Origin of the sequence: Modestobacter roseus (genome assembly GCF_007994135.1) — a bacterium.
Lineage (GTDB): Bacteria > Actinomycetota > Actinomycetes > Mycobacteriales > Geodermatophilaceae > Modestobacter > Modestobacter roseus.
On the sequence record NZ_VLKF01000001.1, the window covers coordinates 1,206,500 to 1,264,170 of the forward strand.

At 73.4% G+C, this 57,671-nt stretch carries 54 protein-coding genes, 1 tRNA gene and 1 pseudogene (2 of these 56 running past the window's edge); 31 read left to right on the plus strand and 25 right to left on the minus strand.

What is annotated here, in order from left to right:
- A protein-coding gene (locus JD78_RS05795) for an aldo/keto reductase family oxidoreductase (protein WP_166521024.1) crosses the window boundary here: on the minus strand, positions 1-235 show its 5' portion. It extends 638 nt beyond the left edge of the window; only the first 235 of its 873 coding nucleotides appear in the window; it begins with the start codon at positions 233-235; its stop codon lies off the left edge, out of view.
- Between the two features lie 113 nt (positions 236-348).
- Between JD78_RS05795 and JD78_RS05800 the strand changes: the two genes are divergently transcribed.
- From JD78_RS05800 to JD78_RS05845, 10 genes are all read left to right on the plus strand, one after another.
- Entirely contained in the window at positions 349-789 is a 441-nt protein-coding gene (locus tag JD78_RS05800; protein ID WP_153361606.1) for a winged helix-turn-helix transcriptional regulator, read from the plus strand.
- Positions 790-945: 156 nt separating this feature from the next.
- Entirely contained in the window at positions 946-2,061 is a 1,116-nt protein-coding gene (gene ald / locus JD78_RS05805) for an alanine dehydrogenase (protein WP_153361607.1), read from the plus strand.
- A gap of 38 nt (positions 2,062-2,099) precedes the next feature.
- On the plus strand, positions 2,100-3,014 hold the full coding sequence (xerD, locus tag JD78_RS05810) for a site-specific tyrosine recombinase XerD (RefSeq protein ID WP_153361608.1): 915 nt from the start codon (positions 2,100-2,102) through the stop codon (positions 3,012-3,014).
- Positions 3,015-3,242: 228 nt separating this feature from the next.
- On the plus strand, positions 3,243-4,163 hold the full coding sequence (locus JD78_RS05815; protein ID WP_153361609.1) for a ParA family protein: 921 nt from the start codon (positions 3,243-3,245) through the stop codon (positions 4,161-4,163).
- The gene (locus JD78_RS05820) at positions 4,160-4,690 is read left to right on the plus strand and encodes a hypothetical protein (protein ID WP_153361610.1); all 531 of its coding nucleotides are present in this window, start codon (positions 4,160-4,162) and stop codon (positions 4,688-4,690) included. Before JD78_RS05815 ends, JD78_RS05820 begins: the two co-directional genes overlap by 4 nt.
- Before the next feature lie 36 nt (positions 4,691-4,726).
- Positions 4,727-5,071, plus strand: a complete 345-nt coding sequence (locus JD78_RS05825) for a hypothetical protein (RefSeq protein ID WP_153361611.1) — start codon at positions 4,727-4,729, stop codon at positions 5,069-5,071.
- Between the two features lie 43 nt (positions 5,072-5,114).
- Complete coding sequence (locus JD78_RS05830) at positions 5,115-5,945, plus strand: segregation and condensation protein A (RefSeq protein WP_153361612.1); 831 nt, start codon at positions 5,115-5,117, stop codon at positions 5,943-5,945.
- A complete protein-coding gene (scpB, locus tag JD78_RS05835) occupies positions 5,942-6,880 on the plus strand; it encodes an SMC-Scp complex subunit ScpB (RefSeq protein WP_153361613.1) in 939 nt (312 codons plus the stop codon). Before JD78_RS05830 ends, scpB begins: the two co-directional genes overlap by 4 nt.
- Before the next feature lie 409 nt (positions 6,881-7,289).
- On the plus strand, positions 7,290-7,508 hold the full coding sequence (locus JD78_RS05840; protein WP_153361614.1) for a hypothetical protein: 219 nt from the start codon (positions 7,290-7,292) through the stop codon (positions 7,506-7,508).
- A 207-nt stretch (positions 7,509-7,715) separates the two neighbouring features.
- Entirely contained in the window at positions 7,716-8,558 is an 843-nt protein-coding gene (locus tag JD78_RS05845) for a pseudouridine synthase (protein ID WP_153361615.1), read from the plus strand.
- 89 nt (positions 8,559-8,647) lie between these two features.
- On the opposite strand, the gene JD78_RS05850 is transcribed toward JD78_RS05845, so the two are convergent.
- Positions 8,648-10,999: a beta-xylosidase/alpha-l-arabinosidase gene (locus JD78_RS05850; protein WP_208103994.1), complete on the minus strand. Its 2,352-nt coding sequence runs from the start codon at positions 10,997-10,999 to the stop codon at positions 8,648-8,650.
- 116 nt (positions 11,000-11,115) lie between these two features.
- Positions 11,116-12,114: a LacI family DNA-binding transcriptional regulator gene (locus JD78_RS05855; RefSeq protein ID WP_153361616.1), complete on the minus strand. Its 999-nt coding sequence runs from the start codon at positions 12,112-12,114 to the stop codon at positions 11,116-11,118.
- A gap of 317 nt (positions 12,115-12,431) precedes the next feature.
- Between JD78_RS05855 and JD78_RS05860 the strand changes: the two genes are divergently transcribed.
- The 12 genes and pseudogenes from JD78_RS05860 to JD78_RS21685 all read left to right on the plus strand — a co-directional run.
- Positions 12,432-13,739: an ABC transporter substrate-binding protein gene (locus tag JD78_RS05860; protein WP_228395307.1), complete on the plus strand. Its 1,308-nt coding sequence runs from the start codon at positions 12,432-12,434 to the stop codon at positions 13,737-13,739.
- A 24-nt stretch (positions 13,740-13,763) separates the two neighbouring features.
- The gene (locus JD78_RS05865) at positions 13,764-14,660 is read left to right on the plus strand and encodes a carbohydrate ABC transporter permease (RefSeq protein ID WP_153361617.1); all 897 of its coding nucleotides are present in this window, start codon (positions 13,764-13,766) and stop codon (positions 14,658-14,660) included.
- 2 nt (positions 14,661-14,662) lie between these two features.
- Positions 14,663-15,571 carry a carbohydrate ABC transporter permease gene (locus tag JD78_RS05870; RefSeq protein ID WP_228395308.1) on the plus strand — a complete coding sequence of 303 codons (909 nt, stop codon included), beginning with the start codon at positions 14,663-14,665 and terminating at the stop codon, positions 15,569-15,571.
- A 49-nt stretch (positions 15,572-15,620) separates the two neighbouring features.
- Positions 15,621-16,811 carry a xylose isomerase gene (gene xylA / locus JD78_RS05875; RefSeq protein ID WP_166521026.1) on the plus strand — a complete coding sequence of 397 codons (1,191 nt, stop codon included), beginning with the start codon at positions 15,621-15,623 and terminating at the stop codon, positions 16,809-16,811.
- A gap of 37 nt (positions 16,812-16,848) precedes the next feature.
- Positions 16,849-18,285: a xylulokinase gene (xylB, locus tag JD78_RS05880; RefSeq protein WP_153361937.1), complete on the plus strand. Its 1,437-nt coding sequence runs from the start codon at positions 16,849-16,851 to the stop codon at positions 18,283-18,285.
- A gap of 105 nt (positions 18,286-18,390) precedes the next feature.
- Entirely contained in the window at positions 18,391-19,461 is a 1,071-nt protein-coding gene (locus tag JD78_RS05885) for an ABC transporter ATP-binding protein (protein WP_153361936.1), read from the plus strand.
- Positions 19,458-20,375: an aldose 1-epimerase family protein gene (locus JD78_RS05890; RefSeq protein WP_153361935.1), complete on the plus strand. Its 918-nt coding sequence runs from the start codon at positions 19,458-19,460 to the stop codon at positions 20,373-20,375. Before JD78_RS05885 ends, JD78_RS05890 begins: the two co-directional genes overlap by 4 nt.
- A gap of 116 nt (positions 20,376-20,491) precedes the next feature.
- Positions 20,492-20,854 carry a chorismate mutase gene (aroH, locus tag JD78_RS05895; protein ID WP_153361934.1) on the plus strand — a complete coding sequence of 121 codons (363 nt, stop codon included), beginning with the start codon at positions 20,492-20,494 and terminating at the stop codon, positions 20,852-20,854.
- Between the two features lie 44 nt (positions 20,855-20,898).
- Positions 20,899-21,591: a (d)CMP kinase gene (gene cmk / locus JD78_RS05900; RefSeq protein WP_153361933.1), complete on the plus strand. Its 693-nt coding sequence runs from the start codon at positions 20,899-20,901 to the stop codon at positions 21,589-21,591.
- Positions 21,588-22,985 (plus strand): ribosome biogenesis GTPase Der, encoded by a 1,398-nt coding sequence (gene der / locus JD78_RS05905; protein ID WP_228395347.1) that lies wholly within the window; start codon positions 21,588-21,590, stop codon positions 22,983-22,985. The genes cmk and der overlap by 4 nt, the downstream gene beginning before the upstream one ends.
- 87 nt (positions 22,986-23,072) lie before the next feature.
- Positions 23,073-23,146, plus strand: a tRNA-Pro gene (locus JD78_RS05910).
- A 505-nt stretch (positions 23,147-23,651) separates the two neighbouring features.
- Positions 23,652-23,846, plus strand: a pseudogene (locus JD78_RS21685) (DUF302 domain-containing protein); the annotation flags it as partial.
- Positions 23,847-23,862: 16 nt separating this feature from the next.
- Here the strand turns inward: JD78_RS21685 and JD78_RS05920 are convergent.
- The 9 genes from JD78_RS05920 to JD78_RS05960 form a co-directional block, all read right to left on the minus strand.
- Positions 23,863-24,645 (minus strand): sulfite exporter TauE/SafE family protein, encoded by a 783-nt coding sequence (locus tag JD78_RS05920; protein ID WP_153361932.1) that lies wholly within the window; start codon positions 24,643-24,645, stop codon positions 23,863-23,865.
- Positions 24,642-25,235, minus strand: a complete 594-nt coding sequence (locus tag JD78_RS05925; RefSeq protein WP_208103995.1) for a rhodanese-like domain-containing protein — start codon at positions 25,233-25,235, stop codon at positions 24,642-24,644. Before JD78_RS05925 ends, JD78_RS05920 begins: the two co-directional genes overlap by 4 nt.
- 23 nt (positions 25,236-25,258) lie before the next feature.
- A complete protein-coding gene (locus JD78_RS05930) occupies positions 25,259-26,638 on the minus strand; it encodes an MBL fold metallo-hydrolase (protein WP_153361931.1) in 1,380 nt (459 codons plus the stop codon).
- Positions 26,639-26,701: 63 nt separating this feature from the next.
- Positions 26,702-27,022, minus strand: coding sequence for a rhodanese-like domain-containing protein (locus JD78_RS05935; RefSeq protein ID WP_153361930.1), 321 nt, complete (start codon positions 27,020-27,022; stop codon positions 26,702-26,704).
- A gap of 24 nt (positions 27,023-27,046) precedes the next feature.
- A complete protein-coding gene (locus JD78_RS05940) occupies positions 27,047-27,313 on the minus strand; it encodes a metal-sensitive transcriptional regulator (RefSeq protein WP_481822772.1) in 267 nt (88 codons plus the stop codon).
- 52 nt (positions 27,314-27,365) lie between these two features.
- Entirely contained in the window at positions 27,366-27,998 is a 633-nt protein-coding gene (locus JD78_RS05945) for a phosphatase PAP2 family protein (RefSeq protein ID WP_153361928.1), read from the minus strand.
- A gap of 7 nt (positions 27,999-28,005) precedes the next feature.
- Entirely contained in the window at positions 28,006-29,070 is a 1,065-nt protein-coding gene (locus JD78_RS05950; protein ID WP_166521027.1) for a lysylphosphatidylglycerol synthase transmembrane domain-containing protein, read from the minus strand.
- On the minus strand, positions 29,067-31,466 hold the full coding sequence (locus tag JD78_RS05955; RefSeq protein WP_153361926.1) for a phosphatase PAP2 family protein: 2,400 nt from the start codon (positions 31,464-31,466) through the stop codon (positions 29,067-29,069). Before JD78_RS05955 ends, JD78_RS05950 begins: the two co-directional genes overlap by 4 nt.
- A gap of 75 nt (positions 31,467-31,541) precedes the next feature.
- Positions 31,542-31,703: a hypothetical protein gene (locus tag JD78_RS05960; protein WP_153361925.1), complete on the minus strand. Its 162-nt coding sequence runs from the start codon at positions 31,701-31,703 to the stop codon at positions 31,542-31,544.
- 214 nt (positions 31,704-31,917) lie between these two features.
- Here JD78_RS05960 and JD78_RS05965 point away from each other — a divergent pair, with 214 nt between their 5' ends.
- The 3 genes from JD78_RS05965 (at position 31,918) to JD78_RS05975 (ending at position 35,771) form a co-directional block, all read left to right on the plus strand.
- Positions 31,918-33,594 (plus strand): BUD32 family EKC/KEOPS complex subunit, encoded by a 1,677-nt coding sequence (locus tag JD78_RS05965; protein ID WP_153361924.1) that lies wholly within the window; start codon positions 31,918-31,920, stop codon positions 33,592-33,594.
- A gap of 41 nt (positions 33,595-33,635) precedes the next feature.
- Positions 33,636-34,304, plus strand: a complete 669-nt coding sequence (locus JD78_RS05970; RefSeq protein ID WP_208103996.1) for a hypothetical protein — start codon at positions 33,636-33,638, stop codon at positions 34,302-34,304.
- A gap of 297 nt (positions 34,305-34,601) precedes the next feature.
- Positions 34,602-35,771: an MBL fold metallo-hydrolase gene (locus JD78_RS05975; protein WP_228395346.1), complete on the plus strand. Its 1,170-nt coding sequence runs from the start codon at positions 34,602-34,604 to the stop codon at positions 35,769-35,771.
- Positions 35,772-35,873: 102 nt separating this feature from the next.
- On the opposite strand, the gene JD78_RS05980 is transcribed toward JD78_RS05975, so the two are convergent.
- The 8 genes from JD78_RS05980 to JD78_RS06015 are packed head-to-tail and all read right to left on the minus strand — an operon-like array spanning position 35,874 to position 42,447.
- A complete protein-coding gene (locus JD78_RS05980) occupies positions 35,874-36,269 on the minus strand; it encodes a VOC family protein (RefSeq protein WP_228395348.1) in 396 nt (131 codons plus the stop codon).
- Positions 36,270-36,282: 13 nt separating this feature from the next.
- The gene (locus JD78_RS05985) at positions 36,283-37,467 is read right to left on the minus strand and encodes an alpha/beta hydrolase family protein (protein WP_153361921.1); all 1,185 of its coding nucleotides are present in this window, start codon (positions 37,465-37,467) and stop codon (positions 36,283-36,285) included.
- A 22-nt stretch (positions 37,468-37,489) separates the two neighbouring features.
- Positions 37,490-37,627 carry a hypothetical protein gene (locus JD78_RS05990; protein ID WP_153361920.1) on the minus strand — a complete coding sequence of 46 codons (138 nt, stop codon included), beginning with the start codon at positions 37,625-37,627 and terminating at the stop codon, positions 37,490-37,492.
- The gene (locus tag JD78_RS05995; protein ID WP_153361919.1) at positions 37,624-38,370 is read right to left on the minus strand and encodes an SDR family NAD(P)-dependent oxidoreductase; all 747 of its coding nucleotides are present in this window, start codon (positions 38,368-38,370) and stop codon (positions 37,624-37,626) included. Before JD78_RS05995 ends, JD78_RS05990 begins: the two co-directional genes overlap by 4 nt.
- Positions 38,367-39,332, minus strand: coding sequence for a fumarylacetoacetate hydrolase family protein (locus JD78_RS06000; protein WP_153361918.1), 966 nt, complete (start codon positions 39,330-39,332; stop codon positions 38,367-38,369). Before JD78_RS06000 ends, JD78_RS05995 begins: the two co-directional genes overlap by 4 nt.
- Positions 39,332-40,270 carry a VOC family protein gene (locus tag JD78_RS06005; protein ID WP_153361917.1) on the minus strand — a complete coding sequence of 313 codons (939 nt, stop codon included), beginning with the start codon at positions 40,268-40,270 and terminating at the stop codon, positions 39,332-39,334. The genes JD78_RS06000 and JD78_RS06005 overlap by 1 nt, the downstream gene beginning before the upstream one ends.
- A gap of 17 nt (positions 40,271-40,287) precedes the next feature.
- Entirely contained in the window at positions 40,288-41,418 is a 1,131-nt protein-coding gene (locus tag JD78_RS06010; protein WP_153361916.1) for an FAD-dependent oxidoreductase, read from the minus strand.
- A 30-nt stretch (positions 41,419-41,448) separates the two neighbouring features.
- A complete protein-coding gene (locus JD78_RS06015) occupies positions 41,449-42,447 on the minus strand; it encodes a cyclase family protein (protein ID WP_153361915.1) in 999 nt (332 codons plus the stop codon).
- A gap of 85 nt (positions 42,448-42,532) precedes the next feature.
- On the opposite strand from JD78_RS06015, the gene JD78_RS06020 reads away from it, so the two are divergent.
- From JD78_RS06020 to JD78_RS06035, 4 genes are all read left to right on the plus strand, one after another.
- Positions 42,533-43,471 carry a LysR family transcriptional regulator gene (locus JD78_RS06020; protein WP_153361914.1) on the plus strand — a complete coding sequence of 313 codons (939 nt, stop codon included), beginning with the start codon at positions 42,533-42,535 and terminating at the stop codon, positions 43,469-43,471.
- A 107-nt stretch (positions 43,472-43,578) separates the two neighbouring features.
- A complete protein-coding gene (locus JD78_RS06025; protein WP_153361913.1) occupies positions 43,579-44,751 on the plus strand; it encodes a sugar ABC transporter substrate-binding protein in 1,173 nt (390 codons plus the stop codon).
- 62 nt (positions 44,752-44,813) lie between these two features.
- Positions 44,814-46,433, plus strand: a complete 1,620-nt coding sequence (locus tag JD78_RS06030; RefSeq protein ID WP_153361912.1) for a sugar ABC transporter ATP-binding protein — start codon at positions 44,814-44,816, stop codon at positions 46,431-46,433.
- Positions 46,430-47,485 (plus strand): ABC transporter permease, encoded by a 1,056-nt coding sequence (locus JD78_RS06035; RefSeq protein ID WP_153361911.1) that lies wholly within the window; start codon positions 46,430-46,432, stop codon positions 47,483-47,485. Before JD78_RS06030 ends, JD78_RS06035 begins: the two co-directional genes overlap by 4 nt.
- A gap of 145 nt (positions 47,486-47,630) precedes the next feature.
- Here the strand turns inward: JD78_RS06035 and JD78_RS06040 are convergent, their stop codons facing one another.
- On the minus strand, positions 47,631-48,743 hold the full coding sequence (locus JD78_RS06040; RefSeq protein WP_194290485.1) for an alcohol dehydrogenase catalytic domain-containing protein: 1,113 nt from the start codon (positions 48,741-48,743) through the stop codon (positions 47,631-47,633).
- Between the two features lie 323 nt (positions 48,744-49,066).
- Positions 49,067-50,041 (minus strand): LysR family transcriptional regulator, encoded by a 975-nt coding sequence (locus JD78_RS06045; RefSeq protein WP_153360927.1) that lies wholly within the window; start codon positions 50,039-50,041, stop codon positions 49,067-49,069.
- Between the two features lie 282 nt (positions 50,042-50,323).
- On the opposite strand from JD78_RS06045, the gene JD78_RS06050 reads away from it, so the two are divergent.
- The gene (locus JD78_RS06050; RefSeq protein ID WP_153360976.1) at positions 50,324-52,078 is read left to right on the plus strand and encodes an FAD-dependent monooxygenase; all 1,755 of its coding nucleotides are present in this window, start codon (positions 50,324-50,326) and stop codon (positions 52,076-52,078) included.
- A gap of 382 nt (positions 52,079-52,460) precedes the next feature.
- A complete protein-coding gene (locus tag JD78_RS06055; RefSeq protein WP_208103997.1) occupies positions 52,461-53,747 on the plus strand; it encodes an MBL fold metallo-hydrolase in 1,287 nt (428 codons plus the stop codon).
- 686 nt (positions 53,748-54,433) lie between these two features.
- On the opposite strand, the gene JD78_RS06060 is transcribed toward JD78_RS06055, so the two are convergent.
- The 3 genes from JD78_RS06060 to JD78_RS06070 all read right to left on the minus strand — a co-directional run.
- The gene (locus JD78_RS06060) at positions 54,434-55,204 is read right to left on the minus strand and encodes an NAD(P)-dependent oxidoreductase (RefSeq protein WP_153360978.1); all 771 of its coding nucleotides are present in this window, start codon (positions 55,202-55,204) and stop codon (positions 54,434-54,436) included.
- Between the two features lie 156 nt (positions 55,205-55,360).
- Positions 55,361-56,743 carry an aminomethyltransferase family protein gene (locus JD78_RS06065; RefSeq protein ID WP_153360928.1) on the minus strand — a complete coding sequence of 461 codons (1,383 nt, stop codon included), beginning with the start codon at positions 56,741-56,743 and terminating at the stop codon, positions 55,361-55,363.
- A 60-nt stretch (positions 56,744-56,803) separates the two neighbouring features.
- Positions 56,804-57,671: the 3' portion of an ABC transporter permease gene (locus JD78_RS06070; RefSeq protein ID WP_153360929.1), read on the minus strand. It continues 212 nt past the right edge of the window; 868 of the gene's 1,080 nt are visible here — the last part of the coding sequence; its start codon lies off the right edge, out of view — the gene reads right to left on this strand; the stop codon is at positions 56,804-56,806.

The following is a 57,671-nucleotide window of genomic DNA, read 5'->3' on the forward strand; positions in this document are numbered from 1 at the left end:
GCGCCTCGCGGATCAGCCGGTTGGTGACGTGGGGTCCGTAGGCGGCGCTGGTGTCGAGGTGGGTGATGCCCAGGTCGACGACCTCGCGGAGGACGGCGAGCGCACCGTCGTGGTCGGCGGGCGGGCCCATGACCCAGGGGCCGGCGAGCTGCATGGCGCCGTAGCCGAACCGGGTGACGGTCCGGTCGCCCATCGACCAGGTGCCGCCGGGGAGCGTGGTGGAGCTGGTGGTCACGGTCGTTCCCTCTCGTGCGGTGCGGATGTCACGTGCCATCCTGACCAGGACACTTCCCGACGGGAAGTGCGCACTTCGAGGTGCGTAGGGCACCCCCGGGTGAGGAGCAGGCGATGACGACGACGACCGCGGCCCAGCAGCGGGCCCAGGGCAAGGTCGAGTACGACGCGTTCCTGGCGGGTTGCCCGAGCCGGCAGCTGCTCGACCGCATCTCGGACAAGTGGGTCGCGCTGGTGCTCTGCGCGCTGGGCGGCGGCCCGACCGGCCCCGGTACCGAGGCCGGCGGTGCGCCCCGCCCGCTCCGCTACTCCGAGCTCGCCCGGGCGCTGGCCGGGGTCAGCCCGAAGATGCTCACCCAGACACTGCGCGCCCTGGAACGCGACGGCCTGCTCACCCGCAGCGTCACGCCGACGGTGCCGGTCACCGTCAGCTACGAGCTGACCGGCCTCGGCCGCTCGCTGTACGGGACGATCCGCGGGCTCAAGGCATGGGCCCAGGCGCACATGGACGACGTGCTCGCCGAACGCGCCCGGTACGACGCCCGGGTCACCTGAGGCGGGGACATCGACCGGCCCGGGTGGCGGTGGACACACCTGCGGCACCGGCCGGACCTAGACTCCGCCGGGAGGCGCGCCCCGACCGGGCCGCCCACGATGCGGTGGCACCACCGGCACCCCGGGGGACGCCCGCCGAGACGGGGAGTGGGGACCATGCGGGTCGGTGTCGCCCGAGAGGTCAAGAACCGTGAGTACCGGGTCGCGCTGACGCCGTCGGGCGTCACCGAACTGGTCGCCGCCGGGCACCAGGTGCTCGTCGAGCGCGACGCCGGCGCCGGGTCGTCGATCCCGGACGCCGACTTCACCGCCGCCGGCGCCCGGATCGTGCCCTCCGCCGACGACGTCTGGGCCGACGCCGACCTGCTGCTGAAGGTGAAGGAGCCGGTCGCGGAGGAGTACGGCCGCATGCGGGCCGGGCAGACCCTGTTCACCTACCTCCACCTGGCCGCCTCCCGCGCCTGCACCGACGCGCTGATCGCCGCGGGCACCACCGCGATCGCCTACGAGACGGTGCAGACCGACGGCGGGGCGCTGCCGCTGCTCGCCCCGATGTCGGAGGTCGCCGGCCGGATGGCTCCCCAGGTCGGGGCGCACACGCTGGAGCGGGCGCAGGGCGGGCGCGGCGTGCTGCTGGGCGGGGTGTCCGGGGTGCACGCGGCGAAGGTCGTCGTCCTGGGCGCGGGCGTCTCGGGGATGAACGCGGCCACGATCGCGCTGGGCATGCAGGCCCAGGTCACCGTGCTCGACCGGGACCTGGAGAAGCTGCGCGCCGCCGACCGGCTCTACCGCGGGCACCTGCAGACGGTCGCCTCCAACGCGCTGGAGGTGGAGCGGGCGGTGCTGGAGGCCGACCTGGTGATCGGCGCCGTCCTGGTGCCCGGGGCCAAGGCGCCCACGCTGGTCAGCGACGAGCTGGTCGGCCGGATGAAGCCCGGGTCGGTGCTGGTGGACATCGCCGTCGACCAGGGCGGCTGCTTCGAGTCGACCCGGCCCACCACGCACGACGACCCGACGTTCGGCGTCGCCGACTCGGTCTTCTACTGCGTGGCCAACATGCCCGGCGCGGTGCCGCACACCTCCACCTACGCGCTGACCAACGTGACCCTGCCGTACGTGCTCGCCCTCGCCGCCCACGGCACCGACGCCGCGGTGACGGCGGACCCGGCGCTGGCCCGCGGGGTCAACGTCGCCTCCGGCAGGCTGGTGCACGAGGGCGTGGCCGCCGCGCACGGCCTGCGGTGGGAGCCGCTGGCGGAGGTGCTGTCCTGACGGTCGTCCAGACGGGGGCCGGCCCCGACGTGCAGCGGGTGGTCACCGGGTACCTGGACCACCTGACGGTCGAGCGCGGCCTGGCCGCCAACACGATCGCCTCCTACCGCCGCGACCTGCGCCGGTACGCGGAGTTCCTGGCCGCCACCGGCGTGCGCGGGCTCGGGGAGGTGGGGGAGTCCGACGTCGCGGCGTTCCTGGTGGCGCTGCGGGCCGGCGACGAGGACCACCCTCCGCTGTCGGCGACCTCGGCGGCGCGGGCCGTGGTCGCCGTCCGCGGGCTGCACCGGTTCGCGCTGCTCGACGGGCTCGTCCCCGACGACGTCGCCGCCGAGGTGCGCCCACCGGCCCCGGCCCGCCGGCTGCCCAAGGCGATCCCGGTCGAGGAGATCGAGGCGCTGCTGACCGCCGCCGGCTCGCTGGAGGGGCCGCGCGGGTTGCGTGACCGGGCGCTGCTGGAGCTGCTGTACGGCACCGGCGCGCGGATCTCCGAGGCCGTCGGGCTGGCCGTCGACGACCTGGACCTGTCCGCCGCCGCGGTCCGGCTGGCCGGCAAGGGCGGCAAGGAACGGGTCGTGCCCGTGGGCAGCTACGCCGTCCGCGCCGTCGAGGAGTACCTGGTCCGTGCCCGGCCGGCGCTGGCCCAGAAGGCGAGGTCGGGGGTGCGCGGTGGCGCGCTGTTCCTCAACGCCCGCGGCGGCTCGCTGTCCCGGCAGAGCGCGTGGACGATCCTGCGGGACGCCGCCGAGCGGGCCGGCATCTCCGCGGAGCTCTCCCCGCACACCCTGCGGCACTCCTTCGCCACGCACCTGCTCGACGGTGGCGCCGACGTCCGGGTGGTGCAGGAGCTGCTCGGCCACGCCTCGGTGACCACCACGCAGGTGTACACGCTGGTCACCGTCGAGCGGCTGCGCGAGGTCTACGCGACCAGCCACCCCCGCGCGCTGCGCTGACCCACCCGCGGACCCGCCCGCCGGGCCCGTCGGCAGATTTGTCGACAACTCGACCGCCAACCGGTCACGTCCCCCTCCCCGGCTGCCGAGAGGGGGAGTGGGAGATCGGTGCGGGGCTTCCCCCCGCCGCGCCGCGAGGTCTCCCGACGCGGCCGCCGTCCGGTGGCCGCGGGTCCGGGGCCGGCGGACGACGCCGGCCGGCACCAGCGAGGGAAGAGGGCGCACACCATGTCGACACGAGCCGAGGCGGCGGGGCGCGCGGTCGCGCTCCCGTACGGCGGGGCCCCGGCCGGCGATGCCGAGATGGGGGCGCCGGCCAGCCGGGTCGACCCGGCGAAGGCGCGGCAGCGCAAGCTGCCCACGCCGAAGCCGCTCACGCAGCACGGGCCGGCGCGGGTCATCGCCATGTGCAACCAGAAGGGTGGGGTCGGCAAGACCACCTCGACCATCAACCTGGGTGCGGCGCTCGCCGAGCAGGGCCGCAAGGTGCTGCTGGTCGACCTCGACCCGCAGGGTGCGCTGTCGGTCGGCCTGGGCATCCCCGCCCAGCAGCTGGACCGCACCATCTACAACGCCCTGATGGAGCCCGGCACGTCGCTGGCCGACGTGCGGGTGGCCACGGGCGTGCCCGGCCTGGACCTGGTGCCCAGCAACATCGACCTGTCCGCCGCCGAGGTGCAGCTGGTCAGCGAGGTCGCCCGCGAGCAGACGCTGATGCGGGTGCTCGGTCCGATCCGTGCGGAGTACGACTACGTGCTCATCGACTGCCAGCCCTCGCTGGGCCTGCTCACGGTGAACGCGCTGACCGCCGCGCACGGCGTGATCATCCCGCTGGAGTGCGAGTTCTTCTCCCTGCGCGGCGTCGCGCTGCTGGTCGACACGATCGACAAGGTGAAGGAGCGGCTCAACCCCGCCCTGGAGGTCTCCGGCATCCTCGCCACCATGTACGACACGCGGACCGTGCACTGCCGCGAGGTGTTCAGCCGGGTGGTCGAGGCCTTCGGCGACACGGTCTTCCAGACCGTCATCGGCCGCACCGTGCGGTTCCCGGAGACGACCGTCGCCGGGCAGCCCATCACCACCTGGGCGCCCACGTCGTCGGGTGCCGCGGCCTACCGCGACCTGGCCAAGGAGGTCATCGCCCTGTGACTCGGCGCCCCGTCCTGCCTGGCGCGAGCGAACTGTTCCGCCGCACCGACACCCCGGCCGCGCCCTCCGCGCCGGTCACCGAGCTGTCGACCCTGGCCGCCGCCCAGGCGTCCCCCGCGCTGCGCGGGACCCGGGCGGAGCCCGCCGCCGAGCCGCAGGCCACCCCGCCGCAGCCCGGTGCCGCGCCGCTGACCCTGGTGCCCGACGTCGCCGGGGGTGCGCCGCGGATCGTCGTCGACGAGCTCGCCGGCCACCGCGCGACGCTGCCCGCCGCACCTGCCGCGCCCGCCCAGGCAGCCCCCCGCCAGCGCGCGGACCGCGGTCGCACGCGGCACGAGGAGAAGATCACCGTCTACTGCTCGGCCGAGGAGCTGCTGGCCCTGGAGTCCGCCCGGCTCACGCTGCGCGGCCAGCACGGCGTCGTCGCCGACCGGGGCCGGATCGTCCGCGAGGCGATCGCGGTCCTGCTCTCGGACTACGAGCTGCACGCCGAGGACTCCGTCCTCGTCCGCCGCCTGCGCAAGTGAGCTGACCGCCGCGGGCGCCGGTCCTACGCTGACCCGGTGCCCGCGGCCCCGTTCACCGACGAGCTCGTGCGCCGGCTGCGGAGGGGCGACCGGGAGGTCGCGGTGCGCTTCGGCGGCCACCGGTCGGCGGAGATCACGCTGCACCCCCAGGGGCTCGACCACCCGGTCGTGCTCCGGACGAAGGAGCCTGATCTCGAGGCGGCGGTGACCGCCCTCGGCGCGGACTGCCGCGACGTCCTGTGGCCCGGCCACAGCGAGGAGTCCGCCGGGTTCACCCTGCTGCTCGTGCACCTCGACGAGGTCATCGCCACCCGCGACACCACCGAGCCGGTGCGGATCGGCTCCCTGGGGCTGGAGTGGCCACGGTGGCCGCGCGCGTGAGCGCGTGACCGGTTCCGTCACCCCGGCGCTCTAGGCTCGGGACGTGACGACGACGGCGCCGGAGGTGGTCCCGGACGGTCGGTTCACCGTCCGGCTGACCAACTTCGAGGGCCCGTTCGACCTGCTGCTGCAGCTGATCGGCAAGCACAAGCTCGACGTCACCGAGATCGCCCTGTCGCAGGTGACCGACGAGTTCATCGCCCACCTGCGCGCGCTCGGCGACGAGCTGGACCTGGACCAGGCCAGCGAGTTCCTGGTCGTCGCCGCCACCCTGCTGGACCTCAAGGCCGCCCGGCTGCTGCCGGCCGCGGACGTCGAGGACGAGGACGACCTCGAGCTGCTGGAGGCGCGCGACCTGCTCTTCGCCCGGCTGCTGCAGTACCGCGCCTACAAGCAGGCCGCCCAGTTCCTCCGTGAACGGGAGGCGGTGGCGGCCCGCCGGTTCCCCCGGGAGGCGGCGCTGGAACCGCGCTTCGCCGAGCTGCTGCCGGAGGTGCTGCTCGGGGTGAGCCCGGAGCAGTTCGCCGCGCTCGCCGCCCAGGCGCTCACCCCCAAGCCCCCGCCCACGGTCAGCGTCTCGCACCTGCACGCGCCGGCGGTCAGCCTCACCGAGCAGCTGGTGCTGGTGCGGGCCCGGCTCGCCGAGGCCGGGACGGCGAGCTTCCGGGGGCTGAGCCGGGACTGCGCGCACACCCTGGAGGTGGTCGCCCGCTTCCTCGCCCTGCTGGAGCTCTACCGCCAGCAGCTGGTCACCTTCGACCAGGCCGTCCCGCTGGGGGAGCTGCACGTGCGGTGGACCGGCCCGCAGCTGGTCGACGGCCGCCTCCCCGGGCTGGACGACGACGCCGACGAGCGGGTGGAGGAGTACGCGTGAGCGGGCCCGGACACCCCGGGGACGACGACGGCACGGCACCCGAGGAACGACCGGAGTTCTCCTGGGACGCCCTCGCCGCGGAGTTCGCCGCCGCCGCGCAGGACGATGAGCCGCCGGTCGAGAGCTGGGACGCCATCGCCGCCCAGCTGGCCGCCGGCCTGGGCACACCCGTCGAGGACGGTGCGCCGCCGGAGGGGCCCGCGCCCGTCGACGGGCCGGTGCGACCGCTCGAGCGTGGCCCGGCCGCCCCGCCTGTCGAGCTGGAGGTCGTCCCCGAACCCGAGATGCCGGTGGAGGAGCCCACCGCCACGCCGGAACCGGCCCTGGACGCCCTGCCGCTGGACGCCCTGCCGCTGGACGCCCTGCCGCTGGACGCCCCACCGCTGGACGCCGTCGCGCTCCGCGGTGGGCTCGAGGCGCTGCTGTTCGTCGCCGACGCCCCGCTGGACGAGGGCACGCTCGCCGCGGCGATGCGCTGCTCGGTGCTGCGGCTGCGCGCGGAACTGGCCGACCTCGGCGCCGACTACGACGCCCGGCGCGCCGGGGTCGTGCTGCGCCGGGTGGGGGAGGGGTGGCGGCTCTACACCCGGGAGGAGCACGCCCCGGTCGTCGAGCGGCACCTGCTCGGTGGGCAGCGCAGCCGGCTCACCCAGGCGGCGCTGGAGACGCTCGCGGTGATCGCCTACCGCCAGCCGGTCACCCGCGCCCGCGTCTCCGCGATCCGTGGGGTCGGCGTCGACGCCGTCGTCCGCACGCTGGTGACCCGGGGGCTTATCCGGGAGGCCGGCTCCGACCCCGACACCGGGGGCGGCCTGTACGTGACCACGCCGCTGTTCCTGGAGCGCCTGGGCCTCACCGGCCTGGACGAGCTGCCGCCGCTGGCCCCGCTGGTGCCCGACACCCGCTCGATGCTGGACGAGCACCCCGAGCGGTGACCCGGAGCGTGCGGCGCCGAGTTCGTCGTGTCGACCGCAACATGTGGCGCTCCCCCGAGACGACCCGTGCGAGCCTGGCCGGACCGTGACGAGTGCACCAGTACGGGGTCAGGAGTTGCACGCTCTCGGCGATGTCGCCGATCCAGCGGTCAGCCCTCGGGACGTGCAATGGCTGAGGGGACGGGTGCCCTACTGGCAGCATGGGCGCGGTGACGCGAGATCGAGGCCGTGCTGCGACCGGCGAAGAGCGTGGATCGTCCGTTTCCAGGAGCGGCGTCTGATGTGGCTGGCGATACCGGCCGGCCAGCCCGTGAGTGGGTCCTACGCCATCATCTTCTTGCTCCTCTTCGTCCTGATCGCCATCACGCTGGCCGTCATCTACTTCCGCAACCGGAAGAGGTGAGCCCGAGTGCAGATCGCTCTGAACGTCATGATCATCGTGATCGGACTCGCGGTCATCGCGGCCAACAGCAAGCTCGCGAAATCAGGGGAAGCGTCCTTCGCGGAAGCTCGCGGTCTCCCCGAGGGTTCCGGGAAACGGCGGTTCTACCGAGAGTTCTCCCGAGTCGTCTCCGTGATCGCGGGTTGCTTCTTCATCACGGTCGGCCTGCTGAGGTTCATGGGCTGATGCGGTGGACGGGACGGGGCTGCTCGGACGATCGTCATCGCACCGGGACGGGACACCGTGCTGGGGACGTGGCGACGACTCGTACCGGTCGATGAGAGCAACGGATCAGCCTGGTGGGGCAGTGTGCAGTCCAACGGCCCCGGCTGGCTTCCTGTCGCAGATGACGGTGGTGATCACCGTGGGGTCTCAGGTGGGAGACTGGCGGGGATGAACACGCACGCAGACGACGAGTCCCCGACCGCGGGCGGCGAGGGCTGGTCCGAGGAGATGGAGCTCGCCCCCGCCCACCCCGGCGACCGCGAGAGCCCCGAGCCCGACGACGACCGCCCCGGCGAGCGGCTGCAGAAGGTCCTCGCCCGGGCCGGCATCGGCTCCCGGCGGGTCTGCGAGGACATGATCGACGAGGGCCGGATCAGCGTGAACGGCGCCGTCGTCATGGCCCAGGGCATGCGGATCGACCCCGACACCGCGGTCATCGCGGTCGACGGGCGGCGGATCGACATCCGCAACGACAAGATCACCTACGCGATGAACAAGCCCTCCGGCGTGATCACCGCGATGAGCGACGACCGGAACCGGCCCACCGTCGGCGACATGATGGGCGACCTCGCCGCGGGCCTGGTGCACGTCGGCCGGCTGGACCAGGACACCGAGGGCCTGCTGCTGCTCACCACCGACGGCGAGCTGGCCCACCGGCTCGCGCACCCGTCCTACAACGTGAAGAAGACCTACCTGGCGCAGGTCAGCGGCTCGGTGCCGCGGGACATGGCCAAGCGGCTGCGCAAGGGCATCGAGCTGGAGGACGGCCCGGTCAAGGTCGACGCCTTCTCCGTCGTCGACACCCACGCCGGCCAGTCGGTGGTGGAGGTCGTGCTGCACGAGGGCCGCAAGCACATCGTCCGGCGGCTGCTGGCCGAGGTCGGGCTGCCGGTCAACCGGCTCACCCGGACCGCCGTCGGCCCGGTCGACCTGGCCCGGATGCGGATCGGCACCATCCGGAAGCTGACCCGTCAGGAGGTCGGCGCGCTGCACGAGCTCGTCGGGCTGTGAACGCCGACCGCCGGTGCCCCTGAGGGACACCGGCGGTCGGGAGAACGCCAGGAGGGGCGGCCGTCGCAGGACAGCCGCCCCTCCGGCCGTCACAGGGAGCGGACCTCCACCGGGGTGCTGAGCACCCGGTCGGTGCCCACCACGCGGGTCTCGCCGGTCAGCCGCACGGGCAGCTCGAAGCGCAGGTCCTCGCTGGAGGCGCCCAGCTGGAACACCAGGTCACCGGGCTCGACGACGCGCTGCATGTCCCGGCCGGTGAACGAGGTCCGGTCGGCGTGCACCGTGAAGGTCACTTGCGCCGCGGCGCCGGCGGCCAGCTCGACGCGGGCGAAGCCGACGAGCTGACGCACCGGGCGCACCACGCTGGCCACCGGGTCGTGCAGGTACAGCTGCACGATCTCCGCGCCGTCCCGGTCGCCGGTGTTGCGCACCGTCACCGACACGGTGACCTCGCCGTCCGCGGTCAGCTCGGCCGCGCCGGTCACGCCGTCCTCCCAGGCGAAGGAGGTGTAGGACAGGCCGTGGCCGAAGGGGAAGACCGGGGTCGGGTCGGCGGCGCTGATCCCGCTCTTGGCGCCCAGCGCCGCGTGCAGGTAGGTGTTCGGGGCACCACCGGGCGTGCTGGCCACCTGGACCGGCAGCTTGCCCGAGGGGTTGACCCGGCCGCTGAGCACCCCGGTGACCGCGCCGGCGCCCTCCTCGCCCGGGAAGAACGCCTGCACGATGGCGGCGGCCCGGTCGACCACGCCACCCAGGGCGTAGGGGCGGCCGGTGAGCAGCACCACGACGACGGGCTTGCCGGTCTCCAGCAGCGCGTCGAGCAGCTCGCCCTGGACGCCGGGCAGTCGCAGGTCGTCGGCGTCGCAGCCCTCACCGGAGGTGCCGCGGCCGAACAGCCCGGCGATGTCGCCGAGCACGGCCAGCACCACGTCGGCGTCCTGCGCCACCCGGACGGCGTCGGCGATGCCGCTGCGGTCGGGTTCCTGCACCGGGCAGCCCTGGGCGGTGGTCACCTCGGCGTCGGGGAACTCCGTGCGGACGGCGTCGAGCAGTGTGGGCAGCTCGATGCCCAGCTCCATGTCCGGGTGGGCGACCCCGACGTGGTTGGGGAAGGCGTAGCAGCCCATCAGCGACAGCACCTCGTCGGCGGCCGGGCCGACGACGGCGAGCGTGGCCGGGGCGGTCAGCGGCAGGGCGCCGGCCCGGTTGTCCAGCAGCACGACCGACCGCTCCGCCATGGTGCGGGCCAGCGCCCGCATGTGCGGCGGGTCGAAGTCGATCGTGGTGCCCGCGCGCAGCGCCTGCGGCTCGGGGTCCCAGCCGGCGTCGAGCAGCCCCAGCTCGCCCTTCTGCCGCAGCACCCGCTCCAGGGCGGTGTCCACGACGGCCATCGGCACCTCGCCGGAGCGGATCCGTTCCAGCAGCGGCTCGCCGTAGCAGCGCACGGTGGGCAGCTCGACGTCGATGCCGGCGGTCAGCGCCAGCGCGGCGGCCTCGCCGGGGCCGGCGGCCACGCCCTGGGTCGTCTCCAGGAAGGAGACGGCGAAGTAGTCGGCGACCACGGTGCCGTCGAAGCCCAGCGTGCCGCGGAGCAGGTCGGTCATCAGGGCCGGGTCGGCGGCCGGGGGGACGCCGTCGACGGCGGCGTAGGAGTTCATCACCGAGCGGGCGCCGCCCTCGCGCAGCGCCGTCTCGAACGGCGGCAGGACGACGTCGCGGAAGTCACGCGGGCCCATCCGCACCGGGGCGTGGTTGCGGCCGGCGCCGGAGGCGGAGTACCCGGCAAAGTGCTTGAGGGTGGAGACGATCCCGGCGTCCTCCAGGCCCCGCACGTAGGCGGTGCCCAGCGCGGCGACCAGGTAGGGGTCCTCGCCGATGGTCTCCTCGGTACGGCCCCAGCGGTGGTCGAAGCTGACGTCGAGCACGGGGGAGAGGCCCTGGTGCACCCCGACCGACCGCATCAGGTCACCGATGCCGCGGGACATGGCGTGCACCGACTCGGCGTCGAAGGACGCTCCCCACGCCAGCGGGATCGGGAACACCGTGGCCTGCCAGGCGGTGAAGCCGGTGAGGCACTCCTCGTGCGCGATCGCCGGGATGCCCAGGCGTGACCCCTCGACGATGCCGCGCTGGGTCTGCGCCAGCACCCGGGCGCCGGTCTCCGGCTCGACCGGTCCGGTGCCGAACACGCGCGTCAGCTGACCGAGGCCGGGCTTGGTGAGCTCCTCCCACGGCGGCAGCGGCTCGGCGAACTCGTGCTGGTTGGGGGCGACCTCCTCGCCCTCCGAGATCGCCGTCCACACGCCGTAGAGCTGGGCGACCTTCTCCTCGAGGGTCATGGCGTCCATGAGCTCGCGGACCCGCTCGTCCAGCGGGCGGGCGGGGTCGCGCCAGCCGGCGGCGGGCTCCGCGGCGGGGTGCTGGTCGGTCGGGTTCGTCACGGTGGTGCTCCAGGTCGTCCGGGTTGAGCAGGGTGGTCCGGGTGTGCGCAGGGTGGTCCGGGGTCGAGCGGGGTCGAGCGGTCGCGGGCGGGGCCGCCGGCGGTCAGGTCCGGCTGTCAGGTACGGGGCGGTGCGGTGGAGGCGCGGGTGACCAGGTGGGTGGCCAGCTCGACCCGCTGGGTGGCCAGTTCGGCACCGGTGATCAGCTCGGTCAGCACCCGGCCGGCCATCCGGCCCATGTCGGCCAGCGGCTGGCAGACGGTGGTGAGCGGCGGTGAGGACCAGCGGGCCATCGGCAGGTCGTCGAAGCCGACCACGCTCAGGTCCCCGGGCACGGAGAGCCCGGCCTGCCGGGCGGCCTCCATGACCCCGAAGGCCTGCTCGTCGCTGCCGGCGAACACCGCCGTGGGCGGGTCGGGCAGCTCCAGCAGCCGGCGGGCCTGCTCGTAGCCGCCCTCGTGGTGGAAGTTGCCGTGGCGCAGCAGCTGCGGGTCGACGCCGATGCCGGCCCGGTCCAGGGCGGCGCGGTAGCCGTCGAGGCGGGCGCGGCTGCACAGGTAGGGCTCCGGCCCGCCGATGGCGGCGATCCGCCGGTGCCCCAGCTCGATGAGGTGCTCGGTGGCGGCCAGCCCGCCGGCCCAGTTGGTGGCGCCCACGCTCGGGACGTCCTGGCCGGGCATGTCGACCGGGTCGATGACGACCACCGGCAGCCGGGAGCGGCCCAGCCGGCGCTGGTCGGCCGGGGTGAGCCGGGAGGTGACCACGATGGCCCCGCGGCGCCCCCCGGCGATCAGCTGCTGCACCCAGTCGGTGCCGGGGGACTGGCTCAGCGCGTTGACCACCACCTCGAGCCCGCTCTCGGTGATCCCGCGCAGGATCTCGATCGCCCACGGGCTGTCCAGGGCGGTGAAGACGACGTCGACCAGCAGGCTCTCGGGGGCCTTGCGGTTCAGCGGCACGTAGTTGTGCTGCTCGAGCACCTTCTGCACGTGCGCCCGCGTGGCGGGGGCGACGTCCTGCTTGCCGTTGACCACCTTGGAGACGGTCGGCAGCGAGACGCCGGCCGCCGCGGCGATGCTCGCCAGCGTGGGTCGGCCCACCTGTGGGGCAGCCACCGTCGGTCCTCCCGGGTTCGGCATGGGGGCGCCGGCTGCGTCGGGAGGCTCGCCCGCGGCAGGGAGCACCGGGCGGGCCGGCGTCGCTGTCGGCGTGGAAGGGGATGCTAGCCACACATCAGCAATTATCGAAACTCCCCGGCCGACACGGTTCGTCACAACGGGTACAGACTGGGAACACGGAGGCGAATGTCACGGCTTGGACACCGTTTCGCCGCGTCCGACCCCCGTCGTTGACACGTCCGGTGACGTGTCTTACGTTCTCGCAACTGCCCGAAACTTTCGGTTTTCAACGACGAAACAGGAAGGTGCGTGGGATGAACTCCCGGCGTCTGACCCGTGTGGCCGCATCGGCCACGTCCCTCGTCCTCATCGGCTCCATGGCCGCCTGCGGGTCCTCGGGCCCCGGCGGTGGCGGTGGCGGTGGCGGCGACACCGCCCAGATCTGGGCCCTGCAGGACTCGGCCCTCCAGCCGATCCTCGAAGGCTCCATGGAGCGCTTCAACGAGCAGTCGGAGACCGGCGACGCCGAGCTCACGACGTTCGGCAACGACCCGTACAAGCAGCGGCTCCGGATCGCGATCGGCAGCCCCGACGCCCCCGACCTGTTCTTCAACTGGGGCGGTGGCAACCTCAAGGAGTACGTCGACGCCGGTGAGGTCGACGACCTGACCCCGCTGCTCGACGAGAACCCCGAGCTGCGCGACGCCTTCCTGCCGAGCGTCCTCGCGGGTGCCGAGCTCGACGGCAAGAACTACGGCCTGCCGATGCGCGGCATGCAGCCGGTCATCCTCTACTACAACCAGGCGGTCCTCGACGAGGCCGGCGTCTCGGTCCCGACCACCTGGGACGAGCTGCTCACCGCGGTCGACCAGCTGAAGGCGGCCGGCAAGACCCCGATCGCCCTGGCCGGCAACCAGCCGTGGACCGAGCTGATGTGGGCCGAGTACGTGCTCGACCGCGTCGGCGGGCCGCAGGTCTTCCAGAACATCCGGGACGACGCGGAGGGCGGCTGGAGCCAGCCCGAGGTGCTCGAGGCCATGACGATGCTGCAGGAGCTGATCCAGCGCGGCGGGTTCGGCACCGACTTCGCCTCGGTCGGCTACGACGTCGGTGGTGCCTCGACGATCCTCGCCCAGGGCGACGCCGGCTTCCACCTGATGGGTTCGTGGGAGTACACCAACCAGCTGGGTCAGAGCCCGGACTTCGTCAACAGCGGCGACCTGGGCTGGACGGTGTTCCCGGCGATCGAGGGCGGCGAGGGCGACCCGTCGAACCTGGTCGGCAACGTGTCGAACTTCTACTCCCTGACGTCGGACTCCAACAACAAGGAGACGGCGCAGGAGTACCTGGAGACGCAGCTCACCAACGAGGAGTACATCAACGACCTCATCGAGGCCGGCGACGTGCCCCCGATCGAGGGGATCCGCGACCAGCTCGCGGCCACCGAGAACGGTGACCACGCGACGTTCGTCTACGACGCCGCCCGGGACGCGAACAACTTCCAGCTCTCGTGGGACCAGGACCTCACCTCCGACGAGGCGACCGAGATGCTGGAGCAGCTGTCGCAGTTCTTCCTGGGTGAGGTCGACGCGCAGGGCTTCGTCGACGCCCTGGCCGACTGAGAGATCGAACGAGAACGGTAGATCATGAGTTCACGAGGGTCCTCCGTGGTGACCGGTCAGCAACGGCCGTCAGCCTGGTACGCCACACCGGCACTGCTCTTCTTCGGGTTGTTCGCGCTGGTGCCCATGGTGCTGGTCGTGTACCTCAGTTTCACGGACTGGAGGGGCTTCGGCTTCCCGGGCCTGTCCGGCACGGACAACTGGACCCGGCTGGTGCAGGACGGCGAAGCGCTCGACTCGCTGTGGCTGACCCTCGTGTTCATGGTCCTGTCGTGGGTCGTCCAGACCCCGATCGCACTGGTGATCGGGGTCTGGGCGGCCGGCAAGCAGCGGAACAGGGCCGTGCTGAGCACGCTGTTCTTCCTCCCGCTGCTGCTGTCCACCGCCGCCATCGCCCTGCTGTGGCGGTCGGTGCTGGACACCAACTTCGGGGTCACCCAGTCGCTGCCGCTGCTCGACCGGTTCAACTTCCTCGGTGACACCTCGATCGTGGTCTACACCGTGGTGTTCGTGGTCAGCTGGCAGTACATCCCGTTCCACACGCTGCTGTACCAAGCCGCCACGCGCGGCATCCCGGCCAGCCTCTACGAGGCCGCGACGATCGACGGCGCCGGGCGGTTCAAGCAGTTCTTCTCGATCACGCTGCCGCTGCTGCGCTACACGATCGTGACCTCGAGCGTGCTGATGCTGGTGGGCTCGTTCACCACCTTCGACACGATCCTGATCCTGACCGGCGGCGGCCCCGGCACCGCGACGCGTGTCGCGCCGCTGTACATGTACATCACCGGGTTCAGCGCCTACGAGCTCGGCTACGCCAGCGCCATCGCCGTGCTCCTGCTGGTGCTGGGTGCTGTGCTCTCCCTGGTCGTGACCAAGGCCACCGGCTTCCGTGACATGCAGAGCGAGCAGGAAGGGGTGTGACCGTGGCCCAGACCGCCGTCAACCCGGAGACCATCAGCGCACAACCGCCCTCCGCCCAGCCGTCGGGCCGCCGCCGCGGCAGTGCGGGCGGCCGCCGGGAGAAGCCCAACTACCTCGCCGGTGCACTCGCCACGCTGTGGCTGGTCATCGTCGCCGTCCCGCTCTACTACCTGGTGGCGGCCAGCTTCCGCACCCGCCAGGACTACCTGTCGACCAGCCCGCTGCGGCCGCCGGCCGACCCGACCGGCGAGAACTACACGACGGTCTTCGACGGCGGCTTCCTGACCTACCTGGTCAACACCGCGGTGGTCACGGTGGCCACCGTGGCGATCGTGGTCGGGCTGTGCGTCCCCGCGGCGTACGCGATCGCCCGGAACACCGGTCGGCTGGTGCAGCGCACCTTCTCCGTCATGCTGATCGGCCTGGCCATCCCGGCGCAGGCGACGATCATCCCGGTGTACCTGCTCATCACCCAGATGCGGCTCTACGACACCCTGCTGGCGATCATCCTGCCGACGGCGGCCTACGCCATGCCGGTGGCGCTGCTGGTGATGACCAACAGCCTGCGCGACGTCCCCAAGGAGCTGTACGAGGCCCAGACCCTCGACGGCGCCGGGCCCTTCGCCGTGCTGCGCAGCCTGGTGCTGCCGCTGGCCAAGCCGGCGATCACCACCATCTCGGTGTTCACCGCGCTGAACGCCTGGAACGGCTTCCTCTTCCCCCTGGTGCTCACCCAGTCCAAGGACACCCGGGTGCTCACGCTGGGCCTGTGGGACTTCCAGGGGCAGTTCGGCACCAACGTGCCCGGCCTGCTGGCGGCTGTCACGCTGTCGGTCGTCCCGATCTTCCTGCTGTACCTGTTCGGTCGGCGCTACCTGCTGGGCGGTCTGACGGCCGGCTTCGGCAAGTGACCGCCCGGTACACCTCCTGATCCACCAGCACTCGAGAGGACACTCCCTGATGACCGACCTGAAGCCCACGCGTGCGGACAAGTTCACCTTCGGGCTCTGGACCGTCGGCTGGCCGGCCGCCGACCCGTTCGGCACCGCCACCCGTGCGCCGGTCGACGTGGTCGAGTCGGTCCACCGCCTCGCCGAGATGGGTGCCTACGGCGTCACCTTCCACGACGACGACGTGATCCCGTTCGGCAGCGACACCGCCGCCCGCGACGCGCACATCAAGCGCTTCCGCGCCGCCATCGACGAGACCGGCCTGGTCGTCCCGATGGTGACGACGAACCTGTTCACCCACCCGGTGTTCAAGGAGGGCGGGCTCACCGCCAACGACCGCGAGGTGCGTCGCTACGCGATGCGCAAGGTCATGCGGAACATGGACCTGGCCGCCGAGCTCGGCGCCCAGACCTACGTGCTGTGGGGTGGGCGTGAGGGCGCCGAGGTCGACATGGCCAAGGACCTCATCGCCGCGCTGGACCGGTACGCCGAGGCGATCGACACCCTGGCCGCCTACTCCGAGGCCCGCGGCTACGGCCTGCGCTTCGCGCTGGAGCCCAAGCCCAACGAGCCCCGCGGCGACATCTTCCTGCCCACCATCGGGCACGCGCTGGGCTTCATCGCCAAGCTCGAGCACTCGCACCTGGTGGGGCTCAACCCGGAGACCGGGCACGAGCAGATGGCCAACCTGAACTTCACCCACGGCATCGCCGAGGCGCTGTGGGCGGGCAAGCTGTTCCACATCGACCTCAACGGCCAGCACGGGCCGAAGTTCGACCAGGACCTGGTCTTCGGCCACGGCGACCTGCTGCAGGCCTTCTCCACCGTCGACCTGCTGGAGAACGGCGGCGTCGACGGGGCCCCGGCCTACGACGGCCCGCGGCACTTCGACTACAAGCCGCTGCGCACCGAGGACATGGACGGCGTGTGGCGCTCGGCCGCGGCCAACATCCGCACCTACCTCCTGCTCAAGGAGCGGGCCGCGGCCTTCCGCGCCGACCCCGAGGTGCAGGAGGCGCTGGCCGCCGCCCGCGTGCCCGAGCTGCGCCAGTCCACCCTCGGCGCCGGTGAGAGCTTCGAGGACCTGCTGGCCGACCGTTCGGCGTTCGAGGACTTCGACGCCGAGGCCGTGGCCAAGCGCGGCGCCGGCGTGGTCCGCGTCGACCAGCTGATGATCGAGCACCTGCTCGGCGCTCGCTGATCGCATCGGGCCGGGCTGGGGCGAGGAGAGGACTGACGTGACGTTGGTGGCGGGGGTCGACTCGTCGACCCAGTCGTGCAAGGTCGTCGTGCGCGACGCCGAGAGCGGCGCCCTGGTCCGTGAGGGCCGGGCGTCGCACCCCGACGGCACGGAGGTCGATCCCGCCGCCTGGGAGGCGGCGCTGCGGGAGGCGATCGACTCGGCCGGTGGGCTGGGTGACGTCGCCGCGGTCGCCGTCGGCGGCCAGCAGCACGGCATGGTCTGCCTCGACGACGCCGGCCAGGTCGTGCGCCCGGCCCTGCTGTGGAACGACACCCGGTCGGCCGGCGCCGCCACCGACCTCATCGCCGAGCTCGGCGACGGGGACGACGGCGCCGGCCGCCGGGCCTGGGCGGACGCGGTCGGCCTGGTCCCGGTGGCCTCGTTCACCGTCACCAAGCTGCGCTGGCTCGCCCAGCACGAGCCGGACAACGCCGCGCGGACGGCGGCGGTCGCGCTGCCGCACGACTGGCTGACCTGGAAGCTGGCCGGCTCGCCGGGCCTGGACGCGCTGGTCACCGACCGGGGCGACGCCAGCGGTACGGGCTACTGGTCGCCGTTCACCGGCGACTACCGCACCGACCTGCTGGAGCGGGCCCTCGGGCACGCGCCGGTGCTGCCGCGCGTGCTGGGCCCGGCCGAGCGTGCCGGGCAGGTGGCCGCCGGTGCGCTGGCCGCCGACGGTGGTGCGCTGCTCGGCCCCGGTAGTGGCGACAACGCCGCGGCGGCGTTGGGCATCAACGCCGAGCCGGGGGACGTCGTCCTCTCCATCGGCACCTCCGGGGTGGTCTCCACGGTCTCCACCACCCCCTCGGCGGACCCCTCGGGCACCGTCGCCGGGTTCGCCGACGCCACCGGCAACTTCCTGCCCCTGGTGGTCACGCTGAACGCCGCCCGGGTGCTCGACGCCACCGCGCGGCTGCTCGGGGTCGACCACGACGAGCTCTCCCGGCTGGCGCTCACCGCACCGGCCGGCTCCGGCGGGCTGGTGATGGTCCCGTACCTGGAGGGGGAGCGGACCCCGGACCGCCCGCACGCCACCGGCGCCCTGCACGGCCTCACGCTGGCCACGAGCGACCCCGCGCACCTGGCGCGGGCCGCCGTCGAGGGGCTGCTGTGCGGCCTGGCCGACGGCCTGGAGGCGATCGCCGCCCTCGGCAACCCGGTCCGCCGGGTGCTGCTGGTCGGCGGCGGCGCGCGGTCGGAGGCGGTGCGCCGCCTCGCCCCCGCGGTGCTGGGTGTGCCGGTGCTCGTCCCCCCGCCGGGGGAGTACGTCGCCGACGGCGCCGCCCGCCAGGCAGCCTGGACCCTCGCCGGCGGCGACACCCCGCCGGTCTGGCCCACCACGAGCACCGAGACCTACGAGGCCGACGCGGTCCCGCACGTGCGGGAGCGCTACGCCGAGGTCCGGGACATGACCGCCGCGCGGGTGTGACCCGCGCGACGTCCGGCACCCGTCAGGGTGCATGATCAACCCTGCACCACCGTGACCCACCCCACTCGGATCGTCCGGCACGTTCCTGCCGGTAGGAGGACCACAATGGCGTCTGTCACCTACGACCACGCGACCCGTCTCTACGCCGGGGCCCAGCGCCCCGCGGTGGACGCGATCAACCTGGAGATCGAGGACGGGGAGTTCCTCGTGCTCGTCGGCCCCTCGGGCTGCGGGAAGTCCACCTCGCTGCGCATGCTCGCGGGCCTGGAGGAGATCGACGGCGGGCGCATCCTGATCGGCGGGCGGGACGTCACCGACGTCCCCGCCAAGGACCGCGACATCGCCATGGTGTTCCAGAACTACGCGCTCTACCCGCACATGACCGTGGCGGACAACATGGGCTTCGCGCTCAAGATGGCCGGCGTGAGCAAGGAGGACCGTCGCTCCCGGGTGGAGGAGGCGGCCCGTCTGCTGGACCTCGAGCCCTACCTGGACCGCAAGCCGAAGGCGCTGTCCGGTGGCCAGCGGCAGCGCGTCGCCATGGGCCGTGCCATCGTCCGCAGCCCGCAGGTGTTCCTGATGGACGAGCCGCTGTCCAACCTCGACGCCAAGCTGCGCGTGCAGACCCGCACCCAGATCGCCTCGCTGCAGCGCCGCCTGGGCGTCACCACGGTCTACGTCACCCACGACCAGACCGAGGCCATGACCATGGGCGACCGGGTCGCCGTGCTCAAGGACGGGCTGCTCATGCAGGTCGGCAAGCCCCGCGAGCTCTACGACCAGCCCAAGAACGTCTTCGTGGCCGGCTTCATCGGCTCCCCGGCGATGAACCTGTTCGACCTGGACGTCGTCGACGGCGGCGTGTCCTTCGGTGACACCGTCTACCCGGTCCCGCGCGAGCTGCTGGGCCAGGCCGCCGGCAAGGTCACCGTCGGCATCCGGCCCGAGGACGTCGAGTTCTCCGACCACGGCCTGACCGTCGAGGTCGACGTCGTCGAGGTGCTCGGCGCCGACGCCTACGTCTACGGGCGCACCAAGCTCGGCGACGGCGAGCACGACATCATCGCCCGCGCCGACGGCCGCACCCCGCCGCAGAAGGGCGACGTGATGCACGTCAGCCCGCGCCGTGGCCACGTGCACCTGTTCGACTCCACGAGCGGCGAGCGCATCGGATGACGGTGCTCCCCACGGGGCAGCAGTACCTGCTCTCCTGCGCCGGAGCGGAGGTGACCGTCGTCGAGGTGGGCGGCGGGCTGCGCACCTACCGCTCCGGCGGCCGGGAGGTCGTCGACGGGTACGCCGAGCACGAGCTCGCGGAGTACGGCCGCGGGCACGTGCTCGCCCCCTGGCCCAACCGGCTGCGCGACGGCCGCTACACCTGGGACGGCGTCGAGCAGCAGCTGCCGCTCGACGAACCCGAGGTGGCCAACGCGATCCACGGGCTGGTCCGGTTCGTCAGCTGGTCGGTGGTCGACCGCGCCAGCGACTCGATCACGCTGGAGCACCTGCTGCACCCGCAGCCGGGCTACCCGTTCGCGCTGCGGCTGCGGGTGGGCTACGAGCTGTCGCCCGACGGGCTCACGGTCACCACGACCGCGACCAACGAGGGCGACACCGCGCTGCCCTACGGCGAGGGGCACCACCCTTACCTCGCCGCGGGGCCGGGGCTGCGGGTCGACGACTGCACGGTCGTCGCCCCCGGCGCCACCCGGGTGGAGACCGACGAGCGCGGCATCCCCACCGGTTCGGCGAAGGTCGAGGGCACCGAGTACGACCTGCGGGCGGGCCGGCTCATCGGTGAACTGCGGATCGACCACGCCTTCACCGACCTCGAGCGCGGAACCGACGGGCTCGCCGAGGTGCGGCTCACCGGCCCGGACGGGCGGGGCGCGGCCGTCTGGATGGACGGCAGCTACGACCACGTGCAGGTCTTCACCGGCGACGTCGTCGTCGGGCCCCGCCGCCGCGGTGGCCTGGCGGTGGAGCCGATGACCTGCCCGCCCAACGCCCTGCAGACGGGCGAGGGCGTCCGCCGGCTGGAGCCGGGGGAGACCGCCACCGGCCGCTGGGGCATCCGCCCGATCGGCTGACCACCACCCCCGGGACGGCTGCCCGACGGCCGCCGTCCCGGGGAGGTGGCGGGGCCTCCCTAGACTCGACCGAGGTGCGCGGCGATCCGCGGGCCGACGCGATCGAGGAGAGTGCCGTGGCCGTCCGAGCCATCCGGGGTGCGACGCAGGTGGCCGCCGACGACCGGGACGAGGTCCTGGAGGCCACCCGGGAACTGGTGTCCACCGTGCTGGAACGCAACCAGCTGACGTCGCCGGACCTGATCAGCATCCTGTTCACCGCCACCCCCGACCTGGTGTCGGAGTTCCCGGCGCTGGCCGCCCGCGAGCTGGGCCTGGGGGACGTGCCGCTGATGTGCGCCACGGAGATCGCCGTCCCGCACGCGCTGCCGCGGGTCCTCCGGCTGATGGCGCACGTCGACACCCCGCTGAGCCGGGCAGAGGTCCAGCACGTCTACCTGCGGGGCGCCGTCGCGCTGCGCCGGGACATCGCGCAGTGAGCGGGCATCGCAGCGAGGAACGAGCGAGAAGTGAGGACGGTGCAGTGAGCGAGTTCGGGTTCCGCGGGCAGGTGACCCTCGACGGGCCCTCGGGCACGGGGAAGTCCAGCGTCGCCCGGGCGGTCGCGACCCGGCTGGGCGCCGACTACCTCGACACCGGCGCCATGTACCGCGCCGCGACGGTGGCCGTGCTGGACGCCGGGGTCGACCTGGACGACGCCGACGGCATCACCCGCGCCGTTGCGGCGGCCGACATCCGCATCGGCACGTCGGCGGCCGCCGAGCTGGTCCTCGTGGACGGCGTGGACGTCGCCGAGCGCATCCGGGGGGCCGAGGTGACCCGGGCGGTGTCCCCGGTGTCCGCCGTCCCGGCCGTGCGGCGGCTCCTGGTCGACCGGCAGCGTGCGCTGGTCGCCGCCGCCGACGCCGTGGTGGTGGAGGGCCGGGACATCGGCACGGTCGTGCTGCCCGACGCCACCTGCAAGATCTACCTGACCGCCGCCCCGGAGGTGCGCGCCGAACGGCGTGCCGGGCAGCTCGGGGTGAGCGACCCCGCGCGCATCGCCCAGATCGCCGCCGACCTGCGGCGTCGGGACGAGTACGACAGCAGCCGGGCAGACAGCCCGCTGCGCCCGGCCGAGGACGCGATCGTCGTCGACAGCACCGGGCTGGACCGCGAGGCCGTGGTCGAGCGCGTGCTCGACCTGGCCGGCACAGCAGTGGGAGACCCCGCATGAGCACCACCGACCCGGCGCCGATCGGCGCCGACGAGCACGCCACCGGCCAGGACGACACCGAGCACACCGGGCCGATGCCCGTGGTGGCCGTCGTCGGCCGCCCCAACGTGGGCAAGTCGACGCTGGTCAACCGCTTCCTGGGCCGCCGGGCGGCGGTGGTGCAGGACGTCCCCGGCGTCACCCGCGACCGGATCTCCTACCAGGCGCTGTGGAACGGCCGGTCGTTCATGGTCATGGACACCGGTGGTTGGGAGCCGAAGGCCAGCGGCATGGCGGCCTCCATCGCCCGGCAGGCCGAGTACGCGATGAAGACCGCCGACGTCATCGTGCTGGTCGTCGACTCCTCCGTCGGCGTGACCGACACCGACCTCGCGGCGGCCCGGGTGCTCCGGCGCAGCGACCGGCCGGTGATCCTGGTGGCCAACAAGGTCGACGACGAGCGCGGCGAGGCCAACGCCGCCGAGCTGTGGTCGCTGGGCCTGGGCGAGCCGTTCTCGGTGAGCGCCCTGCACGGCCGGGGGAGCGGTGACCTGCTCGACCTGGTCCTCGACGCCCTCCCGGAGGCCCCGCGGGAGCAGGAGGAGACCGGTGGTCCCCGTCGCGTCGCGCTCGTCGGCCGGCCGAACGTCGGCAAGTCCAGCCTGATCAACCGGCTGGCCAAGGAGGAGCGCTCGGTCGTCGACTCCGTCGCCGGCACCACCGTGGACCCGGTGGACTCCATCGTCTCCCTGGGTGGCGAGGAGTGGCGTTTCGTCGACACTGCCGGGCTGCGCCGGCGGGTCACCACCGCCAGCGGCACCGAGTACTACGCCAGCCTCCGCACCGAGGCCGCGATCGAGGCCGCGGAGGTCGCGGTCGTGCTGCTCGCCGCGGACGAGGTGATCAGCGAGCAGGACCAGCGGGTGATCACTCAGGTGATCGAGGCCGGCCGGGCGCTGGTGATCGCCTTCAACAAGTGGGACACCCTCGACGAGGACCGGCACGCCCAGCTGGAGCGGGAGATCGACCGCGACCTCGCGCGGATCACCTGGGCCAGCCGGGTGAACATCTCCGCGGCCACCGGCCGGGGCGTGAACAAGCTGGCCGGGCACCTGAAGACCGCCCTCGCCGGCTGGGAGACCCGGGTGCCCACCGCCGAGCTCAACACCTTCATCCGGGCCCTGGTGCAGGAGACGCCGCCGCCGGCCCGCGGCGGGCGCGCCCCGAAGATCAAGTACGTCACGCAGGCCGACATCCGGCCGCCCCGGTTCGTGGTGTTCTCGACCGGCTTCCTGGAGCCCGGGTACCGCCGGTTCCTGGAGCGGAAGCTGCGCGAGCGCTTCGGCTTCGCCGGCACGCCGATCGACGTGTCGGTCAAGGTGCGCGAGAGCAAGGCGCGCGACCGCAGGGGCTGACCCGCCCGGCGGGGCGGCCGAGCGGGTGCGGTAACCTGCTCGGGCAGCGATCGGGGCTGGCCGGGTCACCCGGAAGGCAACGACGCTCGGGCTGTAGCGCAGCTTGGTAGCGCACTTGACTGGGGGTCAAGGGGTCGCAGGTTCAAATCCTGTCAGCCCGACAGAAGAAGTCGCAGGTCAGAGGCCGTTTCCGGGGGACCGGGAGCGGCCTCTGCTGCTTCATTGGACGGTTTGGCCACCATCCGATCCGGTACGGCAGCGGTGGCCAGGGCGCGGTCCTCCGTCCGTGCGCCGGCCGCGCTGCGGCGCACGTCCGGCTGAGCCCGACGGGGCGAGCGAGCGGGACCAGCGGGTGACCTCGCCCGGATCTCCGCTCGCGTGACCACCCGCGGACACCGGATCGACCTGCGTACCGCCGGCCTGCTCGGGGCCGGTGGATCCGGGCCGGAGGTCCCTGCCGGAGGTGCCGCGCGGCACCGGCCCCGTAGGCGCCCCTCGGCCACGGTGGGGACAGGCGCTCGCGCACCGGAGGAGGCCGCCATGGAGGAACAGTCGCCGCTGCCACCCGCCGAGGCCTGGCGCGCGGTCGCTCGCTGCGTGCTGCGCTGCCCCCGCAGCTGATCCTGGGGGCGTGCAACCCGCCGCTGGCACACCGCGGCCTGGCAGGCGGAGCCCGACCTCGGTCTGCTGCTGCCCTGCAACGTGGTGGTCCGGCAGACCGACGGCGGTGCGATCCAGTTGTCCGCCCTGGACCCCGAGGTCATGGTCCGGGTGACCGGCCGTCCCGAGCTCGGGCCGATGGCCCAGGAGGCGGGGACCCGGCTCCGGGCCGCGCTGGCCACGGTCGCGGCCGGTCGCTGACCGCCGCGCCGGCTCGTCAGCGGAGCTGGCCGAGCAGCCCGGCGCCGGCCTGGACCAGGGTGAAGGCCGCGACGGCGAACACCAGGACGGCGAACCAGCGGCGCAGCCGGGCGGTGTCGACCCGGGCGGCGAGGCGGCCCGCGGCGAGCCCGGCGAGCACCGCGGCCGTGGCGAACGTGACCGTGACCGGCACGTCCAGCGGAGCCTCGCCGGCGTGGGCGGCGAACCCCGCGGCGGAGTTGACCGCGACGATGAGCAGGGAGGTGCCGATCGCGGTGGTCATCGGCAGCCCCAGCGCGATGACCAGCACCGGGATGACGAGGAAGCCGCCGCCCACGCCGAGCAGGCCGGTGAGGAACCCGACGACCAGGCCGCCCGCCAGCGTGCGGGGCAGACAGCGGCGCCAGTCGACGCGGCCCCCGTCGGTGGCGCAGGCGGCACCGGTGGCCGGCTTCTCCGACAGCATCCGCACCCCGGCGGCGATCATCAGGGCGGCGAACAGGACGAGGACGACGTCGTCGGGCAGCAGCCGGTTGACCGCGGCTCCGGCGAAGGCGGTGGCGGCCCCGGCCGCCCCGAACAACGTCCCGACGCGCCAGGCGATCTGGCCGGCCCGGAGCCGGGGCAGCAGCGCCACCAGGGAGGTGGTGCCGACCACCAGCAGTGAGGTGGCGACCGCCTGCGGCAGGTCCTGCCCGGCGGCGAACACCAGCGCGGGGACGGCGAGGACCGACCCGCCGCCGCCCAGCAGGCCCACCAGTGCCCCGATGAGCAGGCCCAGGGCGGCCGCGACGATCACGACGCGGTGTGGCCGGCCGACCGCAGCGCCTGCACGGCGGTGGGCAGGGTCACCGGGTGGTCGCTGCGGTTGTACGGCAGCTTCGACAGCGCGGCGCCCATCGCACAGGTGTCGGTGAGTGCGGCCGTGGTCAGGCCGGCACCGACGGCGCCGGCGAGGAACCGGGCTCGGGGGAAACGCAGGCTGGCCAGGACGCTGCCCGCCACCAGGCCGCCGGCGACCAGGCGGACCTGGCGCTCCAGGGCCCAGCGGGGCCGGCCGCGGCGGACCGGCTGGCCGGCGGTGGTGTGGGCGGCGATGCCGCCGTCGAGGACGGTCAGCTGCTGGACTCCCGCGGTGGAGAGCGCGGCATGGGCGGTGCGAGCCCGGGTGCCGGCCTGGCAGACCAGCACCACCGGGCCGGCCAGCTCACCGGCCAGGTCGGTGGCCTGCTGCTGGACCAGGGGCAGCGGGATGTTGATCGAGCCGGGGATGTGTGCGGTCTCGTACTCGGCCGGGGTGCGGACGTCGATGAGGGTCGGTGCGATGTGTCCGGCGAGCCGGTCGGCCAGCTCGGTCGGGGTGATCAGGGCGGTGGGGCGGGGGGTCACGGGCGAGTCGTCCTCTGGATCGGTCAGACGGTGGCGGGCTCGGCGTGCAGGCCGGCGGCGGCCGCACCGGTGTGCTCGTCGCCGTAGCCGCCGTCGACCAGCACCGGCCGTCGGCCGGCGCGGGCGAGCAGGGAGGCGGCGATGGAGGCGCGGTAGCCCGAGCCGCAGTACACCCACACGTCGCCGGGCGGGACGTCGTCGAGACGGTCGGCCAGCGCGTGGATCGGGATGTGCAACGACCCCCGGACCCCGCCGCCGGCGCGTTCGTCGGCGCGGCGGGCGTCCAGCACCACCAGGTCCGGGTCGGCGGCCATCGCCGCGGCCAGGCCGGTGAAGTCGCTGACCTGGTAGGAGGCGAGCTCCCGGCCGGTGGCCAGCGCCTCGGGGCTGCCGATCGCGGCACCGGCGAGCCGGTCGATGCCGATGCGGACCAGCTCGCGGCGCGCGGCGGCGACCTGTTCCGGGGTCTCCCCGATCAGGGTGATCGGGGAGCCCCACGGGACGAGCCAGCCGACGTAGGTGACGAAGTTGGCGATGGCCAGCTCGAAGTTCAGCGCGCCGGGCAGGTGACCGTGCGCGAACGCGGTGCGGCTGCGCAGGTCGATCACCCACTCACCGGCGGCCAGCCGGTCGGCGAGCTCGGCTGGCTCGACCCGCCGGGGCGCGGAGAGGTCCACCGGCGTGGGGCCGGCGGCGTTGGTCGGGCCCATGTGGCTGTACCACGCCGGGATGGCGGTGAGGCCGGCGATGAGCTGGTCGACGAAGGTCTGCTCGTCCTGGGTGAGCGCCGGGTTCACCTGCGCCTGCTCGCCGACGGTGGAGGAGTCCCCGCTGGTCGGCGTGGCTGCGCAGAACGAGCCGAAGCCGTGACTGGGGAACACCGGGGTGCCGGCGGGCAGCTCGTCGACCAGCCGGCGGACCGAGTGGTACTGGGCGTGGGTGAGCTCGTCGGTGTGCTCGGGGCCGACCAGGTCGGTGCGGCCGGTCGAGCCGTAGAGCATCGAACCGCCGGTGAACACCGCCTGCACGGCGCCGTCGGCGTCGGCGAGCACGTAGCTGACGTGGTGGTGGGTGTGCCCCGGGGTGTGCATCACCCGCAGCCGCATCGGGCCGGCGGCGAGCACGTCGCCGTCGGCGACCGCGGTCCGTTCGAAGGCGACGGTGTCCCCGGCGGGCACGGCGTACTCGGCGCCGACGGCGCGCGCCAGCTCCAACCCGCCGCTGACGTAGTCGTTGTGGAGGTGCGATTCGCACACCAGGGTGATGCGGGCGTCGCGCTTCCCGGCCAGCGCCAGCACCCGGTCGATGTCGCGCTGCGGGTCGATGACCACACCGACACCGCCGTCGCTGACCAGATAGCTGCGATCGCCGAGGCCGGTGGTCTCGATGACGTCGATCTGCACGTGGATCTCCTCGGTACGGTACGGGGTAGGGGTATACGGGAGGGAAACGAAGGGACGGGCGGGTCAGCGGGTGGCGACCGGCCGGCCGTCCGCGGTCCAGGCGGTCATCCCGCCGGCGAGGTCGGCGACGTCGTAGCCCTGGGCGGCCAGGAGCTGCGCGGCCCGGGAGCTGCGCCCGCCACTGCGGCAGACGGTGATGACCGGCCGGCCGCGGTCGAGCTCCACGCTGCGCGCGGCCAGCTGGCCCAGCGGGATGTGCGTGCTGCCCGCGATGCGGCCTGCGGCGACCTCGTCGGCCTCACGCACGTCGAGGAGGACGGCCTCGGCGCGGTCGGCGACCTGGGCGGGGGTGAGCTGGGGGATCTGGGGGATCTGGGGGTCCATGGTGACTCCAGGTGTCGGGGGCGGTCAGGCGAGGGAGAGGAAGAGGCGCTCGAGCTCGCGCAGGTCCACCGCACGGGCCTCGCCGTCCTCGTCGGTCGAGCAGTGGCGCATCCCCGTGGAGACGACGGCGGAGCCGGCCTTGCTCAGCGCCTTCGACGCCGCGGCCAGCTGGGTGACCACGGCCGAGCAGTCCCGGCCGTCCTCGATCATCTCCACGATCCCGCCGAGCTGTCCCTCGATGCGCTTGAGGCGCTTCACGACGTCGGCCAGCTCTCCCGCGGGGATGTCCACGTCCTCCATCATGCATACCCCCGGGGGTATGTGCAAGCGGCCGGTCCCACGGTCACACAGCCCGCTGCGAGGGCACGCGCGCCGATTCGCGGTGGGAAAGGCCGACGAGCACCAGCAGCGTCGCCCCGACCGTGACGCCGGCCGCGGCACCGCCGACGACGTCCAGCGGCGCGTGCGCGCCGAGGTGCAGCCGGGCGACGCTGGTCAGCACGGCCAGCGACACCGCGACGGCCCGCCAGCCCGGCCGGAGGTGCGGCCACAGCAGGACGGCGGCCCCGAAGGCGATCAGCGCGTGCCCGGAGGGGAAGGAAGCCCCGGCGGCGGGGACGTCCCGGAGCACCGCCCCGGCGATCGTGCTGCCGGGCCGTTCCCGGTGCACCAGCTCCTTGAGCAGCCCGTGCTCCACCAGCAGCTTGACCGGCGGCAGCAGGGCCAGGGACAGCACCAGCCGCCCGCGCCGGTACGCCGCCGCCCCGATGGCGACGACCAGCGGCAGCCCGAGTACGCCCAGCAGCTGGAACGCCCACAGCGCACCCGTCACGGAGCCCGGCCAGTCGTTGACCCAGTGGAACACCGCCGCCTCCGCGGGGCCCACCCGGCCGTCGGCGACGGCGAGGCTGCACAGCGCCGTGACGCCGCTCCCGGCCAGCGCGGTCAGCAGGGCGGCCCGCCGCCGGCCGCTCACCTCCCGCTCACCTCGCGCTCAGCTCCGCGGCCGGCGTGGGCGCGTCCGCCCGGCCGGTGCCGCGTCGCCACAGCACCCACGCGCCGATCCCGAGCGGCACGGGCAGGAACCAGGTGAGGAAGCGGAACAGCAGGACCACGCCGGCCGCGGCCGTGGCATCCACCCCGACGGTGGTGAGGCCGGCGACGTAGCTCAGCTCGGCCACCCCCAGGGCGCCCGGCGTGACCGGCACCAGGGTCACCAGCCGGGTGACCGCGAAGACCGCGAGCAGCTGCGGCCAGGAGACCCCGGCTCCTGCGCCGTCCACGAAGCGCAGCGTCGTCAGCAGCAGCAGGAACAGCGCCGTGTGGCTGGCCACCGCCGCGGCGGTGAGCGCGGCCCACCGCCGCCGCAGCACGGCGAGGGAGTCCGCGCGGAACCGGTCGACGCGCGCGACCCAGTCCGCCGGGCCCGGTCGCCGCACCTGCCGGGCGGCTGCCCGGGCCACCCGCTCGGCGGTGGCGGCCAGCGCCGCAGCCGCGCCCGGGTGCACCAGCCCGGCCACCAGCGCACCGACGACCAGCAGCAGCACCCCGGTGCCGAGCACCGCTGTGACCGCCAGCGCCCGGGTGGCGTGCCCGGTGACCGCCAGGGCCACCAGCGCGGCCACCGGCATGGCGAGCTTCACGAGGTTGTTCCAGATCCCGGTGAGCGCCACCGCCCGGGTGATGGCGGCGGGGCCGTGGCCGAAGGAGTGGTACATCGTCGCGGTGGCACCGACGCCGAAGGCGAACCCGGCCGGCACGGTGTTGCTGATGGCGGTGGACGCCAGGTCGGTCTCGACCGCCCGCCCCCACGTGAGCCCGGGTAGTGCCGCCACCCAGACCGGGGCGTAGGAGAGCAGGTTCACCGTCGCGACCACGAGGAGCGACAGCGTCTCCGGCCAGGTCAGCGCGCGGACCAGCCGCCAGGCGTCGGAGTAGTCGGCCACCCGGGGCAGCACGCCGAGGAAGACCACCCCGATGACGGCCACCGTGAGCAGCAACCGGAGGCCGGGGCCGGTGCGCAGTCGGCCGGCGCGCCCAGGTGTCACACCGGCTCGTGGTGCCACGACCGGCCGATCACCAGCGCGCCGACGGCGACCGGCACCCAGAAGACGAGCAGGCGGAAGACGAGCACCCCGGCGCAGGCGCCGGCCAGCGGCGCGCCCAGTGCGGTCAGCGCCAGCAGCAGGAGCACCTCGCCCGCACCGGGCAGGGCCAGCACGGGCACGACCGTCCAGGCCAGCCTGATCAGGGCGTACACCGCCGTGGTGGCCAGCAGCGGCAGGTGACCGCCGACGGCGTGCAGGGCGGCGGCGAGCGCCGCCGCCTCCAGGGCGATGCCCAGCGTCGACCAACCGAGCAGTGCCCCCCACCGCACGGCGTCCCCGGACCTGGGCCGCGCGGCCGACCAGGACGGCTGGTGCTGGGCGGGGCCCGCCTGGCCGTCCGCGCCCCGGCGGGTGAGGGCCCGGACGGCGAGGACCAGCAGCAGCCCCGCCGCCCCCACGAGCAGCAGCGGCAGCGGCGACGCCGGGGTCCGCCAGCCGCCGAGCCGGCCCTCGACCAGCCCCAGCACCACCGCCACGACCGCGACGAGCCCGGCCGCCGCGGTGCTGGCCGCCGCGGTGCGCACCGTCGCGCGTTCGGCTGCAGCGGGCAGGACGCCGGCCCGCTCGAGGAACCGGGCGGCCACCCGCCGGCCACCCGGCCGGCCACGCAGCACGCCGGCGCAGTCGGTGGACGTGGTGGCGCCGAAGGCCCGGCCCAGGGCGATCCGGCGCTCGACGGCGGCCAGCGTGGCGGCCGCGAGCGCGGCCCGGCCCAGCACGGCGAACAGCAGCGCGCCGCCCAGCCAGCGCCAGCCGCCCCGCTCCACCGACTCGAGGATCCCGGCCCCGCCGGCCACGACGGTGAGCCCGCTGAAGACCACGCCGGCCGACGCCACCGCCGCGGCGCGGGCCCACGGTCCGGTGCGCACGGCGCCCGGCCGGTCCGGGTGCGGCAGGCCGAGCTGGCGGCGGACCTCGGCCCGCAGCCGGGGCAGCCGCTCGGGATCGGCGCGCAGCACGCCACGGTTGGCGGCGGACAGCGACAGCGGGGCGAGACCGGGCAGCGCCGCGGCGACCGCCTCGGCCCCGAGCACCCGGACGGCGGACGACACCACCCGTTCCGCCGGGGCGACCGCCGCCAGCGAGGCGAGGAGCTCGGCGACGTCCCCGCTGAGCGCCTCGTCCTCGGCGCCGGTCTGCGCGTTGCCGAAGTCGACCACCCACGCCGAGCCGGCCGCGTCGACCAGCAGGCTGGCGGCCACCAGGTCGTGGTGGGCGACGCGGGCATGCCGCAGGAGCGCGACCTGGTGCCAGACCTCGTCGAGCAGTGCCGGCGTGAACTCGGCGGCCGACAGCTCGTCCAGCCCGCGGCCGTCCACCCGTCGTTGCACGACCAGCGCGAGCCGCCCGGCGCCGCGCGCCAGCAGCACCGCCGGCGCCCGCACCCCGCGTTCCCGGGCGGTCATCGCGGCCAGCGCCTCGTTCGCTGCCTGCTGGTCGAGCGGCGCCAGCGCGTCGGCGTCCTTCACGTCCCGCACCGCGAGCCAGCGCGCGGCCCGGTACAGCCAGTCCCGTTCGTAGCGGTCCGGGTCGAGCACCTTGACGAACACCGGCCGGCTGTCCTCGTCGACGCCGGTGAACGGGTGGGAGCTGCGGGCATCCCCGCCGGCGGGTGCCAGGTGGGTGACCGGGAGACCGAACCGGTGCAGCAGCCCGGCCACCCGGCCGGGGTCGGGCTGCCATCGCGGCACCCCGAACACCCAGTGCACCAGCGAGCCGATCGCCCAGCCCGCGCCGATCCCGCCCAGCACGTCCAGCGGCAGGTGGGCACCCACGTAGATGCGGGCCAGCCCCACCGTCCAGGCCAGCGCCCACACCACCCGCCGGGGACGGCGGGAGAGGTACGGCGCGGCGGCGGTGGCCAGCGCGGCGGCGACCGCGGTGTGGCCGGAGATGAAGCCCAGTCCGGTGATCGGCCCCTCGACCAGCACGTCCCCGACCGGCAGCCCGGCCGGTCGTTCGCGTTGCACCGCGCTCTTCACCAGGTCCGCGCCCAGGTAGGCCAGCACTCCGGAGACGAGCAGGTCGCGGGCGAGCCGGAGGCGGCGGGTCGCCGCGGCGAGTGCAGCCACGGTCGGGACGGCGACCACGTTGCCCAGCTGCATGACCGCCCAGACCACCGGCAGCACCAGCGTGGGCAGGTCGTTGACGAGGCGGAAGAGGTCCCGCTCGAGCAGCGAGATCTCGCCGCGCCGGGCGAGCAGGAAGCCGACGCCGAGCAGCGCCAGCCCGAGCCCCACCCGGACCAGGTCGCCACCGTGGCGGTGCGGGCGCCCGGGGCGGCCCGGGGCGGCCACCGACCGGGTCTCGCGGGGGACCAGCACGTGCGCGGACACGTGACCAGTGCACCGCCCGGCGGGGGGATGCCAGCAGGGTCTTCCGGCCCCCGGTGCGGGTGCCGGGCGTCCCGCTCAGCCCACCGGCACGCTGGTGGCCAGGTCGACCCGCGCCTCGCCGTCCCAGGCGGCCGGGTCCGGGCGGAGGACGACGGCGGCTCGCCGGCGCACGGCGTCGGCGCGACCGGCGACTGCGAACGCCAGCGCGGAGGGGGACAGGACGACCGAACGCGGCACGGGGGACTCCCGGGTGTCGAGAGGGAGGACGAGTCGAACCCAGGTCGGTGACCGGACGGCGCACGGGGTCCACCGGCCCTGCCTGCGGGGACCTCCGCCGCATGGGCTCCCGTCGGCAGGACCAAGGTCCCGGGCCGGGGGAGGCGCCGGGCTCCGTCGTCGGCGCTGTCTCGCCACGACGATGTCCGGGAGGCTGCCGTCGCGGGGAGGGAACGTGGAGACCATGCCCCGCCGTCCGGCGGTGCCGCCCACCGCCCGGCGTCCGGGATGGCCGGTGGGCAGCGAGCTGCGCCGGCCCTCCGGCGCGGACAGGGCCGGGCCCCGGCGGGTACGCCGGGAGGTGTGGGGCTGGGCGGCAGTGCTCCTCCTCGCGGTGGTCGGCCAACTCGTGCTCTCGCTGCTCGGCGACGCCCCGGCTCGCAGGACGGTGGACCGCGAGGTGCGGGCCGTCCTCCTCCCCGGCCCGCTGGACCACGCGTGGCACGAGCTGGCCGAGCTGGGGCACCTGCTCGGCCCGCGGGTGCTGTGGGTGCCCACCGTGCTGGTGCTGGTCTGGGTGCGGCGGTGGCGCCACCTGCGGGTCTACCTGGGCACGGTCAGCGTGATCGCGGCGGTGGCCGTGGTCGCCTCGCACGACGGTGCGTGGGCACTCCGCGTGCGGGAGGGCCTGGTCGGCTCGCCGGACGAGCTGTCGCTGCCCAGCTGGCCGGTGCTGGTGATGGCGGCGGTGTCGGTGGCCACCGTGCAGGTGCTGGTGCCGCCGGGGCGGGCGCGGCGCTGGGGCTGGGCAGCGGCGGTCGGCCTCCTCGTGGTCTGCACGGCCGCCGCGGTCGCCCAGGGGTGGACCGGCGCGTCCGCCGGCGTGGTGGCCGCACTGTCGGGAGCGTCCGCAGCGGGACTGGCCATCACGCTGCTGGCGCCACCGGACCGGGTGCCGGTGACCTACCGCCGGCGGGTGCCCGCACACCTGACCCTCGATGCCGAGCGCACCGGCCGGGTGCTGGCGGCGGTGCGGGACCAGCTCGGGCTGCCCGCGGTGGCGCTGGAGCCCTACCGGCTGGACGGCTCGGCCGGGTCCACGCCGTGCCGGCTGAGGCTGGCCGAGGGCCCGACGGAGGCGCTGTTCGGCAAGCTGTACTCCAGCACCCACCTGCGGTCGGACCGCTGGTACAAGTTCTTCCGCGTGCTGCGGTACGGCCGGCTGGAGGACGAGGCGCCGTTCAGCTCCGTGCGCCGGCTGGTCGAGCACGAGGACTACATGCTCAGGCTGCTCCGGGACGGCGGTGTGCAGGTGCCCGAACCGCTCGGCGTGGTCGAGGTGGTCCCCGGGCAGGAGTACCTGCTGGTCACCGAACTGGTGCCCGACTCCGTGGAGCTGCTGGACTCCGGCCTGCCGGACCCGGTCCTGGACGATGCGCTGCGGCAGGTGGGACGCCTGTGGGTGGCCGGCGCGGCGCACCGGGACATCAAGCCGTCCAACGTGCTCGCACGGGGCGACCGGGTGTTCCTGGTCGACGTGTCCTTCGGGGAGCTGCGGCCGTCCCGCTGGCGGCAGTCGGTCGACCTGGCCAACATGCTGCTCACCCTCGGTCTCGGCGCCGAACCGGCGCACGTGCTGGAACGCGCACGGCTGCTGTTCGGTGACGGGGACCTCGCCGAGGCGCTGGCCACCACGAGCTCGGTGACCGTGCCGCGGCAGCTGCAGCGCCGCATCCACGCGGTGCGGCCGGACCTGGTCGCGGAGCTCCGCGGACTGCTGCCGTCGCACCCCCGCATCCGGGTGCAGCGGTGGAGCGTGCGGCGGGTGCTGCTGGCCGTCGGCAGCGCGGCGTCCGTCGTGGTGGTGGCCGGGCTGGTCGGGCTCGACCTGCGCGCGGGGGGCCTGCTGTGACCTCGTGGAAGTGGGACGTGGACAGCACGGGCACAGCGCCGGTGGCTGGGGCCCGCCGGTACCGGGTGGCCGACGTCGTGGGTGCCGCCGGCGCCGCGGCGACGTTCCTGGGGCACGTCGTCACCGGGCCGCTGCTGCGGTCCCGGCGGCGGTCGTGGGGCGCCACCCCGGGGGAGGCCGCGATGGCCCTGCCCGGGGACGACCTGGTGCCCGCGCCGCGCTGGCAGGCCACCCGCGCGGTGACGATCGACGCAGCGGCGGCGGACGTCTGGCCGTGGCTGGTGCAGATCGGGCAGGGCCGTGCCGGCTTCTACAGCCACCAGCTGCTGGAGAACCTGGTCGGCTGTGACGTCCACGACCGGTTCGAGGTGGTTCCCGAGCTCCAGCAGCTGGCCGTCGGGGACGAGGTCCGGCTGGCCCGCGGTGGGCCGGCCCTGCCGGTGGCGGTGCTGGAGCGCGGCCGACACCTGGTGCTCGGCGGCCCCGCCGGTCCGCTCGGGCGGCGCGGCGACCCGACCGCGTCCATCTGGGGGTTCCACCTCCGCCCGACCGGCCCCGGCTCGTGCCGGCTGCTCACCCGCAGCCGCACCAGCTACGGCCGCGGACTGCTGCCCTGGCTGGCGTTCGGGCCGGTGAACGAGCGGGCGTCCTACGTCATGGAGCGGCGGATGCTGTCCACCGTCAAGGCGCTGGCCGAGGAGCGCACATGACGGGACTTCCCCGACTCCAGTTGACTCGTCGGGTGTGGTGGCGATGACGATGCCGGCGCCGGGCTCGCTGACCAGGTAGCTGCGGTCGCCCGGGCCCGTCGCGAGGCGGCGGTCCCATACGACGCGGTGATAGCCGGTATCAGCAGGTTCCCGTTCCGGGCAGGTGCGCGCGCACGGCAGGGTGACAGCGATCACGAGCGCGTGCCCACGGCCGCAGGCCCGGCCTCGCGCTGAGCCCTCGACCGCTGCCGTCATCGACGATCGGAGAAGTACATGTGTGATGCCGTCTCGCGCGCGATGAGCGATGTCTCCGCGCTGCCGGAGTCCAGCCGCCGCCGCTTCCTGCAGGCGCTGGGAGTGACCGCCGCCGCCGGTGGCATGGTCGCTGCTGGCCTGGGGAGCGCTCAGGCGGCGCCGCGCGGTCGCGGACACCGCCCGGTCCGGAACCGCACCCGGCTGGTCCTGCTCGGGACGGCCGGCGGTCCCGTCCACCAGAGCCACGACCACTACGGCGTCTCGACCGCTGTGGTCTACGAGGACAGGGTGTACGTGGTGGACCTGGGGCTCGGTGCGTACCGGCGCCTGATCGAGAGTGGGCTGTCCCCGCTGGGTACCGGGGCGGCGTCGCTGTCCCAGGTCCGCGGCATCTTCTTCACCCACCTGCACAGCGACCACACCACCGACTGGCCGGCTGTCTACGCCACCGGCCCGATGAACGCGGTGGGCCGTCCGCAGGGCAGCGTCATCGAGGTCTTCGGCCCGGGGGACCGGGGCACCCTGCCACGGGTGTTCCCTCCCGGCCGTGCGGTCCCGGAGGTCGTCAACCCGGAGCAGCCGACGGCCGGCATCTCCGGGATGACCGGCTACCTCCGCCAGGCCTTCTCCCAGGACTTCAACGACCGGACCAGGGACAGCAACTTCCCCGGACCGGAGAGCCTCTTCCACGTGCAGGACATCGACCTGACCGGGATCTGGGACGTCGACCCGGCGGGCACGCCGCCGCGCCTGGACCGTCCCATCGAGGTGTGGCAGGACGGCGACGTCAGGATCACCGCGACGCTCGTCGACCACCACCCGACCGCACCGGCGTTCGCCTACCGCTTCGACACCCCGGACGGATCGGTCGTCGTCTCCGGCGACACCACGGTCAGCGCGAACCTCATCGACCTCGCCCGCGACACCGACTACCTGGTCCACGAGGTCATCGACCCGGCCTACGTCGACCAGATCGTGGCCAGCCTGCCGCCGGCGATCGGGGGCCCGCTGCGCGAGCACCTGATCGCCGCGCACACCACCATCGAGCAGGTGGGCCGGGACGTCGCCGAGCCCGCGGGCGCGCGGAACCTCGTCCTCAACCACCTCGTCCCCGCCGACAGCTCCCGCAGGCGCTGGGCCGCAGCCCAGCACGGCTACTCCGGGCGCCTGATCGTGGGGGAGGACCTGCTGCAGCTCGGCATCGGTCGCTGAGCCCCGCTCGGGGCCGGCGCTGGGCCACCAGCGCCGGCCCGGTGCGACCGCGGGCCGTCGACGGGGGACAGGTCGCGGGGCCCGTGCGGGCCCCGCGACCGCTCAGTTGACGACGTGCGTCTGCCCCATCAGCATCGCTTCCCAGGCGTGCCCGTCGGGGTCGGTGAAGCTGCCCACGTAGCGGAGGCCGTCGCTGCGGGTGTCCAGGCCCCGGCGGCCGCCGGCGGCGACGGCGGCGGTCACCAGCTCGTCGACCCGCTCCCGGCTGTCGACGGTCAGGCAGAGCACCGCGGTCACCCCGGTGGTGGGCTCGCCCAGGGGGCCGGGAACCCGCTCGGCGAGGTGCTCCGCGAGCTGCAGCATCAGCGCGACCTCGTCACTGAGCACCACGGCCAGCGTCCGCTCGTCGGAGAACTGCTCGTGCACCCGCAGACCCAGCGCGGTGTAGAACTCGCGCGAGACCCCGAGGTCACGCACCGGCAGGTTGACGAAGAGCATGCCCACGCGTCGCTCAGCCCCGGTCCGCGGCGAGCTCGGCGAAGGTGTCGGCCACCCAGTCGGCGACGAACGTGCTGACGTGCGGCAGGTGGTCCAGGCCGATGTGCTCGGTCGCGCCCTCCTCGGGGGTGAACACCCGCAGCTCGCACTTGGGGGAGTTGACCGCCTGCTCGTGGGAGCGGTGCGCGTACTCCAGCGGGATCTGCCGGTCGTTCTCGCCGTGGGCGATCAGGAACGGCACGGTGATCTGCTCGACCACGCCGTCGAGGTGGACGGCGTCGGCGAAGTCGAGGAAGCCGTCGAGGTCGTTCTCGTCGCCGTCCTGGCCCCACACCCAGAGCACGTGCGACCAGTAGTGCGGCACCGGGCGTTCGCCCTCGCGCTCCTTCCGGCGGCGCTGGACGGCCCCCCAGTTGTGGTTGGCGCCCCAGGCGACGCAGAGGGCGAACCGCTTCTCGAAGGCCGCCGCGCGGGGGGCGTAGTAGCCACCCAGCGACCAGCCCACGATGCCGATGCGCGCGGCGTCGACGTCGCTGCGGGTCTCCAGCCAGTCCACCGCCGCACCGGCCCACGCCTCCGCGTCGATCCGGGCCGTGATCCCCTGCAGCCGCAGCGACTCCCCGGTGCCGGGCTGGTCGAGCATCAGGCAGGAGATGCCCCGGGCGGCCAGCTCCTCCCAGTGGTTGGAGGCGTACATGTGCTCCTTGGTGCTGTCCAGCCCGTTGACCAGCACGACGACCGGCGCGGGACCGTCGTCGGTGGCCGGTGCGGCGCTGAAGTAGGCCGGCAGCGTGGCGCCCTCGTACGGGATCTCGACCCGGGACACGCGCGGGCTGTGCAGCTCGAAGGCCTTCTGCGCGATGCCCAGCATCCGCCGGTAGGTGGGCACCCGGTTCGGGTCGGAGTGGGCGAGCATCCGCTCGGCCTGGGCGAGGTAGTTGCTGGCCCGGAAGTACAGCTGCCCGGCGGTGCGGGCGTGCCCGGCCTCCTCGGCGTCCTCGGCCTGGGCCACCAGCTGGTCGGTCAGCGCCGTCCACGCGCGCAGGAAGTCCGGCGTGCCGGCGTCCTCGCCGGCGTTGGCGGCGTCCTTGATCGGCCGGCAGGCCCGGTCGACCTCGTCGATCAGGCCCCCGGAGTTCAGCGTCGCGACGACGCCGAGGTTCCAGGTGTAGGGGCCGGTGGGGAAGTACTCGAACACGGGTGGTCCTCTCTCAGGGTGGTCAGCAGGGGCCGGGGAGGATGGCGGACCAGCCGCCGTCCACCACCGGGTCGGTGCCGGTGACGGGGGACGCCGCGCGGCCCTGCCCACCGGCGGTGGCGGTGATGAGCACGACCGTGCCGGCCGGGTGGCCGGTCACCCGCGCACCGCGTCGCTGATCGACTTGACGCCGCCGTGGGCGGTCATCCCGCCGTCGACCGGGATCTCCGCGCCGCTGATGAAGGAGGCGTCGTCGCTGAGCAGGAAGGCGACCAGCGGGGCGACGTCGTCGACCGTGCCGGTGCGCCCCAGCGGGGTCTCGGCGATGTTCGCCTGCCGGAACGCCGGCGCCGCCGAGGCGGTCATCGGGGTCTCCACGTAGCCGGGGTGCACGGTGTTGACCCGGATGCCGCGCGGCCCGAGCTCCAGGCAGGCCGCCTTCGCCAGCCCGCGCAGCGCCCACTTGCTCGCCGTGTAGGCGACCGGGAAGTGGCCGGTGAGGGCGGCCACCGAGCCGACCACGACGACCGACGCGCCGGCGGGCATCAGCGGGGCGAGCGCCTGGATGCCGAGCAGCGTGCCGGTGACGTTGACGTCGGCGACCCTGGTGAGGTCCGCCGGGTCGACGTCGAGCAGCCGCGCGCGCCCGGTGACGCCGGCGTTGGCCACCAGCCCGTCCACCCGTCCGTGCCGGGCGTGCAGCTGGTCCGCCAGCGTCGCCCAGCCGGCGGCATCGGTGACGTCCAGCTGCCGGTAGCCGACCCCGGGCAGGTCCTCCGCGGGTGCCTCCCCGAGGTCGACGGCGGTGACGTGCGCCCCGCGGGCGACCAGCAGCCGGACCTCGGCCGCGCCCTGACCCCGCCCGGCGCCGGTGACCACGACGACCTTGCCGGTGAGCGTCACGACCGGGCGCGGGTCCGGGGGCGCGGCCGGGCCGGCACCACGGGGGGCAGGTCGACGCCGGCGACGACCCGGTTCCGGATGGTGCCGATGCCCTCGACGGTCATCTCGACGACGTCGCCGGGCTGCAGCGGCGGGGGAGCGGTGTCGCCGCGGGTGCCCCAGAGCTCGGCGAGGCAGCCGCCGTTGCCGCAGGTGCCCGAACCCAGCACGTCCCCGGCCCGGACCTCGGTGCCGCGGGAGGCGTAGGAGATGAGCTCTTCGAACGGCCAGCCCATGTTCGACAGCAGGTCCCGGCCGATCTCGGTGCCGTTGACCGACACCCGCAGGTCCAGGGCCAGGAAGCCGTCGTCGTCCCGGAAGGGCTCCAGTTCGTCGGCGGTGACCAGCCAGGGACCCAGGGTGCTGGCCGAGTCCTTGCCCTTGGCCGGGCCCAGGTTGACCTTCATCTCCCGGGCCTGCAGGTCGCGGGCCGACCAGTCGTTGAGCACGGTGTAGCCGAAGACGTGCTCGCGGGCCTGGGCCGGGGTCAGCGAGGCGCCGTCCCGGCCCACCACGACGGCGACCTCGAGCTCGAAGTCGAACCGCTCGGAACCGGGTGGGACGGCGACGTCGTCGTGCGCGCCGACCAGGGCGTAGGGGTTGGTGAAGTAGAAGGTCGGTGCCTGGTACCACTCCGGCACCACCCCGGCGACGCCGTCGATCGCCTTGCGGACGCCCTCGACGTGCTCCTCGAAGGCGACGAAGTCCCGCACGGTCGGCGCCTGCAGCGGCGGCAGCAGCCGGACGTCGTCCAGCGGGACCGGCGGTCCGGCCATCGCCCGGGCACCTGCCTCCAGGGCCGCCGGCAGGCCGGCGCGCACCAGATCGAGCACCGTCGTCCCGGCCGGCAGCGGGTGCACGTCGTCGCCGTCGACGACACCGGCCGACACGACGCCGTGCAGCTGGTAGGTGGCGAACCGCATCAGACGGGAGGGGCGACGAACAGACCCTTGTCGGGGTCGTTGAACGAACGCTGGGCGACGAACTCGTTCATCGCGTTCGCGGTGCCCCACTGGTCGGAGACCTCGGGGTTGGTGAAGTCGTAGAGGTGCGGGTGCCAGGTGTCCTCGTCCAGCACCTCGAGCTCGGTCGTGTACTCGACGGTGTTGCCGTGCGGGTCGAGGAAGTAGCTGAAGGTGTTGTTGCCGGCCATGTGCCGGCCCGGCCCCCAGATCTTCTCCACGCCGGCGCGCAGCAGCCGGCCGGTGCCGCGCATGTACTCGTCGATGCCGCGCATCTCGAACGAGGCGTGGTGCAGGGAGGGGTGGGGACCCCGGGCGACCGCCATGCTGTGGTGCCAGGCGTTCGTGCGCATGAACCACATCATGTTGCCCATCCGCGGGTGCATCAGGGTGTCGGACAGGGCGAAGGCCAGGTGCTTCTCGTAGAAGGCGACGGTGCCCTCGGGGTCGGCGGAGTTGAGCACCACGTGGGACAGCCGGACCGGGATCGACTCGCCCTCCTCGATGGTGCGGTGCTGCCGCGCCTCGACGTCGGAGCTGATCTCGACGGTGCGGCCCTCGTTGTCGAAGAACCGGAAGCCGTAGCCGCCCCCGGGGGTCTGCAGGGTGTCCGGCTCACCGATCAGCTGGACCCCGTCGGCAGCCAGCTGCCCGGCCAGGGTGTCGACGTCGGCAGCGGTCGCCGTGCCGAAGGAGATGAGGTCGATCCGCTTGTCGGCGGACTGCCGCAGCCGGACGATGTACTGCTCCGGCGAGCCCTCGGCGGCCAGGTAGGCCAGCCCGGAGTCGGTGTGCTCCGTCCGCAGCCCCCAGGTACCGGAGTAGAAGCCGAGCTGCTTGTCGAAGTCGGGCACGGCGAGGTCGACGTGCCGCAGGTGGGTGATGAGGCGTTCGGTCATGGCACGGGGTCCTCTGCTCAGGCGGGCTGGCTGGTGAGTGCGGCGATGGACCGCATGAGGGCGGGGATGTCGCCCTGGACGTGGTCCAGTTGCCACTGGGCGAGGGAGTTGGACGCCTCGACGACGGTGCTGGCCCGCTCGAACCGGCGCGCCATGAAGGCGTTCCACAGGTCCTGGTCCAGCGCGGTGCGCTCGGTGAGCAGCTCGGCCAGGACGACGGCGTCCTCCAGGGCCATCGCGCCGCCCTGCGCGATGGTGGGCGGGCAGGTGTGCGCGGCGTCGCCGATCAGCACCACCCGGCCGCGGTTCCACGGCTGCTCGAGCACGTGCGTCTCGAACCAGGTGTAGTTGACCCGGGACGGGTCGGTGAGCGTCTCGCGGATCTCGTCCCACGGGCCGTGGTAGGCCTCGGACAGCCGGCGCATGGTGGCCAGCTGCTCGTCGGGGGTCAGCCCGCTGCGGTCCTGCGCGGGCTCGACGATGTACGCGTACAGCGAGTCCTCGCTGGTGGGGCAGTAGCCGGCGATGAACGACGGCCCGCCGTAGATCAGGTCGGTGCGGGTGACGCTCGCCGGCCGGGGCCCGAAGGCCCGCCAGATGCCCATGCCGATCGAGCGGGTCTCCAGGTTGATCCCCAGCGCCCGGCGGGTCCACGAGCGGATGCCGTCGGCGCCGACCACCAGGTCGTAGCGGCCCGTCGAGTGGTCGGAGAAGGTGACGTCGACACCCGTGTCGTCCTGGGTGAGCTCGGTGAACGTGGTCCCGTACCGCAGCTTCACGCCGACCTCGGTCGCCCGACCGCACAGGATGCGGGCGAGCTCCGGCCGGGGCATGCCCATCACGGCCGGCAGGTCCGGGCCGCCGGTCTTGGCGTCCGGGATCTCGGCCACGACGGTGCCGAAGGGGTCGGGCGCGCGGATGCCGGTGACGTCGAAGGCGTAGCCGGCTGCCTCGGCCTGCTCCCAGACACCGAGCGACCGCAGTTCGCGGAGGGCGTTGCCCTGCAGCGTGATGCCGGAGCCGAGGGCGGCCGCGTCCGGCTTGATCTCGACGAGGTCCACGGCCACGCCCCGGGATGCGAGGTGGATGGCGGTGGCCGCCCCGGCGAGGCCGCTACCGACCACCAGGACGTTGTTCACAGCAGGCATGTCAGGACTCCCTCGTCTCTGCGTTGCCGGTCACTTGACCGCGATGGGGTTGACCGGGGCGCCGACGGCGCCGGTCACGGGCAGCGGCGCCGCGGTGAGGAAGAAGTCCCAGACGCCGTCGACCGCGCAGTCGGCGGCCAGCGCGTCCAGGTCCCACATCTCCCCGAGGAAGAGCCCGATGTTGGGGATGCAGACCTGGTGCAGCGGCTGGAAGGCGACGTCGAACTCGTTGGGCCGCACCTCGAATCCCCAGGTGTCGGTGGCGATGCCGGCGATCTCGGTGTCGTGCAGCCAGTCGGCGGTGGTGAACGACAGGCCGGGGGAGTCCCCGCCGGCGTAGTCACCCCAGCCCCGGCCCTCGGCGATGTCGCGCCGGGCGCGGGTCAGCCGGCCGGTGCGCACCAGCAGCAGGTCGCCACGTCCCACCCGCGCGGTCTCGCCCTGTGCGGCGATGGTGGCCGCCAGGTGCTCGGCGGTGATGGCGAAGCCGTCGGGCAGTTCGCCGTCGGTGCCGATCGCCCGACCGACGTCGAGCAGCACGCCGCGACCGGCGATGTGCGCCGCCGCGGTCTCGATGCCGGTCACCCGGTCCCCGTCGCTGGTGACGACGTCACCGGCGCGGCGGCCGTTCCAGGCCATCCCGTGATCGAAGATGTGACCGAGGCCGTCCCACTGGGTCGAGGCCTGCAGCGGCATGGCGATCACGTCGTCCGCCCCGCCGATCCCGTGCGGGAACCCCTGCACACCGCGCTCGGCGTCGGTCCCGGTGTCCAGCATCGTGTGCACCGGGTTGGTGCGACGGCGCCAGCCCTTCTGCGGGCCGTCCATGTCGAAGGACTGGGACAGCGAGAAGCTCACCCCGCGCCGGACCAGCCGGGCACCCTCCAGGCGCTTGGCCTCGTCGAGGAAGTTCAGCGTCCCGAGGACGTCGTCGGCACCCCAGCGCCCCCAGTTCGAGCAGCGCTTCGCGGCGGCGGCGACGGCACCCTCGGGATCGGTCCGGTCGAGGCCTTCGGGGGAGTGCGGCACGCCCTCGACGGTGGCGCAGCCCACACGGGTCAGGGAAGACGAGATGTCTGATGAGGAACATCAGTCCGGTCGATAGCCTGGCCCGGTGAACCTCGCCAGCCTGGACCTCAACCTGCTCGTGTCCCTCGACGCGCTGCTCCAGCAGCGGAGCGTCACGCGGGCCGCGGCGCAGATGGGGCTGAGCCAGCCGGCGCTGTCGGCGTCCCTCGCGCGCCTGCGCCGGCACTTCGACGACGAGCTGCTGACCCGCCAGGGGAACGAGTACCGGCTGACCCCCCTGGCGGTGCAGCTCAAGGAGCTCGCCCGGATCGCCCTGTCCGGCGTCGAGCGCGTCTTCGCGGCCCAGCCCGAGTTCGACCCGGCGTCCTCGACCCGCGAGTTCACGCTGCTCGTCAGCGACTACGTGGTGGCCATCCTCGGGGACACGCTGGCCGAGCTGCTGGCCGAGGAGGCGCCGCACACGAGGCTGCGACTCACGCCGCACTCACCGGCGATGGTCGAGCGGGCGGACCAGGTGCTCCTCACCGCGGACCTGCTCCTCCTCCCGCACGGCTTCGTCAGCGACCTCTCGCACCACGACCTGTACCGCGACGAGTGGGTCTGCGTCGTCGCGGCCGACAGCCCGGCGGCCGACGCGGGGCTGACCGTGGCAGACCTGGAGACCCTCCCCTGGGTGGTGACCTACCACGGCCAGACGGCGTCCACGCCGGCCGCGCGCCAGATGCGCATGCTCGGCATCGAGCCGTGGGTGCAGGTGGTGAACGAGAGCTTCCTGACCGTTCCCGCCCTCGTCGCGGGAAGCGGTCGGATCGCGCTGCTGCAGCGCCGGCTGGTGGACCAGCTGCCGCTGAACTCCGGCATCCGCGCCCTCCCCGTCCCCTTCGACGCCGGCCCGCTGATCGAGACCATGTGGTGGCACCCGGTCTTCGACGACGATCCCGAGCACTCCTACCTGCGCGACCTGGTCGTGCGTGCGGCGGAGCTGGCCCTGGGCGGACAGCCCGAGGATCATCGATCCGACTGATACCGATCAGCGCGATAAGTGATTTCCGCTTCGCTGGTCCGGTGCTGACACTTCGACAGCAGTGATGCCCGTCACCGGCGACGGGCTCCGCCCTCGAAGGAGAGCTGATGACCCGCTCCATGCGCCGGCCCGGCGTGATCGCCGTCCTCACCCTGGTCGCCACGATCGGGCTGACGGGCTGCGGCTCCTCGGACGAGGACCCGGCCGACTCGGCGAGCTCGGCCAGCCAGAGCACCTCCGCGGCCGGCGACCCCGTCGCCATGGGGGACCTGCTCGCGGTCGCCTACGAGGGGCAGATGGGCACGCCGCCCACCACGGCGACGACTCCGCCGGAGGACGTCGACCTCTGGGTCGTCTCCTGCGGTGAGCAGATCCCGAGCTGTTCCACACCGACGGCCGCCGTGCAGGAAGCGGCCCAGGCGGTGGGCTGGGACGTGCGGCTGTGCGACGGGCAGCTGAACCCCAACGGCTGGGGTGACTGCGTGCGGCAGGCGATCAGCGCCGACGCCGACGTCGTGGTGCCCGTGGGCATCGACTGCGCCAGCGTCCAGCAGCCCTTCCAGGAGGCGAAGGACGCCGGGGTCACGGTCGTCGGCGGCGGGGGTGCCGACTGCGACGAGGTGGGCGGCCAGCCGCTGTGGGCCAGCGAGCGGATCCAGCTCGAGGGGATGGGCGTCCGGGACGTCTTCGAACTGCAGGGCAAGCTCGCGGCCGACTGGCTGATCGGCACGACGGACGGTCAGGCCAAGGTGCTCCACCTGGTCTTCACCGACCCGCTGTGGGGCCCCTGGCTGGCCGAGGGGTTCGAGCAGGAGATGGCGACGTGCGAGGGCTGCGAGATCGTCGGCACGTTGGAGGTCGCCAACAACGACGTGATGACCGGTGCGCTGCCGCAGAAGTTCTCCACCGCGCTGCTGCAGTCGCCTGAGGTCGACTCGGTCTTCGTGCCCCTCGGTGGCTGGATGCCCGCCGGACTGGCGCAGGCCGTGGTCTCGTCCGGGCGGTCTGCCGACCTCGACGTCATCAGCGGCCTGGGCAACGTGGCCAACATGGAGCTGATCCGCAGCGACGGCGGCCAGGACGCCATCGTCGGCTACCCCACCCAGTGGGGCGGCTGGGGATCGGTGGACACCGCGATCCGGGTGCTCAACGGCGAGGAGCCGGTGGCCCAGGGCGACGGTTTCCAGGTCATCGACGCGGAGAGCGGGCTCCCGCCGCAGGGCCAGGACTTCGAGCCGGTCGACTTCCGGGCCGCCTACCGGGAGGCCTGGGGCGTCTGACCGCCCGCTCGTCCGTTCCGGTGGCCGCGCCCTCGGGCGCGGCCACCGGCGAGAGGATCACCATGACGACCACGCACACCCCTCCGGCCCCCACCACGGACGTCGCCCTCCGGATCACGGGGATGACCAAGCGCTTCGGGGCGACGCTCGCCCTCGACGGTGCCGACCTGGCCCTCCGGCACGGCACCGTGCACGCCCTCGTCGGCGGCAACGGGTGCGGCAAGTCCACGACCATCAAGGTGCTCGCCGGCGTCCACCGCGCGGATGCCGGGCGGATCGAGGTGGCCGGATCGGTCTGGTCGGCCGCCGACTACGACGCCCGAGCCGGACGGGCGGCCGGCCTCCGGTTCGTCCACCAGGACCTGGGCCTGTTCCCCGAGCTGTCGATCGCGGAGAACGTCGCACTCGACGCCGGCTACCCCCGCGGGCTGGCCGGTCGGGTGTCCTGGGCGGCCCTGCACCGGCGGGTCGCCGGGTTGTTGGAGACCTATGAGATCGACGCCTCGCCCGCCACCCCGGTCAGGGCCCTGCGCCCGGCGCAGCGCACCCTGGTGGCGATCGCCCGTGCCCTGCAGGACCAGGAGAGCGACCAGCACCTGGTCCTCGTCCTCGACGAGCCCACCGCGACCCTGCCCCAGCACGAGTCGCAGCTCCTCCTGGACGCGGTCCGCCGGCGGGCCGACCGGGGGCAGACGGTGCTGATCGTCAGCCACCGCATGCCGGAGGTGCTGGCGGTGTCCGACGACTTCACCGTGTTCCGGGACGGGCGGACGGTGGCGTCCCTCGTGGCCGCGCGCCCCACCGAGGGGGACCTGGTGGCCCGGATGACCGGAGCCGGTCCGGGCACCGGCGTCCCGGCGGCTGATGGCGGGGGTGGCGGTGGTCGACCTGCCCCGGCCGAGGAGCAGGACGACGTGGTGCTCGAGGTGTCGGGCTTGTCGGGGGGCCCGCTGCGCGGGCTCGACCTGCAGGTGCGGCGCGGGGAGATCGTCGGCGTCACCGGCCTGGTGGGTTCGGGTCGCACCTCCCTGCTCAAGACCGTGTTCGGCGAGCACACGCCCGTCGAGGGCAGCGTGCGCATCGCCTCGGCCGGATCGGCCGGTACGACGGCCGCGACGACGACGGCACGCATCGGGGCCGGGGTCGCCTACGTCCCGGAGGACCGGGGCGGTGAAGCCGCCTTCGCCGACCTCACGCTCCGGCACAACCTGTCGGCCACCGTGCTCCGCCGCTACTGGCGGCCGTGGGGGATGGCGCTGCGCCGGGAGCGGGCGGAGGCCCGCGCACTGATCCGTGGGCACGGGATCAAGGCGTCGTCGTCCGAGGTCCCGTTCTCGGCACTGTCCGGCGGCAACCAGCAGAAGGCGATCCTGGCCCGCTGGCTCCGGCGCGAGCCCACGCTGCTCCTGCTCGACGAGCCGACGCAGGGCGTCGACGTCATGTCCCGGTCCGACATCTACCGGACCGTGCAGGAGACCGCGGCGCGCGGCTGTGCCGTGCTGGTGGCCTCCTCGGACCTCCTCGAGCTGTGCGGCCTGTGCGATCGCGTGCTCGTGCTGCGCGACGGACGAGTGGCGGCCGAGGTGAGCGGGCCGGACCTCACGGCCGACCGGCTCACCGCACTGACCCAGAGCACCGACCCGGCCACCGGTCCGGCGCCGACCCGAGGAGACCGACGATGAGCCTGGCCAACACCGAGCACGTGGAGACCGCCCCCGGCGACGGGCCCGGCGGCAGTGCCCTCGACCCCACCACCGCCCCGGAGCGGTCATCCCGGGTGAAGGGCTTCGCCGAGCGCAACGCACTGCTGGCCCTGCTGCTGGCGGTCATCGCGTTCTTCGCGGTGTACCCGGACAGCTCGGCCACCTTCTTCACCACGCAGAACGCCAGCGTCCTGCTGGGCAACCAGTCCGTGGTCGCGCTCCTCGCCCTGGCGGTCATCCTGCCGCTGGTCACGGGGTACTTCGACTTCTCCCTGGGCGCGATCGCCGCGACATCGAGCGTCCTGACCGCCGGGCTGATGAGCTTCCACGCGCTCCCGCTCGGTGTGGCGATCGCCGTCGGCGTCGGCACCGGAGCCGTGATCGGAGGGGTCAACGGGCTGCTCGTGACCAGGTTCGGGCTCAACAGCTTCGTCACGACCCTCGGCATGGCGACCCTGCTGGGCGGCCTCATCCAGTGGTACACCGGCGGCCAGACCATCCTGGCCGGCATCGACCCGGCACTCCCGCGGTTCGGCGGTGCGACCTGGCTCGGGCTGCCCCGCGTGGTCTTCGTCGTCCTGCTGGCCACCGTCGCACTCTGGTACCTGCTCTCCCAGACCCCGTTCGGCCGGAGCCTCTACGCGATCGGGTCGAACCCCCGCTCCGCGCGGCTCGTGGGTGTGCGGGTCGACCGATCGGTCTGGACGACGTTCGTGCTGGCCGGCGCACTTGCCGGGGTCACCGGTGTGCTCCAGCTGGCCCGGACCGGCAGCGCCACCGCCGACAACGGGACGAGTCTGCTCTTCCCGGCGCTGGCGGCGGCGTTCCTCGGGGCCACCGCCGTCGTGCCGGGGTTCTTCAACGCCGTCGGCACGATCATCGGCGTGCTCTTCGTCTCGGTGGCCGTCAGCGGGCTGACCCTGTCCGGTGCCAGCGCCTGGGCCAGCCCGGTCTTCAACGGCGCGGCGCTGCTGGTGGCCGTCGGTCTGTCGCACTACCTGGGTCGCCACCGGGGTGTCCGCACCGGCTGAACGGCATCCCGCGAGCTGCCGGAGCAGGCGGGTCCCCGCACCGTGGTCGATGGCCAGGCAGCTGTCCGGCCAGGGCGGCATCGCCACGGTCGCGGGCCGTCGACGCCCGAGCGGCCGCCGGCACCCGGCGCCGTCCTCGGGACGATCACGGGACGATGACGTAGTTGCTGAAGCCGCCGTTGCGGTTCTGCAGCACGGACAAGGCGCTGTTCACCTCGGCGAGGGTGAACACCTCGTGCTCGAACACCGAGAGGTCGACCGCCCCCGCCGCTGCCAGGTCCGCCATCTCCTGGCCGTCGGCCGTGGTGAACCACGCCGATCCGATCATGGTCTTGTCGTTGTCCATCAGCTCGTGCACGTGCACCGGGACGTGACCGGCGACGGCGCTGATGTTGATGTGCCGCCCGCCCCGACGGAGGCCGCCCAGGGCTGCCAGCCAGGACTCCTGGGGGGCGCCCGGGCCGAGCGCGTCGATGACGACGTCCGCGCCCTCGCCGTCGGTCAGGCTGCGGGTCCACTCGCCGGTCGAGACCTCGTCCTCGAGGGAGTGGACCTCGATGCGTCCGGGTGCGATGGCCCTGACCCGGTCGAGCAGGTCCCGGTTGCGCGCCGTACCCAGGACCTTGCGTGCGCCGAGCGCGAGTGCGAAGAGGGCGACCCCCAGGCCGAGAGTGCCGCTGATCCCGTTGATCAGGACCACGTCGGACGACGTGAGGCCGGCCCGGCGCAGCGCGCGGTAGCCGGTGCCCAGGTAACCCCAGCGCGCGGCGGTCTCGTGGGAGACGTTGTCCGGCAAGGTGACCAGGCTGTACTGCGGCGCGGTCATGTACTCCGCGAGGCCCCCGTAGGGGTAGTCCTCGAACATCTGCCGGGCGTCCTCGCTGAACCCGAAGTAGCCGTTGAAGGCGTAGAACCTGCAGGAGGTGGTCTGACCCGCGCGGCAGTACCGGCAGCCGCCGCAGTACCGGGCGGGGTTGACGTAGACGCGCTGGCCGATGTCGACGCCGTGGACCTGCGCACCTCGTGCGACGACGACACCGGTGGGATCCAGCCCGAAGATCGCGGGCAGCGGCGGTAGCGAGGTGTGCGGGAACCAGTCCGTGAAGTGGGTCAGCACGTTGCCCAGGTTGGGCACGATCCCGCAGGCCTTGACCTGCACCAGGACGTCGGTGGGCCGGGGTGTGGGGACCTCGATCTCGTCGACGGTGAGCGGCTCCCCGCGCACGTGCATCCGGGCTGCCCGCATGGTCTTCGGCATCACTAGGACTCCTGGGTCTCGGTGCCGGCCAGGCCGCGCTGGCGGATGGCGGGTCCCCGGGGGCGTCCGGAGGCCCTCGCCGCGGGACGGACGTGAGGTGTCACTGCGCCGGGTGCTCGGCCCTGCGCCGGGGCGTCCTCGCCGTTCCGTTTCCGGACCGACCGCATGTCGCGATGGGCGTCGGCACCGGTCGTGCCGGTGTCCGCGAACGAATGCGGACAAGGTGGCACCGGTCACAGCCCGGTGGCCAGCGACACTGTCCGAACCCCGGCATAAGGGATCCTTGTGTCCCGGGCACCGCCGGCAGCGGAGGACGGTGCCGGCTACCGAGCAGGGGGCGCCGCGGACGAGGCGAGCGCTGCGCCGGGGGCGGGGTCGCAGTCGCTGAAGCCCCCGATGCGCTGCGCGGCATCGTGGAGGAAGGAGACGACGGCCGCCGCGCGGCGACTCAGCCTGTCCTGCTCGGGCCAGGCGGCGACGACCCGGTGGACCGGCACGTTCCCGGACAACGGGATGCACACCAGCGGCTCGCCCTCCAGGCTGACGTCCAGCGGCCATCGCTGCACGAGGTGGGTCCAGCCCAGTCCCCGGGCCACGAGGCAGCGGACCACCTCGATGTTCGCAGACGTGTGGACGATGCGGGGGACGGCGCCGACATCCCGGAACAGCTGCTCGGTGTTGCCGGGGCTGGGTCCCTGCGCGTAGACGACGAGCGGCTCATCGGCGAGGTCTTCGACGGTCACCGTGGTCTCGGCGGCCAGGCGGTGGTCCGCCGGCAGGAGTGCGTAGGGGCGCAGGCTGCGGATGGTCTCGGTGGCGAGACCGGGACCGAGACCGGTGTCGTACGTGACCGCGAGCTCGCAGGCGCCGCTGGTCAGCGCTCGGCGCAGCTCCTCCTGCGATTCCTCGATGACCGAGAGCTCCACCGCCGGGTGCTGGACGGCGAAGGTGCCGTGCAGCGGTGGCAGGTACAGGGGCGCGAGGGTCGAGTAGCACCCCAGCCTCAGGACGCCGCGCAGGTCCGCATCCGGGGTCCGGGCACTGCTCTGGACGTCCGCCGCGGCGGCGAGGACCCGGCGGGCGTCGGCGACGACCTCGAGGCCGGCCTCCGTCAGGGTCACGCCGTGCCCCGGGCGGCGGGCCAGGAGTTGCGCGCCCAGTCCACGTTCGAGGTCGTGGATGCCTGCCGAGATGGCCGCCTGGGAGACGTGCTCCGTCTCCGCAGCGGCGGTCATCGAGCCCGTCTCGGCCACCGCGACCAGGTAGCTCAGCTGCCGCAGGGAGAAGTTGGGGACCATAAGGACCGCCTATACCGGTGTTGGGAGAGTGTCGTTGGCCAGGCGCTCGAGCGGGTGCCACCTTGTCACCACGTCCGGTGAGGGGAGCAGCGGGTTCGACCGGCACGAGGCAGCGGCCGTCGCCGTCCGGTGGGTGGCGGCATCCGGACGAGTGCCGACGCTGGGGCGGGTCCACCGAGCACGGGGGACGCGGACCTGCCGGACCGGCGCTGGAACGTGCACATCGGCGTGGGGGAGCCGGGTTCGACGGACGAGCGGTGGGTGGCGGAGGGGATGGTCGCGATGACGGGCAGCGGTACCGGAGGCGAGTTCGACGGCGACGTGCTCGTCGTGGGCACCGGACCCATGGGGGCGACGACAGCCCTGGCGCTGGCGACCTACGGAGTCCGGGTCCTGGTTGTCGATCGTCGGAACTGGCTCGCGGACTCGCCCCGGGCGCACGTGACGAATCTGCGCACGATGGAGGTGCTCCGGAGTCTGGGGGTGGAGGGCGAGGTCCGCACGCAGGCGACCCCGTGGGAGCTCATGGGCGACACGACCTTCGCCATGAGCCTGGGGGGCCCGGAGATCGCGCGGATCTCCAGCTACGGACTCGGCGACGGACGCTACGGGGAGTACCGCGCCGCGAGCCCCTGTCGCATGGCGGATGTGCCGCAGCCCCTGCTGGAACCCGTTCTCGTGAACGCGGCCGCGCAGCGAGGGGCGGTGTTCTCGTTCAACACCACCTACCGGGCCAGCGTGCAGGACGCCGCGGGTGTCACCGTGACGCTCGAGGACCGCACCACCGGGCGGCTGTACGAACGGCGGGTCCGCTACCTGGTCGGTGCGGACGGTGCCCGCTCCCGGGTCGCAGCGGACGCCGGCCTGCCCCTGGAGGGCGAGCTGCGGCGGGCCGGCACGGTCTACGCGCAGTTCAGCGGGGACCTGTCCGCGTACATGAGGAACCGGCAGAGCGTGCTGACCTGGATCGTGAACGACGCGGCCGCGGTCGGCGAGATCGGCCTGGGACTGCTCCGGGCGGTGCGGCCCTGGGATCGCTGGATCGCCGGCTGGGGATTCGACATCGAGGCGGGTGATCCCGACGTGAGCGTCGAGACGGCGCGGGCGAGGATCAAGGCGTACGTCGGTGACCCTGCATTCGAGCCGGAGGTCGGCGCGATCAGCCCGTGGTACGTCAACGAGGCGTGGGCGACCACCTACTCCGCAGGGCGCATCTTCTGCGGTGGCGACGCCGTGCACCGGCACCCACCGTCGAACGGCCTCGGCTCGAACACCTCCATCCAGGACGCGTTCAACCTGGCCTGGAAGCTCGCGTACGTCCTCGGGGGACGTGCTGCGCCGGCGCTGCTGGACAGCTACAGCCAGGAGCGTGCACCCGTGGGCCGCCAGGTCGTCGGGCGGGCGAACCAGTCCCGCCGCGAGTACGCGGCCCTGCACCGAGCACTCGCCCCGGATGTGCCGGGCGGTGCTGCTCGCCACGAGAAGCTCACCGCCCCCACACCCGAGGGGGCGCGGGCGCGGTCGGAGCTCGCGGCCGTGCTCGAGCTGAAGGAGAACGAGTACAACGCCCTGGGGGTCGAGCTGAACCACCGTTACACCTCTGACGCGGTCATCCCGGGTGATGAGCCCGACGAGATCTGGGAGCGCGATCCGGAGATCTTCGCGCAGCCGACCACGCGGCCGGGAGCGAAGCTGCCGCACGCGTGGCTGGTCGGTGCCGACGGCGAGCACGTCTCCACCCTCGACCTGGTGGGTGACGGCGCGTTCACCTTGCTGACCGGCCTGACCGGCGGCGCGTGGGTGGAGGCGGTCCGGGCCTTGGCGTTGCCGTTCCTGCGGGTCGTGGTGATGGGTGGGCCGGCGGCGCAGGACCTGTACTTCGCGTGGCAGCGCGCTCGCGAGGTGGCGGAGGACGGGGCGATCCTCGTACGCCCGGACGGCTACGTCGCCTGGCGCTCGCACGGCGCGCCCGGATCGGATGCGGGAGCCGAGGTCGAGGCCGTGCTCGCCCGGCTGCTCCGGTCGAGCGCCGCATGAGCCGGTTCGTCGGGTCTCCCGCGCCCTGAGGGGCGGGGGGGCGCGACGGCCCGCCCCGGTGCCGCGCCGTCCTGCCAGCAGGGGTTGCCGGCATCCGGCCGTGCCGGGACACCGGTGAGCGGCGGAGCTCGTGGATCGACACCTGGGACGGGCGGACCCGACCCCGCCCGTCGACGGCACCGCCTCCCTGACCGCTCGAACCGCTCGAGCACGAGACGGCCGGCCCCCGTCGCCGCGACCTGACCAGGTTCTCGCGCCGTGCACGTGTTGACCGTCACACCTGAACCCGGATACTATCCAGACCTCAGAAACCGAGCGGTCTCCGAAATCGGCAACGTGTGCAGCGCTGCCAAGGCGCAACAGGTGGAGCAACCGCAGGCCCGTGTCCGCTGCGACGAGTCCGGGCCTGACGGTGGGGCTGATCGCGACCAGCGGCCGCGCGGGCGGCGCGGGCAACGGAGCAGTCCTCGTACCGCACGCTCGGCCCGGCTCGTCGATCGATGGTGAACACCGACACATCAAGGAGACGCAAGTGTGCGGATCATGCTCGTCGGAGGAGTCGCAGGTGAGCGCGGGCAGGGGCCTGTCCCGCCGCGGCCTGCTCGTGGGCGGTGCTGGCCTGGTGGCGACGGCTGCTGCCGTCGCCACCGCCGGCCCGGCTGCTGCGACGTCCCCTGCCGGCGGTCCGCACCCGAAGCGGGGAATGCGGGTCGTCACCCTCGGTACCCAAGGGGGGCCGCCCCCGACGGTCGAGCGGGCGGGCACGTCGAGCGTCGTGGTGGTGGACGGCAAGAACTACCTCGTGGACGCCGGGCGGGCTGCGGTGACGCAGTACGTCCGTGCCCGCCTCGACTTCGCCGACCTGTCGGCGATGTTCATCACCCACCTGCACGCCGACCACGTGGCGGACTACTTCAACTTCTTCCTGCTCGCCGGGAACTACTCACCGGAGCAGCACGATGCACTGGCCGGGCCGATCCCCGTGTACGGCCCGGGCGGAGCAGGCGGCCTGCCCCCGACGTTCGGGGGCGGCACGTCGCCGACGACCAGTCCCGAGGACCCGACGCCCGGCTTGCTCGCGCTCACCGACCACTCCGCGAAGGCGCTCGCGTACAGCACGAACGTGTTCATGCGTGACTCGGCGATCCGTGAGACCCGGTCGCTGGCCGACGTCCGGGAGATCGTGCTGCCCAGCGGCTCGGGCGCCAGCTCCACGAACACCGCTCCTCCCATGGCCCCGTTCGTGATCATGGAAGACGATCGGGTACGGGTCAGTGCCGTGCTCGTTCCGCATGGTCCCGTGTTCCCCGCGTTCGCCTACCGCTTCGAGAGCGATCACGGCGTCATCACGTTCTCGGGTGACACCACCTACAGCGAGAACCTGTTGAGGCTTGCCGAGGGTTCGGACATCCTGGTCCACGAGTCCATCAACATCCAGGGATGGAACGGGCCAGCGGCCCTGAAGGACCACCTCATCGAGTCGCACGTCGAGGTGCAGAAGGTCGGTGCCGTCGCTGAAGCGGCTGCTGCGAAGCACCTCGTCCTCAGCCACATCGGCGACCTGGCCACTGAGGTGGTGCACGTGCCGACGTGGCGGCGGTGGGCGCAGCAGGGGTACACGGGCACGGTCGACATCGCTACCGAGCTGCAGGCCTACCGCGTGCGGTGACGGTCCTCGGCCTGCGGGTCGATCGCCCGTCCGGAGCTTCGCCACGACGACCGTGTCGGCGGGGCGCCTCCTCGGACACGAGCGCGCCACCGCCGCCGGGACGTGGTCGACGTGCCTCCGCCGCGCGGTGGCCGTGCCATGTGCACCGGGCCGGCGGACCGGCACCGTCAGGTGACCCGCGCCTGACCCCGCCCGGGTCCGGCTCGACCCGGGAAGCTGGGACGGCGACTCGATCGAGGAGCGGTACCGCAGCCCGATCGAGATGGGCCGGGGCAGGAGCGTGACGTCGGCGACGGCCCCAGCTACCAGCCGTTCGAGTTCCCCCACCCGCCCTGCATCACGGCTGGGCAGTCCCGCCTGGGCAGACTGGATCCCCAAGGACGGCGATAAGGCGGGCCACTCGACCTTCCCGGCCGACAGCTACCACGTCCGCAAGGTGCTCACGCTGAGCTCCATCGACCCCCGCTGCAGCGAGCGGGGGACCGGGGTGACGCTGTTGTGGGGCGCACCCGGTCAACCGCAGGAGATCCGGGCGACCCCGCGTCGGGGAGCGCGTCCGGCTCCGCAGATCTCGGCGTCCGTCCGTGCCGCACCACCTGGTTCACGGGCACGACGCACGTCGTCCGTCGGACACGAGGGCCTCGGTCACCGGAGCACCGGCGGACGGAGCGCCGCGCTCCGGGCGGTCAGGCGTCTGCTGGTCGCGGCCACTGGCTGAACTGCTGGGCCGCCGCGTCGGCGAAACCGGCAGGCTCGCCAGCTTCCACGAGGGTGAGGGCGATCTCGCGCATCTCCGCTGTCCAGCGCCAGCCCTTGTGCGTCGCTGCATCGAGCGCGGCGGCGTACCGGGCTGCCAGATCGGGTTGCGAGCGGGCCCACTCGGCCACCAGCGCGTCCTCGACGCCGAGATCCTGGGCTGCACGCCGCAGGCTCACCAGCAGCGCCGCGGTGATCTTGGTCCACGCCGCATACGTCATCTTGAGCGCAGAGGCCGCCACGTCACCGCCCTCGAGTACGACGGTCTCGATCCGCGTGCCGGCGAAGACGTCGGCGACCGTGGTGGCGAGGCGACCGGACAGGTAGAGGCGCGACGTCCCGGCGAGCCGCGGCGGGGGACCGATGACCCCTCCGTCGACGTACTGCCCGCCCGCGTCCCGGATGACGGTGGCGACAGCGCCGGCCGTGGCGGGGCTGATGGCATTGGCATCCACGTACACGCCAGGGAAGCCGGCAACGGCCCGGGCAGTGTCGAGGGCTGCCGCCGGGGGGCAGATGGAGAAGACGAACTCTCGATCGTCGAGGTCCCGGAGCGGGTGCAAGCCGGCTTCCTCGGCACGTCGGCGGGTGCCGGGTCCACGGCCCGCGGGCAACCAGCCGACGTGGTGCCCCACATCGCTGAGCGCGCGGCCCACGGCCGCACCCATCTGTCCCGGATGGAGGATCGCGATGCGAGTCACGACGACCGCCTGCGCGGGGTCCGCGACTCCGGTGCGGTCCCGGGGCGCGTCGGCCCCGGCCAGGCGCACGGCCGACCGCAGCTCACCTGCTGGAACCCCTCAGGCACGGGCGGTCCTCGATCCAGTCGTGGTCATGGGGCGACCGTCCAGGTGGCACTAGCGGTTGGCAGTCTTGATCACCTTCGCGAAGTACGGCGTCGGGGCGACTGTCGCACGGATCTCCCGGAGCTGGTTGCGGCCGACGTTGTCGCGCTTGCTGCCGGGTTCGCCCCACAGCAGGGTCAGTTCCGTTCCGGGCTCGGCCAGCTCCTGGGAGATGATCCCGTGCGAGAGGACGTGGCCGGCGTTCGCGGAGAACGACATGTACTGGGAGAAGCCGATCGTCTCGCCACCGCTCTGGACGGCGTCCGCCGCCCAGGTCGAGTACATGGGCGAGGGCAGTGCGATGAACTGTGCAGGGAGCTTCGGGTCGAACAGTGCCGAATTGATCGCCGCTGCGACGTCCTCGTCGTTCCAGACGAGCGTGACCTTCGTCCGACGCTGGTTCTCCGCGCGCTCCACCAGGGCGCCACGACCGAGGAAGTCCCTGTCCCAGTCCACGAGCCGCTCGTATCCGGCCTCGATGGGGTCGACGTAGTAGTTCTCGATCCGGTCGCACGACAAGCTGCCGCCGAGTGACCCGAACGCCTCCAGGGAGAAGGCACTGACCCACTCCCGGTAGGGCCGCATCCGCTCGCCGTGGTAGATCGCCGGCAGCGGCAGGGGAAGCCAGCCCGATTCCTGGGCAGTGGTCGCGTAGGCGAGTGCTCCGACCTTGCGCAGGCCGTACTTCTCCCCAGCTGCCTGGAACGCCTCGCGCACCGCCTCCTGATCCGCCCAGGGGCCGTAGAGCTCGAAGCCCGGGGTGCCGGCCATGCCGTGCCGGAGGGCCCGGATGTCCTTCCCCGCGATCCGGACGTCGCCGACCGAGAAGAACCCGACCTCCGGCAGGGGACCTTCGACCACCTCGGTCACCAGCTCAAGCGCGCGCGGCCCCTGGACCTGGAAGCGGAACACGTCACGGGGAGCTTCGACGACCGACCAGTTGTGATCCAGCTCGGCGGTGACGCCGTGGCCGGAGTTCTCCGCGTGGTACTTCACCCAGTTGAGGGCGAAGGGTGCGCCGACGACGCGCAGGAAGTCGGCCTCCTCGTGGAAGAGGATCGCATCGCCGACGAGGTAGCCGTCGTGACTGGCCAGGACGATCTGCTTGGCCTTGCGGACGGGGAACGGATCGAACCTGTTCACCGCGATGGTGGACAGGAAAGGAACGATGTCCGTGCCGCGCAGGTGCAACTCGGACATGTGGTACGACTGCTCGAGGAGCGCGACCTCGTCCTTCCATGCCCGTACCTCGTCACGCCAGTTCGTGAACTCCGCCGGGATCCCGGGGAACACGTACGGACCGAGCTGGCCAGGTCCGCGCAGGAGCTCCACAGGGCCACCGGCCATCTGGAGCTTCTGCTCCAGGGTCTGGGGGATGTCGGCGGTGCCGGTCATGGTCGTCCTCTCTCGGGGTGCTGGGCATTGCCGTCTCGTTGCGGCCGGGATCGGAGAGCCTCACCGGGTGAGGCTCTCCGCCCGCTCGGGCGCGGGAGGCGCTGATCCCTCCGCCTCGTCGCCTCCCTGACGTCGGCCGAAGGGGAAGGCGCGGCGGATGGCGCCGGTGCGGGCAGACGGTTTCTCCCACTGGGAGAGCCCCACGGCAGCGAGGAGTGCGATGCCGTTGAACAGGTCGCTGATCCAGGGCGGCCCCCCGATCAGCTGGAGACCCTTGATGCCCGTGGCGAGCACGTAGACGGCGATCACCGTCCCCCACACGTTGAACCGGCCGCCCTTGAACTGCGTGGAGCCGAGGAACACCGCGGTCAGCGCGGGCAGCAGCAGGCCGGGTCCGACCGTCGGCTCGCCCGTGTTGAGTCTGGAGGTCAGCAGCACACCGGCCATCGCGGCGATCGCCCCACCCGCAACCAGGGCGCCGATGCGGAGGCGGACCACGTGCACGCCCGCGAGCCGGGCGCCGTCCGGGTTGTAGCCCGCGGCGTACATCCGGCGTCCCACCGGGGTGCGCTCGAGCACGTACCAGACGACGAACGCCAGCACGAGCATCACGTAGGCCGGCACCGTGATGCCGAGCAATCTGCTCGTCGCGATGCTCCGGAAGCCCTCCTGCAGCCCCACGACCTGCTGGCTGGAGGACATCCATGCCAGAGCCGCGAGCAGGATCGAGCTGAGCCCGAGGGTCGCGATGAACGAGTCGATGCGGCCCTTCGTGATGATGAGTCCCGAGACGAGGCCGACGAGGGCCCCCGCCAGCAGGGTGAGCGGGATGGCCATGGCGAACGGGATGCCGGCCTTGACCTGGAGCACCGCGACGAGGATGCCGGCGAAGCCCACCTCAGCGCCGATGGCGAGGTTGAACGAGCCC

Bases quoted from the DNA above. Each gene is read 5' to 3' on its own strand.
- JD78_RS06045 (WP_153360927.1), bottom strand. From the start codon at position 50,041: ATGGTCCCCAACTTCTCCCTGCGGCAGCTGAGCTACCTGGTCGCGGTG.
- JD78_RS06025 (WP_153361913.1), top strand. From the start codon at position 43,579: ATGACCCGCTCCATGCGCCGGCCCGGCGTGATCGCCGTCCTCACCCTG.
- JD78_RS05935 (WP_153361930.1), bottom strand. From the start codon at position 27,022: ATGGACCCCCAGATCCCCCAGATCCCCCAGCTCACCCCCGCCCAGGTC.
- JD78_RS06030 (WP_153361912.1), top strand. From the start codon at position 44,814: ATGACGACCACGCACACCCCTCCGGCCCCCACCACGGACGTCGCCCTC.
- JD78_RS05815 (WP_153361609.1), top strand. From the start codon at position 3,243: ATGTCGACACGAGCCGAGGCGGCGGGGCGCGCGGTCGCGCTCCCGTAC.
- JD78_RS05975 (WP_228395346.1), top strand. From the start codon at position 34,602: ATGAGCGATGTCTCCGCGCTGCCGGAGTCCAGCCGCCGCCGCTTCCTG.
- JD78_RS05890 (WP_153361935.1), top strand. From the start codon at position 19,458: ATGACGGTGCTCCCCACGGGGCAGCAGTACCTGCTCTCCTGCGCCGGA.
- JD78_RS05980 (WP_228395348.1), bottom strand. From the start codon at position 36,269: ATGCTCTTCGTCAACCTGCCGGTGCGTGACCTCGGGGTCTCGCGCGAG.
- JD78_RS05865 (WP_153361617.1), top strand. From the start codon at position 13,764: ATGAGTTCACGAGGGTCCTCCGTGGTGACCGGTCAGCAACGGCCGTCA.
- JD78_RS06035 (WP_153361911.1), top strand. From the start codon at position 46,430: ATGAGCCTGGCCAACACCGAGCACGTGGAGACCGCCCCCGGCGACGGG.
- JD78_RS06065 (WP_153360928.1), bottom strand. From the start codon at position 56,743: ATGACCGGCACCGCCGACATCCCCCAGACCCTGGAGCAGAAGCTCCAG.
- JD78_RS06000 (WP_153361918.1), bottom strand. From the start codon at position 39,332: ATGCGGTTCGCCACCTACCAGCTGCACGGCGTCGTGTCGGCCGGTGTC.
- JD78_RS05885 (WP_153361936.1), top strand. From the start codon at position 18,391: ATGGCGTCTGTCACCTACGACCACGCGACCCGTCTCTACGCCGGGGCC.
- JD78_RS05860 (WP_228395307.1), top strand. From the start codon at position 12,432: ATGAACTCCCGGCGTCTGACCCGTGTGGCCGCATCGGCCACGTCCCTC.
- JD78_RS06005 (WP_153361917.1), bottom strand. From the start codon at position 40,270: ATGACCGAACGCCTCATCACCCACCTGCGGCACGTCGACCTCGCCGTG.
- JD78_RS06040 (WP_194290485.1), bottom strand. From the start codon at position 48,743: ATGCCGAAGACCATGCGGGCAGCCCGGATGCACGTGCGCGGGGAGCCG.
- JD78_RS06010 (WP_153361916.1), bottom strand. From the start codon at position 41,418: ATGCCTGCTGTGAACAACGTCCTGGTGGTCGGTAGCGGCCTCGCCGGG.
- xylA (WP_166521026.1), top strand. From the start codon at position 15,621: ATGACCGACCTGAAGCCCACGCGTGCGGACAAGTTCACCTTCGGGCTC.
- JD78_RS06050 (WP_153360976.1), top strand. From the start codon at position 50,324: ATGACGGGCAGCGGTACCGGAGGCGAGTTCGACGGCGACGTGCTCGTC.
- JD78_RS05845 (WP_153361615.1), top strand. From the start codon at position 7,716: ATGAACACGCACGCAGACGACGAGTCCCCGACCGCGGGCGGCGAGGGC.
- JD78_RS05800 (WP_153361606.1), top strand. From the start codon at position 349: ATGACGACGACGACCGCGGCCCAGCAGCGGGCCCAGGGCAAGGTCGAG.
- der (WP_228395347.1), top strand. From the start codon at position 21,588: ATGAGCACCACCGACCCGGCGCCGATCGGCGCCGACGAGCACGCCACC.
- ald (WP_153361607.1), top strand. From the start codon at position 946: ATGCGGGTCGGTGTCGCCCGAGAGGTCAAGAACCGTGAGTACCGGGTC.